This window comes from Pseudomonas sp. UYIF39, assembly GCF_029963765.1.
Lineage (GTDB): Bacteria > Pseudomonadota > Gammaproteobacteria > Pseudomonadales > Pseudomonadaceae > Aquipseudomonas.
In genome coordinates, this window is sequence record NZ_JALBYU010000017.1 from 1 (window position 1) to 57,671 (window position 57,671).

At 58.5% G+C, this 57,671-nt stretch carries 47 protein-coding genes and 2 pseudogenes (1 of these 49 running past the window's edge); 20 read left to right on the forward strand and 29 right to left on the reverse strand.

The genetic code is table 11. The features are described 5' to 3' along the window. From MO767_RS20950 to MO767_RS20960, 3 genes and pseudogenes are all read left to right on the forward strand, one after another. A pseudogene (locus MO767_RS20950) lies at window positions 1-923 on the forward strand (hypothetical protein); the annotation flags it as partial. Between the two features lie 343 nt (window positions 924-1,266). Continuing rightward, complete coding sequence (locus tag MO767_RS20955) at window positions 1,267-1,464, forward strand: hypothetical protein (RefSeq protein ID WP_282482059.1); 198 nt, start codon at window positions 1,267-1,269, stop codon at window positions 1,462-1,464. Window position 1,465: 1 nt separating this feature from the next. After that, window positions 1,466-1,699 carry a hypothetical protein gene (locus MO767_RS20960; protein WP_282482060.1) on the forward strand — a complete coding sequence of 78 codons (234 nt, stop codon included), beginning with the start codon at window positions 1,466-1,468 and terminating at the stop codon, window positions 1,697-1,699. 39 nt (window positions 1,700-1,738) lie between these two features. Here the strand turns inward: MO767_RS20960 and MO767_RS20965 are convergent, their stop codons facing one another. Continuing rightward, window positions 1,739-2,869, reverse strand: coding sequence for an integrase (locus tag MO767_RS20965; protein WP_282482061.1), 1,131 nt, complete (start codon window positions 2,867-2,869; stop codon window positions 1,739-1,741). A 157-nt stretch (window positions 2,870-3,026) separates the two neighbouring features. Here MO767_RS20965 and dusA point away from each other — a divergent pair, with 157 nt between their 5' ends. Beyond that, window positions 3,027-3,992: a tRNA dihydrouridine(20/20a) synthase DusA gene (gene dusA, locus MO767_RS20970; RefSeq protein WP_282482062.1), complete on the forward strand. Its 966-nt coding sequence runs from the start codon at window positions 3,027-3,029 to the stop codon at window positions 3,990-3,992. 178 nt (window positions 3,993-4,170) lie between these two features. Further along, window positions 4,171-5,097: a transaldolase gene (gene tal / locus MO767_RS20975; protein ID WP_282482063.1), complete on the forward strand. Its 927-nt coding sequence runs from the start codon at window positions 4,171-4,173 to the stop codon at window positions 5,095-5,097. Between the two features lie 73 nt (window positions 5,098-5,170). On the opposite strand, the gene rssC is transcribed toward tal, so the two are convergent. The 3 genes from rssC to MO767_RS20990 all read right to left on the reverse strand — a co-directional run bounded on the left by rssC (window position 5,171) and on the right by MO767_RS20990 (window position 7,876). Beyond that, window positions 5,171-5,653, reverse strand: coding sequence for an anti-sigma factor antagonist RssC (rssC, locus tag MO767_RS20980; RefSeq protein ID WP_007935262.1), 483 nt, complete (start codon window positions 5,651-5,653; stop codon window positions 5,171-5,173). Then, entirely contained in the window at window positions 5,653-6,834 is a 1,182-nt protein-coding gene (gene rssB, locus MO767_RS20985; RefSeq protein ID WP_010456296.1) for a two-component system response regulator RssB, read from the reverse strand. The genes rssC and rssB overlap by 1 nt, the downstream gene beginning before the upstream one ends. Window positions 6,835-7,186: 352 nt before the next feature. After that, on the reverse strand, window positions 7,187-7,876 hold the full coding sequence (locus MO767_RS20990) for a VacJ family lipoprotein (protein WP_282482064.1): 690 nt from the start codon (window positions 7,874-7,876) through the stop codon (window positions 7,187-7,189). A 200-nt stretch (window positions 7,877-8,076) separates the two neighbouring features. Between MO767_RS20990 and MO767_RS20995 the strand changes: the two genes are divergently transcribed. Further along, the gene (locus tag MO767_RS20995) at window positions 8,077-8,697 is read left to right on the forward strand and encodes an HAD family phosphatase (protein ID WP_282482065.1); all 621 of its coding nucleotides are present in this window, start codon (window positions 8,077-8,079) and stop codon (window positions 8,695-8,697) included. A 110-nt stretch (window positions 8,698-8,807) separates the two neighbouring features. Further along, window positions 8,808-9,071: a DUF4404 family protein gene (locus MO767_RS21000; RefSeq protein ID WP_008151367.1), complete on the forward strand. Its 264-nt coding sequence runs from the start codon at window positions 8,808-8,810 to the stop codon at window positions 9,069-9,071. Between the two features lie 48 nt (window positions 9,072-9,119). Here the strand turns inward: MO767_RS21000 and queF are convergent, their stop codons facing one another. Both queF and MO767_RS21010 read right to left on the reverse strand, forming a co-directional pair. Then, the gene (gene queF, locus MO767_RS21005) at window positions 9,120-9,950 is read right to left on the reverse strand and encodes an NADPH-dependent 7-cyano-7-deazaguanine reductase QueF (protein ID WP_282482066.1); all 831 of its coding nucleotides are present in this window, start codon (window positions 9,948-9,950) and stop codon (window positions 9,120-9,122) included. 61 nt (window positions 9,951-10,011) lie between these two features. Then, complete coding sequence (locus MO767_RS21010; protein WP_282482067.1) at window positions 10,012-10,533, reverse strand: cupredoxin family protein; 522 nt, start codon at window positions 10,531-10,533, stop codon at window positions 10,012-10,014. Between the two features lie 155 nt (window positions 10,534-10,688). Between MO767_RS21010 and MO767_RS21015 the strand changes: the two genes are divergently transcribed. Beyond that, the gene (locus MO767_RS21015; protein ID WP_008151374.1) at window positions 10,689-11,369 is read left to right on the forward strand and encodes a heavy metal response regulator transcription factor; all 681 of its coding nucleotides are present in this window, start codon (window positions 10,689-10,691) and stop codon (window positions 11,367-11,369) included. Next, window positions 11,369-12,715 carry a heavy metal sensor histidine kinase gene (locus tag MO767_RS21020; RefSeq protein ID WP_282482068.1) on the forward strand — a complete coding sequence of 449 codons (1,347 nt, stop codon included), beginning with the start codon at window positions 11,369-11,371 and terminating at the stop codon, window positions 12,713-12,715. The genes MO767_RS21015 and MO767_RS21020 overlap by 1 nt, the downstream gene beginning before the upstream one ends. A gap of 34 nt (window positions 12,716-12,749) precedes the next feature. Here the strand turns inward: MO767_RS21020 and MO767_RS21025 are convergent, their stop codons facing one another. The 3 genes from MO767_RS21025 to MO767_RS21035 all read right to left on the reverse strand — a co-directional run bounded on the left by MO767_RS21025 (window position 12,750) and on the right by MO767_RS21035 (window position 16,000). Beyond that, window positions 12,750-13,994: a lipoprotein-releasing ABC transporter permease subunit gene (locus MO767_RS21025; RefSeq protein WP_095128737.1), complete on the reverse strand. Its 1,245-nt coding sequence runs from the start codon at window positions 13,992-13,994 to the stop codon at window positions 12,750-12,752. A gap of 64 nt (window positions 13,995-14,058) precedes the next feature. Continuing rightward, window positions 14,059-14,742 carry a lipoprotein-releasing ABC transporter ATP-binding protein LolD gene (gene lolD, locus MO767_RS21030; protein WP_282482069.1) on the reverse strand — a complete coding sequence of 228 codons (684 nt, stop codon included), beginning with the start codon at window positions 14,740-14,742 and terminating at the stop codon, window positions 14,059-14,061. Between the two features lie 7 nt (window positions 14,743-14,749). After that, window positions 14,750-16,000, reverse strand: coding sequence for a lipoprotein-releasing ABC transporter permease subunit (locus tag MO767_RS21035; protein WP_282482070.1), 1,251 nt, complete (start codon window positions 15,998-16,000; stop codon window positions 14,750-14,752). A gap of 94 nt (window positions 16,001-16,094) precedes the next feature. On the opposite strand from MO767_RS21035, the gene MO767_RS21040 reads away from it, so the two are divergent. After that, window positions 16,095-16,676: a PilZ domain-containing protein gene (locus tag MO767_RS21040; RefSeq protein ID WP_282482071.1), complete on the forward strand. Its 582-nt coding sequence runs from the start codon at window positions 16,095-16,097 to the stop codon at window positions 16,674-16,676. 14 nt (window positions 16,677-16,690) lie between these two features. After that, the gene (locus MO767_RS21045) at window positions 16,691-17,413 is read left to right on the forward strand and encodes a glycerophosphodiester phosphodiesterase family protein (RefSeq protein ID WP_056744312.1); all 723 of its coding nucleotides are present in this window, start codon (window positions 16,691-16,693) and stop codon (window positions 17,411-17,413) included. A 42-nt stretch (window positions 17,414-17,455) separates the two neighbouring features. On the opposite strand, the gene sthA is transcribed toward MO767_RS21045, so the two are convergent. The 7 genes from sthA to MO767_RS21080 form a co-directional block, all read right to left on the reverse strand. Next, window positions 17,456-18,850 carry a Si-specific NAD(P)(+) transhydrogenase gene (gene sthA, locus MO767_RS21050; protein ID WP_282482072.1) on the reverse strand — a complete coding sequence of 465 codons (1,395 nt, stop codon included), beginning with the start codon at window positions 18,848-18,850 and terminating at the stop codon, window positions 17,456-17,458. 207 nt (window positions 18,851-19,057) lie between these two features. Then, window positions 19,058-20,002 carry an FAD:protein FMN transferase gene (locus MO767_RS21055; protein ID WP_282482133.1) on the reverse strand — a complete coding sequence of 315 codons (945 nt, stop codon included), beginning with the start codon at window positions 20,000-20,002 and terminating at the stop codon, window positions 19,058-19,060. Between the two features lie 181 nt (window positions 20,003-20,183). Next, window positions 20,184-21,623 carry an efflux transporter outer membrane subunit gene (locus MO767_RS21060; RefSeq protein WP_282482073.1) on the reverse strand — a complete coding sequence of 480 codons (1,440 nt, stop codon included), beginning with the start codon at window positions 21,621-21,623 and terminating at the stop codon, window positions 20,184-20,186. A 9-nt stretch (window positions 21,624-21,632) separates the two neighbouring features. Beyond that, window positions 21,633-23,783, reverse strand: a complete 2,151-nt coding sequence (locus MO767_RS21065; RefSeq protein ID WP_282482074.1) for a glycosyltransferase — start codon at window positions 23,781-23,783, stop codon at window positions 21,633-21,635. 1 nt (window position 23,784) lies between these two features. Further along, entirely contained in the window at window positions 23,785-24,969 is a 1,185-nt protein-coding gene (locus tag MO767_RS21070; RefSeq protein ID WP_282482075.1) for a hypothetical protein, read from the reverse strand. 56 nt (window positions 24,970-25,025) lie between these two features. Beyond that, window positions 25,026-26,231: an HlyD family efflux transporter periplasmic adaptor subunit gene (locus MO767_RS21075; protein ID WP_282482076.1), complete on the reverse strand. Its 1,206-nt coding sequence runs from the start codon at window positions 26,229-26,231 to the stop codon at window positions 25,026-25,028. 527 nt (window positions 26,232-26,758) lie between these two features. Further along, a complete protein-coding gene (locus MO767_RS21080) occupies window positions 26,759-28,222 on the reverse strand; it encodes a glyceraldehyde-3-phosphate dehydrogenase (protein WP_282482077.1) in 1,464 nt (487 codons plus the stop codon). Window positions 28,223-28,584: 362 nt separating this feature from the next. Between MO767_RS21080 and mfd the strand changes: the two genes are divergently transcribed. The 3 genes from mfd to MO767_RS21095 are packed head-to-tail and all read left to right on the forward strand — an operon-like array spanning window position 28,585 to window position 35,322. Further along, window positions 28,585-32,034 carry a transcription-repair coupling factor gene (gene mfd / locus MO767_RS21085; protein WP_282482078.1) on the forward strand — a complete coding sequence of 1,150 codons (3,450 nt, stop codon included), beginning with the start codon at window positions 28,585-28,587 and terminating at the stop codon, window positions 32,032-32,034. Window positions 32,035-32,044: 10 nt separating this feature from the next. After that, a complete protein-coding gene (locus tag MO767_RS21090) occupies window positions 32,045-32,623 on the forward strand; it encodes a CsiV family protein (protein WP_282482079.1) in 579 nt (192 codons plus the stop codon). An 11-nt stretch (window positions 32,624-32,634) separates the two neighbouring features. Further along, on the forward strand, window positions 32,635-35,322 hold the full coding sequence (locus MO767_RS21095) for a DEAD/DEAH box helicase (RefSeq protein ID WP_282482080.1): 2,688 nt from the start codon (window positions 32,635-32,637) through the stop codon (window positions 35,320-35,322). Window positions 35,323-35,360: 38 nt separating this feature from the next. Here MO767_RS21095 and MO767_RS21100 read toward each other — a convergent pair whose 3' ends face one another. The 3 genes from MO767_RS21100 to MO767_RS21110 all read right to left on the reverse strand — a co-directional run bounded on the left by MO767_RS21100 (window position 35,361) and on the right by MO767_RS21110 (window position 37,987). Continuing rightward, window positions 35,361-36,098 carry an S-methyl-5'-thioinosine phosphorylase gene (locus MO767_RS21100; protein ID WP_282482081.1) on the reverse strand — a complete coding sequence of 246 codons (738 nt, stop codon included), beginning with the start codon at window positions 36,096-36,098 and terminating at the stop codon, window positions 35,361-35,363. Between the two features lie 12 nt (window positions 36,099-36,110). After that, window positions 36,111-37,109, reverse strand: coding sequence for a beta-N-acetylhexosaminidase (nagZ, locus tag MO767_RS21105; protein ID WP_282482134.1), 999 nt, complete (start codon window positions 37,107-37,109; stop codon window positions 36,111-36,113). 170 nt (window positions 37,110-37,279) lie between these two features. Further along, window positions 37,280-37,987 carry a TetR/AcrR family transcriptional regulator gene (locus MO767_RS21110; protein WP_129442910.1) on the reverse strand — a complete coding sequence of 236 codons (708 nt, stop codon included), beginning with the start codon at window positions 37,985-37,987 and terminating at the stop codon, window positions 37,280-37,282. Between the two features lie 229 nt (window positions 37,988-38,216). Here MO767_RS21110 and lexA point away from each other — a divergent pair, with 229 nt between their 5' ends. Both lexA and sulA read left to right on the forward strand, forming a co-directional pair. Beyond that, a complete protein-coding gene (gene lexA / locus MO767_RS21115; protein ID WP_282482082.1) occupies window positions 38,217-38,825 on the forward strand; it encodes a transcriptional repressor LexA in 609 nt (202 codons plus the stop codon). A 10-nt stretch (window positions 38,826-38,835) separates the two neighbouring features. After that, complete coding sequence (sulA, locus tag MO767_RS21120; RefSeq protein WP_282482083.1) at window positions 38,836-39,309, forward strand: SOS-induced cell division inhibitor SulA; 474 nt, start codon at window positions 38,836-38,838, stop codon at window positions 39,307-39,309. Between the two features lie 94 nt (window positions 39,310-39,403). Here the strand turns inward: sulA and MO767_RS21125 are convergent, their stop codons facing one another. The 7 genes from MO767_RS21125 to MO767_RS21155 all read right to left on the reverse strand — a co-directional run bounded on the left by MO767_RS21125 (window position 39,404) and on the right by MO767_RS21155 (window position 47,866). Further along, window positions 39,404-39,637, reverse strand: coding sequence for a hypothetical protein (locus MO767_RS21125; protein WP_282482084.1), 234 nt, complete (start codon window positions 39,635-39,637; stop codon window positions 39,404-39,406). 154 nt (window positions 39,638-39,791) lie between these two features. After that, window positions 39,792-40,316, reverse strand: coding sequence for a DUF6586 family protein (locus tag MO767_RS21130; RefSeq protein WP_046047843.1), 525 nt, complete (start codon window positions 40,314-40,316; stop codon window positions 39,792-39,794). A gap of 141 nt (window positions 40,317-40,457) precedes the next feature. Beyond that, a complete protein-coding gene (gene topA / locus MO767_RS21135) occupies window positions 40,458-43,091 on the reverse strand; it encodes a type I DNA topoisomerase (protein WP_282482085.1) in 2,634 nt (877 codons plus the stop codon). 114 nt (window positions 43,092-43,205) lie between these two features. Continuing rightward, window positions 43,206-43,442, reverse strand: a complete 237-nt coding sequence (locus MO767_RS21140) for a DUF1653 domain-containing protein (RefSeq protein WP_046047845.1) — start codon at window positions 43,440-43,442, stop codon at window positions 43,206-43,208. 97 nt (window positions 43,443-43,539) lie between these two features. Beyond that, window positions 43,540-44,715: an acetyl-CoA C-acyltransferase FadA gene (gene fadA, locus MO767_RS21145; protein ID WP_076030378.1), complete on the reverse strand. Its 1,176-nt coding sequence runs from the start codon at window positions 44,713-44,715 to the stop codon at window positions 43,540-43,542. 29 nt (window positions 44,716-44,744) lie between these two features. Further along, window positions 44,745-46,892 (reverse strand): fatty acid oxidation complex subunit alpha FadB, encoded by a 2,148-nt coding sequence (gene fadB / locus MO767_RS21150; RefSeq protein WP_282482086.1) that lies wholly within the window; start codon window positions 46,890-46,892, stop codon window positions 44,745-44,747. A 536-nt stretch (window positions 46,893-47,428) separates the two neighbouring features. After that, complete coding sequence (locus tag MO767_RS21155; RefSeq protein WP_282482087.1) at window positions 47,429-47,866, reverse strand: hypothetical protein; 438 nt, start codon at window positions 47,864-47,866, stop codon at window positions 47,429-47,431. 104 nt (window positions 47,867-47,970) lie between these two features. Between MO767_RS21155 and MO767_RS21160 the strand changes: the two genes are divergently transcribed. Continuing rightward, window positions 47,971-48,408: a universal stress protein gene (locus MO767_RS21160; RefSeq protein WP_008151425.1), complete on the forward strand. Its 438-nt coding sequence runs from the start codon at window positions 47,971-47,973 to the stop codon at window positions 48,406-48,408. A gap of 69 nt (window positions 48,409-48,477) precedes the next feature. On the opposite strand, the gene MO767_RS21165 is transcribed toward MO767_RS21160, so the two are convergent. Further along, the gene (locus tag MO767_RS21165) at window positions 48,478-50,397 is read right to left on the reverse strand and encodes an ATP-binding cassette domain-containing protein (RefSeq protein ID WP_282482088.1); all 1,920 of its coding nucleotides are present in this window, start codon (window positions 50,395-50,397) and stop codon (window positions 48,478-48,480) included. Window positions 50,398-50,610: 213 nt separating this feature from the next. On the opposite strand from MO767_RS21165, the gene MO767_RS21170 reads away from it, so the two are divergent. Then, complete coding sequence (locus MO767_RS21170; RefSeq protein WP_282482089.1) at window positions 50,611-52,539, forward strand: transglycosylase SLT domain-containing protein; 1,929 nt, start codon at window positions 50,611-50,613, stop codon at window positions 52,537-52,539. A 147-nt stretch (window positions 52,540-52,686) separates the two neighbouring features. Here the strand turns inward: MO767_RS21170 and MO767_RS21175 are convergent, their stop codons facing one another. Next, complete coding sequence (locus MO767_RS21175) at window positions 52,687-54,474, reverse strand: ABC transporter transmembrane domain-containing protein (RefSeq protein ID WP_282482090.1); 1,788 nt, start codon at window positions 54,472-54,474, stop codon at window positions 52,687-52,689. Window positions 54,475-54,734: 260 nt separating this feature from the next. On the opposite strand from MO767_RS21175, the gene MO767_RS21180 reads away from it, so the two are divergent. Then, complete coding sequence (locus tag MO767_RS21180; protein ID WP_033061931.1) at window positions 54,735-54,914, forward strand: PA1571 family protein; 180 nt, start codon at window positions 54,735-54,737, stop codon at window positions 54,912-54,914. 69 nt (window positions 54,915-54,983) lie between these two features. Here MO767_RS21180 and pdxB read toward each other — a convergent pair whose 3' ends face one another. Then, window positions 54,984-56,129, reverse strand: a complete 1,146-nt coding sequence (gene pdxB, locus MO767_RS21185; RefSeq protein WP_282482091.1) for a 4-phosphoerythronate dehydrogenase PdxB — start codon at window positions 56,127-56,129, stop codon at window positions 54,984-54,986. 333 nt (window positions 56,130-56,462) lie between these two features. Here pdxB and MO767_RS21190 point away from each other — a divergent pair. Further along, a pseudogene (locus tag MO767_RS21190) lies at window positions 56,463-57,671 on the forward strand (MATE family efflux transporter) (it continues 200 nt past the right edge of the window).

Below are 57,671 nucleotides of genomic sequence, written 5' to 3' on the forward strand. Positions count from 1 at the left end.
GTCCTGGGTCATTTTTCAATCGGCAGGGTGGGTCAGTTTTCAATCAGCGCCAACACCGACGCATGCTGCGGGCTCTCGATCCATGCTGGAAGAGTCCTTCACACTGCTTTTACGTGTATGCGGCGCACCCAGACCGTAAGCAGTTCGCCGTCAGCTTTTATAACCCAGGTCGACCAGCCGACGTCGACGACTACAAGCTGCATCAATCGAGCTATGGGTTAGATATCGAATACAAGGCAGGCGCTCCTCGGCAAGCAACAGGTGGTACAGGCGCTCGTGGCCGTTCGTACCAGCTCAACCGCATCGTCGGGGGCATGATTACTTCGTCGACAGAAGATGAGATCGCCCAGCGATTGTTTGAGTACGACAACACCGAGCACGCCGGAGATGAATACTTTCGCGACCGCCAGTACAGTCGCAACCGCCCACACCCAGGAGAGAGCCAGGAAGCCGCTGCATGGCGTTCTTGCAAGGTATTTACGAAGTCACACATCAACTCTCTAAAGCGCAAATTTCGCAAACAATATGACATTAAGATCATCAATGCAAAGGCGCAATCTAAAGATCCGATGCCCATGCACGATGCGATGATCAAGTTTAGATCAGTGAAGAAGCACACTTCGCCGAAGGGTGCCATATCAGCTCTGGTTGAGATACAGGTGATGTCCGGCGAGCATGCAGGCCGTCACTTTTGGCATAGGTTCTACGGCGACGGCAATCACCCCACTGCGATAAAAATCAGTAAGTCGATCCAAGACAAAATTGCCAAGGCCACCAAAACCGACATGCAACAACTGATGGACTTAATCAAAGCAGAAGGTCATATAGTCCTTGCGAGAATTAAACAAAATCCCGAAACTAACGGATTCCCAGCACAGAACGAAATTGGTGATTTGCATTTGACAACAAACCACACACACTAAAAGAATGTGGTATTATAAATAGTGCCTTGAAGTTTACTTCCTTTTTCTTCTCGGTATGACATCTAGCCCCGCACGGCCTCTCTCCCGGCGGGGCTTTTTTTATTTCTTCGATAAATTAATTAAGCCCATCAAAGTATAGTTTCAGCATACTTTGAGTAAGGGTACGCTCTCAGGGTGATGTAAAAAAGTGCCCTTTGCGCCTTGACGCCATTCAACGAAACATATTCCATATACTGACAAGCCGCAGGTACGACACCGGGTTTTTTGAGAGAGAGGAAGCACTGACGGTCATGACGGCGGGTGCTTTCGAGATAGCAAAATGCAAAAAGGAATCGCGCAAGACATGGGCTTTCTGACCGAAGATGATATTGCCCATCTGTTCAACGTGAGTAAGTCAACACTCGACAACTGGAGAAGGAATGGTACGGGCCCGGCCTACGCCTATGCGGGAAATAGCTTTTTCTATCCAGTCGGTGGGGTGAGTACCTTTCTGATGTCAAGGGTGAAGGGTTTTGGGTTCACTCATGGTGGAGCGATCTGACATGAGCGACATCAGAAGCAAAATGGCCGATGAGATCAACTGCTACACAGCAGAGGACATCAGTGAGCTCGCTAAGGTCAACCTTGACACTCTGGCTTACTGGAGAAAACACGGGAAAGGCCCCAAGCCGATCCGCTTTGGCTCTGCTTACTTGTATCCAAAAAACGCTGTTATGGAGTTTATCGGTAGCTTGATGGAAACAGATCAAGACGACTTTATCAGGAAGTGCATTTAATATTTAATATAAGGGGCCAGCTGGCCCCTTTTTTGTTGATTAAGCTTGCGCCCCTCTCATCTCGCCCATCTGCTGGACAAGCCAGTCGACCTGCTCGCTCAAATGCTTGGCGTCCTGCTGCTTGATGTTCAAAGCATTATAGGCAGTATGGACATCAGAAGCTTTGACGTGCGTGTAGCGCTTCAGAGTTTGCCAGTCGCGATGTCCACTCATCAAAGCAACCTGGGGAACGTTAAGCCCAATACCGAAGAAGTCAGTGATCGCTTTATGCCGAAGGTCGTGAAAGCGAACGGGGCGAGTCACGCTTGATTGATCACGAGCGCGAGAGAACGCGACAGATACGGATTTAGGGTTATAAGGGAAGATAGGGCCAGCGGTGCGCGTCCCCACCCACTCCTCAACAATCGTCCATGCTGACGGCAGCAGTGGAACGGTTTCATTGTTTCCCATCTTTTCGTTCGGATGCTTTCTGTCCCTGATAACAACTGTTTTGTTTTCCCAGTCCAGATCTTCGATGCGGATGTTGCAAATCTCGGACTGCCGCATGGATGTGAACAACCCAAATCTGATCAGCTGCGGCATGTTAATGATCTGGCGCTTTTTGGTTGCGAACACGCCGATGATCGCGTCAATCTCTGATTGAGTTGGAACGCATTCAACCTCCCTACTTTTGATCCGCAGCTTGTGATTGCTTTTAAGACTCTTGCGAGCCTTGTCTGCCATATCCGCATCGACGTCCAGATGCTTAACGTCGTAGCAGTAGCGCAGAATCGTAGACAACAGTGACAGATCGCCCGCAATGGTCTGACCCTGGACACCCTCTTTCTTCCTAGCCTCAATGAAGGAATCCAGGTGGCTTTTCGACAGGCGCTCGATTCCGATTTTCCCGAACCTCTCCTTCAGAGCCTTGTAGATGAAAAGAGCACTCCGCTGAAGGGTACGCCCATGCTGTATGTAATTAAGGTAGTCGTCGATATAATGAGCGACAGTTGAGCCCTTTGGAGCAGCCGTCCTGCCTGTTGCCTTTATTTCTTCAAGCTGACGCTCTTTCTCCTTCGCGAACGCTTTTGCCAGTTTTTCGGAGGAGAAGGTGGCGCTGATCGACTTATGGCCTTTGGCTCGAATCAGGACACGCCAGTTGCCGCTGGGAAGCTTTTGAAAGGAAGCCATTCTCGTGTTCACTCAATGTTCATTTACCCGTACCCGATGCATACCTTTGATGCACACGGCGTGTACCCCAGGCGTACCAAAACCGTCATTTTGGCCCCTGAAATGTACACGAACGATAGCACAAAATCATGCTGAAGGCCTTTAAATACAAGGCTTTATGAATCGTAAATTCTCTGTAGCACCCATGATGGATTGGACAGATAGGCATTGCCGTTTTTTCCTACGCCTACTCTCCAAACACGCCCTCCTCTACACCGAAATGGTCACCACCGGCGCGCTGCTCAACGGCGATCACGACCGCTTCCTGCGTCACAACGAGGCCGAACACCCGCTCGCCCTGCAACTCGGCGGCAGTGTGCCGCTGGACCTGGCGATGTGTGCACGCATGGCGCAGGAGCACGGTTACGACGAGGTGAATCTGAATGTCGGCTGCCCGAGTGATCGGGTGCAGAACAATCTGATCGGTGCGTGCCTGATGGGGCATCCGCAGTTGGTGGCTGATTGTGTGAAGGCGATGCGCGATGCGGTGTCGATTCCGGTGACGGTGAAGCACCGCATCGGGATTAATGGGCGGGACAGTTACGAGGAGTTGTGTGATTTCGTCGGCACGGTTCGGGATGCCGGGTGCACGAGTTTTACGGTGCATGCGCGGATTGCGATTCTGGAGGGATTGTCGCCGAAGGAGAACCGTGACATTCCGCCGCTGCGCTATGACGTGGCGGCGCGGTTGAAAACGGATTTTCCGGAGCTGGAGATTATTCTCAACGGCGGGATCAAGACGCTGGAGGCCTGTCACGAGCATTTGCAGACGTTCGACGGCGTGATGTTGGGTCGTGAGGCCTATCACAACCCTTATGTGATGGCTGAGGTGGATCAGCAACTGTTCGGCAGCACGGCGCCGGTGATTAGCCGGGCGGAGGCGCTGGCGCAGCTGCGGCCTTATATAGCGGCGCATATTGATGCGGGCGGCTCGATGCACCACATCACTCGGCATGTGCTGGGGCTGGGCACCGGGTTTCCCGGGGCGCGGAAGTTTCGGCAGTTGTTGTCGGTGGATATTCATAAGGCTAAAGAGCCTTTGGCGTTGCTGGACCAGGCGGCGGAGTTGCTTGAGGGGCGTTAACGGTCGCTTGGGTTGAACCTGTGGTCTGATTTGGCATCGTATTTATCGATACCGCGCCCCGCCTTTCAAACATCCGTTTTCCGGTTGTTGTTCCTGGGGCCCTCGATACGTACACGTACCCTTGAGTGGCTGTCAGCGCTCGGGTAATGTCATTAGACCCATAGGACAGAGCACGCCCATGACTTCCAAGCTGGAACAACTCAAACAAATGACCACCGTGGTTGCCGACACCGGCGACTTCGAAGCTATCGCTCGCGTTAAACCCGTGGACGCTACCACCAACCCTTCCCTGCTGCTCAAAGCGGCGGCCATTCCCGGTTATGCCGAGTTGCTGAACGCTTGCGTCAGCGACTGCAAGGGCGATGTGGGCCTGGCCAGCGACCGTTTTGGCGTGGCGGTAGGGCAAGAAATTCTGAAAGTGATCCCAGGCCGTATTTCCACCGAAGTGGATGCGCGCCTGTCGTTCGACACTGACGCCGTATTGAAGCGTGCGCACCGTCTGATCGACCTGTACGACAAGGCCGGCATTGGCCGTGACCGCGTGCTGATCAAGATCGCTTCCACCTGGGAAGGTATCCGCGCTGCCGAGATTCTGGAAAAGGAAGGCATTCAGTGCAACCTGACGCTGCTGTTCTCCTTCGCTCAAGCGGCGGCTTGTGCTGACGCAGGCGTATTCCTGATTTCGCCGTTCGTGGGCCGCATCTACGACTGGTACAAGAAAGCCAACGGCAACGACTACACCGGCGCGGATGATCCGGGCGTGCAGTCGGTGACACGCATCTACAACTACTACAAGGCCAATGACTACAAGACTGTCGTCATGGGTGCGAGCTTCCGTAACCTGAACCAGATCGAGCAGCTGGCCGGTTGCGACCGCCTGACCATCAGCCCGGATCTGATTGATAAGCTGGCGGCGGACACTGGCAAGCTGGAGCGCAAATTGGCCCCGGGTCATGCTGGTGAAGCGCGTTTGAGCTTGAATGAAGAGCAGTTCCGCTGGTTGTCCAACGAGGACGCGATGGCGACCGAGAAGCTGGCTGAAGGTATTCGTCAGTTCGCTCGCGACCAGGAAAAACTCGAAGCATTGCTGCAAGCCAAGCTCTGATCCAATAAGAGCAAACGCAAAAAGGGCGAACCCTCACAGGTTCGCCCTTTTTTGTGCGCGGTCGCTTATGGAATCAGTGACGCTCGAGCGCGTTCACCAGATCATGAAACGCTTCACGATTGGAGTCGTTCAGCCCCATGAGAATTTTGTGCGCTTCGAGCACTTTGATCCGCACCACTTCTTCGGACTGATCCTGGTCTGGCAGGTCGGTCAGGCACTCAGGGCACGGGATCGGGCGGTCAACGATGTTGAACACTTGCTCAAAGCCCATGGACTGCAGCAGACGGGTGATGTCTTCGTGGGTGGTGACGACGGTAGGCAGCAAGCCGACCTTTTGCCGCGACAGGATCGACAGCTTGGCCAAAAGGCCAAGGGTGGTGCTGTCGATGCTGCGGGTTTCGGTCAGGTCGATCACGATTGCGTTGAAGTTCAACGCCGTGAAGATCCGCTCAATAGTCGCATCCAACGCCGAACACAGGGTCAGGCGAACTTCACCGACGAACTTCAGGACGAAGGTGCCATCCTGCTCGGCGAACTGGATTCTACCGGTACTCATTAAAGATTCCTGCTCAACACCAACAGGGCGATATCATCCGGCATCTCCCCTAGCGTGGCCAATCCAAAAACCTGCCGCAGACCATCCAGGCTGCCGCCCGCTGCCTTGACCCGTTGGGGCAAAGCCGCTTCTTTTTCTTTGAGTGTAGGTTCTGGCAAAAGGTCCAGAATGCCATCGGACATCAGCGTCAGGCTGAACGTCGGCGGCAGCTCCAGTACGTGATCTTCGTAAGTGGCTTCGTTGAAGAGGCCCACCGGCAGACCACGCCCTTCCAGATAACGAACACTGTCTGGCGTGTACAACACAGGCAACGGCAAATGACCACCGATGCTATAGGTCAACAAACCTGTCTCCTCGTCGATGACTCCACCGACCATTGTGACGTGTTTACCCAGCTTACAACTGATCAGGCCTCGGTTGATATGACCAAGGACCTCTGAAGGCTTGAATTCCGGCAATGTGCCGCTGCGCTTGGATTCGAACAGCAAGCGCGTGGTCATGAACTTCAGCAGCACGGTAACGAAGGCTGAAGAGGCGCCATGACCGGAAACGTCCGCCAGGTAGAAGGCTACCCGACGCTCGTCGACCCGAAAGTAGTCGACGAAATCACCCGACAGGTACAGCGACGGGATGATCTGGTGAGCAAACTGGAACTCGTCGATGGTCCAGGGGCTGACCGGCAGCATGTTCATCTGCACCTGGCGACCGGCGTTCTGGTCTTCCTGGAGCAGGTTCAGGCTGGCGGCGAGCTCGCGGTTGGCCTTTTCCAGCTTCTCGCGGTAGCGCTGGTTTTCCAGCAGCAGGCGCGCACGATCCAGGGCCCGGCGCACAGAATGCTCGAGCACAGCCAGATCTTCGAGAGGCTTGATCAGGTAGTCCGCCGCGCCCAGGCGCAGAGCCTCGACCGCGTCGTTCATCACGCCGGCGCCCGAAACCACAATCACCGGGGTTTGTGGTGACAGCTCGGTGACCTGGCGAATGAGTTCGAGTCCGCCCATCTGCGGCATGCGCAGATCGCAGATGACCAAGTCGGGCTTGTCTTGCTCGAATACCTGAAGACCCTGCTGGCCATTGCTGGCCTGCAAGACGCTGAAACCACTGTCTTCCAAATAGGCGGCGAGGCTCGCGCGCACTACTTCGTCATCATCGATTATCAGCAGCGTGGCACTGGTTTTTGGCATGTGGGCAAACGGCGCCAGAATTAGGTTGGCGTAGCAGGCAGGGGCTTTGTCCCGGCTCACACTACTGGATTCGCTTTCTAGCCTCTCTACTGCACTGTTTTCGAGCGTTTGCCCTACACACAGGCACACCAGAGGTGCCCTTCTAAGGCGCAGACGGTACTCCCATCCGCGAGGCGTTTCAAGCTCACGCCGATGGTCGCTTGACGTCTTTCGATTTCAAATCACCGGGAGTTATAAGAACAGGCAAAACCGTAACGTAATGGAAGGTTAAAACCCATCAGTCAAACCAGCCCGGAAAGCCAAACGAAAGAAGGCGGCCCACTGGCCGCCCTCTTCGTTTTACCGGTCGAGATCAAAAATCGTCTTCGACCTGGCCGTCTTTTACTTTGAATTCGCGGTTCTGCAAGTACGCATTGCGGATGAAGGTGTACTTGTCGCCGGTGATCAGCTTCTCACTCGACAGCAGATTGGCGCGGGTGTCGATGATGTTCAGGCCGAAGATCGAGTTACGCACGGGCACGTCGTTGATGTAAGGGTACGGGCCGGTGTAGCCGTCGACATACTTGGACGGTGCGTCACGCACCGTGCTTGGCCCCAACAACGGCAACATCACGTAGGGGCCGCTGCCTACGCCCCAGTAGCCGAGGGTCTGACCGAAGTCTTCGTCATTGCGTTGCAGGCCCATCTTGGTGCCCACATCAAAGAAGCCCAGCAGGCCGAAAGTGGTGTTGAAGATCAAGCGCGCGGTGTCGACGCCAGCGGCGGCCGGTTTGGCCTGCAAAATATCGTTGGCAAGGTTGGTGACATCACCGACGTTGCGGAACATGTTGTGGATGCCGTCTTCAAGGAACTGCGGCGTCACGAACTGATAGCCCTGGGCCAAAGGCTTCAGCGCATAGGTGTCGAGCACATCGTTGAACTTGTAGATCGGGCGGTTGATGCTTTCCCAAGGGTCGTCTTCCGAGGCTGCCTGTGCAACGAACGGAACCAGCAATACGCTGGTAAACACACAAAACTGAGCTAGATGATTGCTCCAGCGCATAGAAAAACTCCTTGGATTGTACTGGCGCGGGCACTTGGCCCAAGCGTTAAGCGGGCTAGTATAAGACGGAAAAGCCGCTTTAGGCAGCACCCTGCAAGGCAGCCTGCGGATCATTCGTGATGATTGTGAGCGATTCACGTCAGTGTCACTCAACTGTCACCGTCGCCCCCTAGCCTTGAGGCTATTTCAGGGACGTTGATATGCCGCACGCCGAAACCTTGCCCCACATTGCACCCAGTCTGACCGCTGTACTGTTTGGCCTCAGTGGTTGCCTGGTGGATTTCGGCGCACGCACACATACCCAGCGCAGCCACTCTGCTGTGCATACCGAGGCCACGCCCGGTGCATTGGACAGCTTGCGCAGCTTGCAGCATCAGCAGATTCCCTGCGCCTGGCTGGATGAGCTCCCCCCTGCCCTCAGCCATTCCCTGGCCGCTGCATTACCTTCATGGATCAAACCCTCGCAACACTTCGAAACAAACAATCCATGGCCGGCACCGCACGCCTGTTGGCAAGCCTTGATGACGTTGAATGTTCAACGACTGGAGGGTTGCGTGCTGGTCAGCGGCGAACCGCGATTGCTGCAAGCGGGGCTCAATGCCGGATTGTGGACGATTGGGCTGGCGTCCTGCGGCTCACTCTGTGGCCTGGCGCCCAACGAATGGCAGGAACTGACTCAGCAGGAACGGGAATTCAAACGCGGCAAGGCAACGGTGCAACTGTTCGGTCTGGGTGTGCATTCTGTGATCGATCACCTCGGTGAACTCGACACTTGCCTGGCCGACATCAGCCTGCGCCGGCTCAAGGGCGAAAAGCCCTGATCGAGATCATGCAGGTTGCGCGCGAGTGGATTAATCTAAAGGTCAAGCCATAGACCTTTGGCGTGCTGCTGCGGTCTATGCCAGTGCCTATCGATAAAAGGAAGAACGCCATGCCTGCCCGCGAACTGCAACAACAGCTCAATACTCTGCGCGAGCAATTGGAACAGAATCCACCGCTGACCGAAGCCGAGCGCGAAGACCTGCACGCGCTGATGCAACAGATCGAACTGGAACTGGAGCTCGAAACCAAAACCCAGGACTCCAGCCTCGCCGACAATGTGAACCTGGCCGTCGAACGCTTCGAAATCGAACACCCAACCCTTGCTGGCACCTTGCGCAACATCGTGCAAGCCCTGGCCAACATGGGGATCTGAACCCGCCGAATACAAAAAAGCCCCGCTAGTAATAGCGGGGCTTTTTTCTTACTGGCGGACCAGCCGATGGTTCGGCAACTGCACGGTTTCAGTACTGCGATACGGGTTGATGTCCAACCCACCGCGCCGTACATACCGCGCATACACCGTCAATTTCTCCGGTTTCAACAACCGTTGCAGGTCGAGGAAAATCCGCTCCACGCACTGTTCATGAAAGTCCGAATGCTGACGGAAGCTCACGATGTATTCCAGCAAACTCGCGTGATCCAGCGCCGCACCACGGTATTCCACCGCCACGCTACCCCAGTCCGGCTGACTCGTAACCGGGCAGTTGGATTTGAGCAAATGGCTGTGTACGCTCTCCTCCACGATGCGCGATTCATCGCAACGCAGCAGTTCCGGACGCGGATGCTCATAGTTGCTGACGCTGATGTCCAGATCATCAATGCACACACCCGGCAACGCCACGACCCCTTCGGCCCCAACGTCCTTGAGGCTGCGAATCCGCACGCCGACCGGTTTACCGGCAGCAGCCGACAGGTCTTTGGCCAACGTCGATTCAAGGCTTGCGGTGTCGGCAAACGGTGTCTGGTTCAGGGAGTTGAGGTACAGCTTGAACGACTTCGATTCGATGATATTCGGCGAATCTGCCGGGATAGTGAACTCGCCAATCGCCACCACTGGCTTGCCGGACGGCAACAGCCACGACAATTCGAAGCAGTTCCAGAAATCCACGCCCTTGTATGGCAGGGTTTCTGCCGTCAGGCCCAGCTCGGCCCATTTCGCGGTGCGCGGGATCGGGAACAGCAAGGACGGCGTGTAGGTGGCGATGTATTCGCTGGATTTGCCCAGCGGCGAGCGTTCGGCTGCGGGATGCATGGCGGAAACCTGACTGAAGAATCAGCGGATTCTACCAGCCTTTGCTCCCGCCTTTGAGTGCTTACTGACTGACAGTCAACTTACCGACCATGCCGGCCTGGTAATGACCTGGAATGTTGCAGGCAAATTCCAGGTTGGTGGCCTTGGTGAAAGTCCAGGTGAGCTCGGCGGTTTTTCCAGGTTCAACGAGCACACTGTTCGGGTCGTCGTGCTTCATTTCATGCCCCATACCGGCCATGGCGCCGTGATCCATTTCCTTCATGTCTGTAGGCGTGAGCATGCCGCTCTGCTGCATATTCATCATTTCCTGCTGATGCCTGGCATGCATCGCCGCGTCACCGAGGTTGAATTCGTGCAACAACTGGCCTTTATTCACTAACACAAAACGAACCGTCTCACCGGCCTTGATATCAATAGCCTTGGCCGTGAATGACATATCGCCCATGACGACTTCAACACTGCGAGTCGCCTTTGCCGCCTGGGCCGGCTGGCCAAAATCGTAGGTATGCGCCGGGGAAGCCCACGCCGGCGAGCTCAGCGCCAACAAACACGCAACCCGCACCAGTGATTTGCGCAAAAACATAGTCGTACTCCAACAAGATAAGGTTCAGCCTGTAGAAAACTCTAAACTGCGGCGACTGCCCTCAACCTGACAGCCAGATTACAACTTTGTCAGGTTGACCTGTATTACCGTCGCCCACGGTATAAAGCGTTCGTTCCAATTGCCTCGAGTCGCCCATGAAACTGCTGATCGTCGAAGACCAACCGAAAACCGGCCACTACCTGCGCCAGGGCCTGACCGAGGCCGGTTTCAACACTGAACTGGTGGCGGATGGCAGCACCGGCCAGCAACTGGCGTTGACCGGCGATTACGCCCTGTTGATTCTCGATGTGATGCTGCCCGGTCGCGATGGCTGGCAAATTCTGCAAGCGGTGCGCGGTGCCGGCCTCGACACGCCGGTACTGTTTCTGACAGCGCGCGACGCGGTGGAGGACAGGGTCCACGGCCTCGAACTGGGCGCCGACGACTACCTGGTCAAACCGTTCGCCTTCTCCGAGCTGCTGGCCCGGGTCCGGAGCCTGTTACGCCGTGGTAACGCCACACCTCAGGAAACCAGCCTGCAACTGGCGGACTTGCGCCTTGACCTGATACGCCGCCGGGTCGAACGCAGCGGTCAGCGCATCGACCTGACGGCCAAGGAATTCGCCCTGCTGGAAATGCTCCTGCGCAGGCAAGGCGAAGTCCTGCCCAAGTCGTTGATCGCTTCCCAGGTCTGGGACATGAACTTCGACAGTGACACCAACGTCATCGAAGTGGCGATCCGTCGCTTGCGCCTGAAGATCGACGATGAATTCCCCAACAAGTTGATTCACACCGTGCGTGGCATGGGTTACGTCCTTGAAGAGCGCCCCGCCTGATGCGTCGACTTTCATTAAGCAGTCGCCTGGCGCTTCTGTTTGCGGCGTGCACCGCCGTGGTGTCGCTGTTCGCCGGGGTGTTGTTCAGCCGGGCCAGTGAAGCGCATTTCGTTGAACTCGATCAGCAGTTGCTGGACGGCAAGTTGATTGGTTTGCGTCGCGCACTTCATGACATTCAGCCGAGTGAAAGCGAAGTCAAACTGGCCGATGAATTGAGCCGACAGGCTGATCTGTCGCTGCGGATCACCGGCAGCGACGGCAAGCGCTGGTATGACAGTTCGAAGCGCCTGCCCCAGGCATTACCGACCCAACCGGGTTTGTCCACAGTGAGCAGCGAAGGTACCGACTACCGCGTCCTCAATGCTCCGTTGTACCTCGACAAACCTGACTCACCGCAGTTGACCTTGTTGCTGGACATCACCCATCACCAGCACTTTCTGCAACGCATGCAGCACCTGATCTGGCTGACAGTCGGCCTGTCGGCACTGGCCACCGCCCTGCTCGGCGCCTGGGCAGCGCGCAGTGGGTTGCGACCGTTACGGCGTATGAGTGCGGTTGCCAGCGGCGTTTCAGCGCAATCGCTCAATTCACGCCTGCCCGAAGAAAACATGCCACCAGAACTCGCGGAAATGGCCCACAACTTCAACGCCATGCTCGGACGCCTCGACGACTCTTTTCAGCGGCTCTCAGCCTTCTCCGCCGACATCGCCCATGAATTGCGCACGCCGTTGTCGAACCTGTTGACCCACACCCAGGTCACCCTCACACGACCACGCCCCATCGAGGATTACCGCGAAGCACTGCACAGCAATCTCGAAGAACTGCAATGGATGGCGCAACTGGTCAACGACATGTTGTACCTGGCCAAGGCTGACCACGGGTTGTTGATGCCCAAGCGCGAACCGCTGGAGCTGGCGGAAGAAGCGGATCTGCTGCTGGAGTTTTTTGCGCCACTGGCTGAGGACGCCGGGGTAACGCTGAGCCGCGAAGGCAGCGCGTGCATGGAGGGTGATCGCAGCATGTTGCGCCGGGCGCTTTCCAATTTGCTGGACAACGCGTTGCGGTTTACGCCGGTCGAAGGCGAGGTTCGAGTGCGGATTGTTGATCAGCCCAAGGGGTTGAGCCTGACGGTCGAGAACAGCGGCGACGGAATTGACGGGGCGTTGCTGCCACGTTTATTTGATCGCTTCTACCGGGCTGACCCGGCACGCCAGGAAGGCAGTAGTGAACATGCGGGATTGGGGTTGGCGATCACTCAGTCAATCATCCGCGCCCATGGCGGGCAAATTCGTTGCGAATCGGATAACGGGTGGACGCGGTTTGTGATTGAGTTGCCGCAAACCTGATCGTTCCCACTGCGTGGGAACGATCAGGGGTGACTTACGAATACCGCAACGCGGTAGCCGGCTCGACTTTCGCCGCACGCCATGCCGGGTAAACGGTGGCGAGGAAGCTCAGAATGAACCCGGCGGAGCAGATCAACACCACATCCGCACCCTGCAGTTCGGACGGCAAGTTACTGACGAAGTACACGTCGGAACTGAAGATGTGCTGTCCACTGACCCGCTCCATCCAACCCACCAGTTCACTGACGTTCAGCGCCGCAATCACGCCGAGCACACCACCAATCAACGTACCGACAACCCCGATCACGGTGCCCTGCACCATGAAGATCGCCATGATCTGCCGCGGCGTGGCGCCGATGGTGCGCAGGATCGCGATGTCCGCACCTTTGTCGTTCACCACCATGATCAGGGTTGCGATGATGTTGAACGCCGCCACGGCGACGATCATCAGCAACAGCAAACCGATCATGGTTTTTTCCATCTTCATCGCACTGAACAGGCTGCCCTGTGTGTGAGTCCAGTCATCAGCTTTGTAAGCGGTGCCTAGCCCGCCAGCAATATCGCTGGAAACCTTCGGCGCCGCGTACAAATCCTTCACCGCCAGGCGCACGCTTTGCACTTGATTCGGCGCCCAGTGCTGCATCTGCGCGGCATCGGCCACGTGGATCAACGCCATGGAACCATCCAGCTCGGCGCCAACCTTGAACACGCCGACCACGTTCAACCGCTGCATGCGCGGGGTGATGCCGCCCGGTGCAGTGCTGACTTCCGGCACGATCAGGGTGATCTTGTCGCCGACGTTCAAGCGGAAGCGGCGTGCGGTGATCTCGCCGATCACCACGCCGAACTCACCCGGCTTCAAGGCATCGAGCCGCCCCTGAACAATGTGCTGGGCGACGATCGACACCTTGCCTTCCAGCGCCGGATCAACGCCGCTGACCTGGATCGGCTGCATTGTCCCCTTGTAGGACAGCATGCCTTCCATCTCGGTGAACGGCACGGCGGCCGTCACTTCGGGATTCTTCATGGCCGCCGCAGCGACGGGCTGCCAATCGTCGATCGGATTGACGCCGACGATAGTCGCGTGAGGCACCATGCCGAGGATCCGCGAGCTCATTTCGCGCTGGAAGCCGTTCATGACCGACAGCACCACGATCATCGCCAGCACGCCCAGGGCGAGGCCGATCATCGAGGTCATCGAGATGAAGGAGACAAAGCGATTGCGGCGCTTGGCGCGGGTATAGCGCGCGCCGATAAAGATCGATAACGGTCTGAACATTCGCTGGGCACCGTATAAAAATAAAAGACCCGACGTACTGTTCAGTACGCCGGGTTTCGGCCAATCAAATGGGCGTCAGGCAACCTTCCTGCAAATGCAGGACGCGATCCATCTGGCGAGCCAGGTTCATGTCGTGAGTCACCACCAGGAACGCCGTGCGCATCGAGGTGCTGAGTTCCAGCATCAAATCCTGAATGCCCTGGGCGGTGTGGGAATCGAGGTTGCCGGTCGGCTCGTCGAGCATTACCAGGCCTGGCTTGTTCACCAGGGCGCGGGCGATAGCCACACGCTGACGCTCACCACCGGACAATTCGGCTGGTTTGTGCTCCAGGCGATGGCCCAGCCCTACCCGCTCCAGCAATGCCGTCGCACGCTGACGCGCTTCCGGGATCGCAGTCTTGCCGATCAGCAGCGGCATGCAGACGTTTTCCAGCGCGGTGAACTCAGGCAACAAGTGGTGGAACTGGTAAACGAAACCCAGCGACCGATTGCGCAGCAAACCGCGAGCCTTTTCGTTCAGCGCCGACAGCTCTTCACCGGCCAGCCAAACACTGCCCTTGGTCGGTGTATCGAGGCCGCCCAGCAGGTTGAGCAAGGTACTTTTGCCCGAGCCCGAGGTACCGACAATCGCCACGCGCTCACCCGGATGCAGCTCCAGTTGCAGACCGGCCAGAACCTCTACCGACTCCGGGCCTTCCTCGTAGGATTTGCCCAGGTTGCGGCAGCTCAAGATTGCTTTATCACTCATGCCCAACTCACTCATAACGTAGCGCCTCCGCAGGCTGGGTGCGCGCGGCACGCCAGGCTGGATACAGGGTGGCGAGGAAACTCAGGACCAACGCGGCGGCGCAGACCATCAACACATCCTGGCTCTGCACTTGCGACGGCAGGTAATCGATGAAGTACACGTCGGAGTTCAGGAACTTGTGCCCGATCAGACCTTCGAGGGCCGAGATCGCGGCGCTGACATTCAGCGCGGCGAAGATCCCGACCACGGCGCCGATCAGCGTCCCGACCACACCAATGACTGTGCCTTGCACCATGAAGATCGCCATGATCGACCCCGGCGTGGCGCCAAGGGTGCGCAGAATCGCGATGTCGCCCTTCTTGTCATTCACCACCATCACCAGCGTGGAAATGATATTGAACGCGGCAACCGCGACGATCAGCAGCAACAGCAAACCGATCATGGCTTTTTCCATGCGGATCGCCTGATACAGATTGCCATGGGTGCGCGTCCAGTCGCGGGCATAGAAATGGTCTTCGCCGAGTTGCTGGGCGATGCTCCACGCCACGCGTGGCGCCTGGAACAGGTCGTCGAACTTCAGGCGGATGCCCTGGACCTGATCCGGTTTCCAGCGGTGCAGCTTGGCCAGATCCTGCAGATTGGTGATGCCCAGATAGCCGTCCAGCTCACCGGCGCCGACATGGAAGATGCCGACCACGGTAAAGCGTTTCATGCGTGGGAACATCCCGGCCGGGGTCACGGTGACTTCCGGCGCCACAAACGTCAGTTTGTCGCCGATCGCCGCACCCAACTTGGCCGCGGCCTTGTCACCGATGACGATGCCGAAACTGCCCGGAGCCAGGTCATCGAGTTTTCCCTGCTGCATGAAGTTATCAATGATCGAGACCTGCCGTTCCAGCGCAGGATCGATCGCATTGAGCAGGACTTTGGAAACCTTGCCGTTGTTGGTCAGCAATCCCTGCATCTGGGTAAACGGCGCCACGGCCGTCACCTGCGGGTTCTGTTTGACCTTGGCGGCCAGGCTTTGCCAGTCGCTGATCGGCTCACCGGACTCGATGGTCGCGTGGGGCACCATGCCCAGCACGCGGGTGCGCATCTCATGATCGAAGCCGTTCATGACCGACAGCACCACAATCATCACGACCACGCCGAGGGCGAGTCCGATCATCGAGGTCAGGGAAATGAATGACACAAAATGATTGCGACGCTTTGCACGGGTATAACGCGTGCCAATAAATACGAAGAGAGGTCTGAACATGTCGGGGCTTGTTCGGAGGGAAAAGGAACGTCCTTGTGGCGGGGGTCGATAACCAGCTTTACACTCAGACCACCGCCGCTACCATGGGTTCGCCATGTCGACATTAGATGAAGAAGATCGCCGCGAATACTACCGTATCGAGGACACGATCGCACTGGAAATTCGGCCCCTGTCCGCTCCTGAAGCCGCAGGCCAGGATGTGTTGCAGGATGCTTCCCCACTGTTCAACTTGCTCAGCGAGCTGCACCTGAGCGAATTCGAGTCACAGCACCTGTTGCGCCAGATCAGTGAGCGCGACCGGAACCTCGCCGCATTCCTGAAATCCCAGAATAAACGCATCGATTTGCTGAGCCAGGTGATCGCAATCACCGTACTCGGGCAGATCGGCGAACCGCAGCCGGTAATCATTTCCGAAGGCGGGATCGAATTTCAGTATCCGACGCCCATTGCCGAGGGCACGCACCTGTCGGTCAAGCTGGTGCTGATGCCGCAAGCCCTCGGACTCTTGCTGCGCGCTCGCGTCACCCATTGCGATCGCAAAGGCGACGGCTACGACGTCGGCACCGAGTTCGAATACCCGACCGATGCCCAGCGCCAATTGCTGGCCCGCTACATTTTGCAGAAGCAGGCCCAGGAACGACGCCTGGCCCGCGAACATAACGAATCAGGCATTTAATTTAAGGAAGAACCGTGACTCTCATCTACGGCCATCGCGGCGCCAAGGGCGAAGCACCTGAAAATACGCTGACCAGTTTTCAACAATGCCTCAAGCACGGCGTGCGCCGCTGCGAACTGGACCTGCACCTGTCCATGGACGGCGAGTTGATGGTCATCCACGACCCGACACTCAAGCGCACCACCGACCGTCGCGGCAAAGTCGTCGAGCATACGGCGGCCGAGCTTGTGACCTACGACGCGCGCACTGGCGGACCGGGCTGGATCAAACCGTGCCCGATTCCAACGCTGGAAGAACTGTTCGAGAAATGCGATTTCGAGCACTGGCAACTGGAAGTCAAAAGCGCTTCACGCACCCGCGCCGCGACTACGGTGTTGGCGATTCGCGAAATGGCTCAGCGTTTCGGCCTGCTCGACAAGGTCACGATCACCTCGAGTTCGCGGGAAGTATTGAAAGCTGCGCTGGACTTCGTGCCGGATGTGTCCCGCGGATTGGTGGCCGAGTACGCCTGGCTCGACCCGTTGAAGGTCGCGCAAAGCTATGGCTGTGAGATTCTGGCGCTGAACTGGACCCTGTGTACGCCGGAACGCCTGCAGAAGGCGCAGCGTCAGGGGCTGCATGTGTCGGTATGGACAGTCAACGAGCCCGCGCTAATGCGCAGACTCGCCGACTTCGGCGTTGACAGCCTGATTACAGACTTTCCCGGTTTGGCCAGCGCCACGCTCGAGAATTGCTGAAATCGGTCTCCCCGGCCGGCTCAGGCCACCGGCCGGAGCCGCTCAAAAAAGCCGGTTGAGGCCATCGTACGCTGCAACCCGATAGGCTTCAGCCATGGTCGGGTAGTTGAACGTCGTGTTGACGAAGTACTTCAGCGTGTTCTGTTCGCCCGGCTGGTTCATGATCGCCTGGCCAATGTGAACGATCTCCGACGCCTGATAACCGAAGCAGTGAACGCCCAGCACTTCCAGGGTTTCGCGGTGGAACAGAATCTTCAGCATGCCCTGAGGCTCGCCGGCGATCTGTGCACGCGCCATGCCCTTGAAGAACGCCTTGCCCACTTCGTACGGCACCTTGGCCTGAGTCAGCTCCTGCTCGTTCTTGCCGATCGAGCTGATCTCCGGAATGGTGTAGATGCCGGTTGGCACGTCGTTGACGAAGCGCCAGCTATGGTTGTCAACGATGCTGCCAGCGGCCGAACGACCCTGGTCGTGAGCGGCACTGGCCAGGCTCGGCCAACCAATCACGTCACCGGCACCGTAGATGTTCGGCCTGCAGGTACGGTAGGCCTCGTCGACTTCGATCTGGCCACGGCTGTTGACCTTCACGCCGACGTTTTCCAGACCCAACTGGTCGGTGTTGCCGGTACGACCGTTGCACCAGAGCAAGGCGTCGGCCTTGATCTTCTTGCCGGATTTGAGGTGCAGGATCACACCGTTGTCCACGCCTTCGACGCGGTCGTAGTCTTCGTTGTGACGAACCGTGATGTTGTTGTTGCTGAAGTGATAGCTCAGGGCCTGGGAAATTTCCGAGTCGAGGAAGCTCAGCAACTGACCGCGGTTGTCTACCAGTTCAACCAGCACACCCAGACCGCTGAAGATCGAGGCGTATTCGCAACCGATCACACCGGCACCGTAAACGATGAGTTTGCGCGGGGTGTGGCCGAGGCTGAGGATGGTGTCGCTATCGTAGATACGCGGGTGATGGAAATCGATGTCCGCCGGGCGATACGGACGCGAGCCGGTGGCGATGATGATGTGCTTGGCCACCAGTTTTTCGACTACGCCGTTAGCGCAGACCACTTCAATGGTTTGCTCGTCAGCGAAGCTGCCGGTGCCGAAGAACACGTCCACGCGGTTACGGGCGTAGTAGCCGGTGCGCGAGGCGACTTGTTTGGAGATGACTTTTTCGGCGCTTTTCAACACGTCCGGGAACGAGAACCAGCGTGGCTCACCAATGGCCCGGAACATCGGGTTGGTGTTGAACTGCATGATCTGCCGGACCGAGTGACGCAGTGCCTTGGACGGGATGGTGCCCAGGTGGGTGCAGTTGCCGCCGACCTGGCGACGGCTATCGACCATCGCCACCTTGCGCCCTGCTTTGGCGGCGTTCATTGCCGCGCCTTCTCCCGCCGGGCCGGAACCCAGCACCACCACGTCGTAGTTGTAGACAGCCATGCATACTCCTCAGAACAGGCCGCGGCGCCCTCGGCACCTGCGGCTAAATCACGCCGATCTGCGGCGTGAAGGAACAATTTGGGGCCAGTGCAGAACCCGGACACAGTCTATATAAGCGTCAACGCCGCGCACATTAACCCTTGGTCGCGTCGTAGGCTACTTTTGCCTGCACTACAACGCCAGTCTTCAATGCTTGAATCGCTGTCATCATTCGGTTTTTCCGCCACTCAAGCGTTCAAAAGCCTGATTGGTTCGTATGACGAAACCTGTATCGGCACGAATCACAAAGAATGCACCGATGTCGTGTTTTTCTGCGTAGTCCCAACCCCGTTCAGGGCCCAGAATCAGCAACAGCGTTGATAAGCCATCGGCCATCAATGCTGAAGGATGAATCACCGTGACTGACGCTAGGGTGTGTGAGACCGGTGCCCCGGCGCGGGCATCGAAGGTGTGGGAATAACGCCGACCGTCCTGCACGAAATAGTTGCGGTAGTCGCCGGAAGTGGAAACGCCGTAGCCGTCGACGGCGATGATGCGCTCGGCCACTCGCTGGTCGTCGCGGGGTTCTTCCAGGGCGATGTGCCACGGTGAGCCGTCGAGTTTTTTGCCGGCTGCCTTGAGTTCGCCGGTGGCTTCGGCGAGGTAGCTGTGGATGCCCATTGCTTCGAGTTTTGCGGCAATCGTGTCGACTGCGTAGCCGGCGGCGATGCTGTTGAAGTCGACCTCGACCGCGGCATCCTTGCAAAGCTGATCGCCGTCGATACGCAGGTGTTGGTAACCGACTCGCTGCCTGACTTCGGCCAGCGCCTGGGCCGAGGGGACTTTCTCATTACGAGCCTGCGGGCCGAAACCCCAGAGGTTGAGCAACGGCTCCACCGTCAGGTCGAAGGAACCTTCGCTTTGTTCCGACAGACGCTGACCGACGCGCACCAGTTTGAGGATCGGCGCGGGCATTTTCTGACAGCGGTTGGCGGGTAGATCGTTGAAGCGTTCGATGTCGGAGTCGCTGCGGTAAGTCGACATTTGTTGATCGACTTCAGCAAGGATCTTTTCGACCTGAACACGGACCTCGGTCGGGGTGGGAAGCCCGGTATGGCGCAGGTACTTGATCGAATACGTGCTGCCCATGGTCGGGCCGCCGAAGCTTTCCATGGAATCGCCGTTGCCGCAGCCGGACAGGGCAACGAAGAGCACCAGGAAATAACCTTTTTGTCTGTTCAACACTTGCCACACTCTCCAAAGCACTTCCTGACACAACGCCAAGGCTGGCCATTATGCGATAGAAATGTGGGAGCGAGCTTGCTCGCGATGAGGCCCGCCAGAACACTACAACTTAACGATCCGCCACCTTCAACGACCGACTCCACCCCCCACCCAACGCCTTGTACAACGTCACCTGATTAATCTCGCGCGCCAGTTCCAGCTGTGCCCATTTCTGCTGCGCATCGAACAGCGAACGCTGAGCATCCATGGTGGAAAAATAGCTGTCCAGCCCGGACTCGAAACGTAACCGGGATTGCCGATACGCCTCCTGATAATCCCCTACCAGCTTTTTCTGAAACTCAACCTGCGTGAGCATTTCCTGGCGAGCATTCAAGGCATCGGCCGCCTCGCGAAAAGCGTTCTGCACCGTGGCTTCATAGGCCGCTACTTGACCGTCGAACCGAGCATGACTGGCATCCACCTGAGCCCGCCGAGCTCCCCCATCGATCAACGGCAATGATCCCGCCAGCGCCACCGACCAGAACTCCGCCGGCCCACTGAGCAACCGGGAAAAATCCCCCGTCAGGCTGCCCAGAGCCGAGGTCAGGGAAAAGGTCGGGAAGTACGCACTACGAGCGGCGCCGATGTCCGCATTGGCGGCACGCAATTGGGCTTCGGCGGACATGATATCGGGTCGGCGCTCAACCAATGACGAGGGTAGACCGGCCGGCACGTCCAGCGTCGCCAACTGTTCCCCCAGCGCACCGGTTGGCAGCAATCCCTCCGGCACCGGTTGCCCCACCAGCACCCGCAGAGCATTGAGGTTCTGCGCCACTTGCATGCGATAGGTGTTGACCTGCACTGCCGCGGTATTGGTTTGCGCATCCGCCTGGTGGACGTCGATCCGCGCACTGGAACCAAGGTTAAAACTCTTGCGCAACAACTGCCCGTAGCGGTCCTGGGATTGATAGGTGGTCTGGGCGAGGTTGAGTAGATGCTGGTTGGCCTTGAGGCTCAACCAGGTGTTGGCAACTTCGCCGATCAACGCCAGCCGCGCCGTCTGATAATCCGCCTCTGACGCCTCGTAACGCGCACCGGCGGCGTTTCGCTGACTGCGAATGCGCCCGAAAAAGTCCAGTTCGTAGGAGGTGAAACCGCCCGCTGCCTGAAAGGTGTTCGCGATGCTGCCGGACGTATCACCACCGCCCGGTGTGCGCACCAGGGGTGGCAGCTTGCTGCGCCCGGCGTACGTGTCGATGCCGATCGTAGGAAAAAGTCCCGACCGTGCGGTGTCATAACCGGCCCTCGCCTCTTCGACACTGGCCGCGAACTGCCGCAGGCTGCGATTATTGCTCAGGGCCAGTTCAATCAACTGGCGCAGTCGGTCATCGACCACGAAGCCACGCCAATCCTTGTCGAACGCCTGCTTGCCGCTGCAACACTCGCCAGCAGCGTTGGCCGGCCATTGCTGGTCGATCGGTGCGTCGGGTTTCTCATACGTAGGCTCCAGCGAACAACCGCCGAGCAACACCAAAGACATGAACCATGAAGTGGGTAAGTAACTGTTCATCACGCGCACCTACAAGCGTTGGCCGAGCAAAGCTCGTAAGGGAGAAAGCAGCACAGTCCACAGGCCGGACCTGCCGACACTGATGTGCGGCAGTGGTTGTTTGTGCGAACGAACACTGACCGGCCGCCACCGAGGCAACGGTACGTAAGACGACGCCTTGGCTCGCGCAGGCAAACGCGGTCCCGTGCGTTTTTCGCCCAGTAATGAACGGCGCAGCAAGGTGCCGAACGCCAACGCTGGTTCAGCCTTGCTGACCACGTTGATAGTCGCGTCGCTGAACAGCCGCGCAATCAACCGCCGACGCAGTGCTTCATCAAGGTCGGCAAACCTCAAGCCCAGCTGGTCGTCGCCGTGATTGCGCATGACTTCGACGTCGAGCCACCCGAGTTTGTCGATCCATATCTGACCGCAAAGCCCCGGTTTGATCGAAGAGGCTAAGGCGCAGCTCAAGGACGCGCCGCTGAGGGAAATATCCACCAGGCGACCGGGAAGGACTTTGCCGCCAAAGCGGAAACCGGTGGGTTTGTTGAAGGGAAAACGTTCTTCGCCGTGTAGCCGCGGTCGGTCGACACAGGCCACCAGGGTAGCCAGGTTGTAGACCAGCGCGACAACCGTCCAACACAGATTGAACAGCATGTTGCCGTCGAACGAGGCGGCGGTGCTGATGGCGACGTAAGCACCGATCTGCGAGAACAGCGTCAGCGCGAAAAAGAATCCGAACAGCTTCCAGTGCACCATCGTGCGCGAACGATCAAGGCCTTTGGCAGTCACTTTGAACGGCCGCCCGAACGGCCGGATCATCGCGCTGAAGAGAGTTGCAGTGACCGCCAGAGAGGCAACAATCTGCGTGACCTCGGTAAAAACAGGCAAGGTGCGCCGATCCGTGACCCAGGTCCCGTAACCCCAGAACGCAATCAACGCCGGCATGCCAAAGGCGAGGAAGTCGACCGGATTGGCGTAAAAACCGGCGATGCCGAAATACCAATACAGCACCGGCGAGACCAGCATCATCAAAATGAACGGCTTGGAAAACCAGTGCATCAGGCCATGCACGTAGTGCAAGCGGTCATTGAGCGTGTAGCCACTGCCTCGCAGCGGACCGTCCTTGAGCAACGCCACCTGAATGGTGCCCAGGCACCAGCGTCCGCGCTGGTTGATGTATTCGGTCAGGCCCTCGGCAGACAGACCGATCGACAGACGCTCATTCAGCCAGCGCGTGACGTAGCCTTTTTGCAGCAGTCGATAGGTCGTGTAGATGTCTTCGCAGACCGAGCCTGTAGGAAAACCGCCAATCTCGTTGATCAAATCACGCCGTACGACGAAGGACGTACCGACGCAAAACGCCGCGCCCCAACCGTCCTTGGCTGGCTGGAACACATCAAAGAACACCCGCTGCTCATCCACCCAGCAGGCAGACGTGCCGAGGTTGTGCTGAATCGGATCAGGGTTGTAATAGAACTGCGGCGTTTGCACCAGACCGACTTTCGCGTCGTCGAACAACCCCAGCGTGCGCATCAGAATCGGTTGCTGCGGGGCGAAGTCGGCGTCGAGCACCAGAATGTAAGGTGCATTGCTGCCGGCCGCCGATTGGCGCAAGCCGTTGTTCAGATTGCCGGCCTTGGCGTGTGAGTTGTCGGGGCGCCGCGCGTATTGCACGCCGACCTCGGCGCAGTAATCGCGCAACCAGTCGCGGCGCGTATCGTCGAGCACCCAGAGGGTGAAGTTGGGGTAGTCGATGGCCTGGGCGGCAATGATGGTTTTTTCCAGGATGTCCAAACCTTCGTTATACGTGGCGATAAACACGTCCACCGCTGGCACGTTCGCGCCCTGTGCGCGAAGCCGCCGCTCGCTGGCATCAGCATCCTTGGAGTGATCCGAGCGACACAGCATCACGATGATAGAAAACAGCGTGTAACCAATCGCCAGCATCTCGAAGAACAAAAAGGCGTACGCCCAGACCGTGGCAAAGCCTGAATGACTGTCGGGCAACGTGTCGCGAATCCGCCAGGCGGCGTAGTTGACCAGCAACAACACGGTGATTGCGCCGAAACCGGCACGCGCCGCCCATTGATCCCGATGGGTCAGACAGGTGAACAGAATCACCACTGCCAGCGTCCAGAAATTGATTTGCAGCAGTTGCAGCGAGTCCAGTGCCTGCATGTCAGTCAGCCTCTAGCGAACCGGTGAAGGGATTGACGCCGGTGGCCGCAATCGCCGCCCACGCTGTAGCGCCCAAGTGAGGCAGGTGGTAATAGAAAAAGTCATTGGTGACGGAGTCCGGGCCTATGGCCAGCCCGGTACTGATGCGCGGCGCCGGTGTTGCAAACAGCCAGCCATTGCCGGCCTCTTGGGCCAGCAACACGCTCCACAGCGGTTGTGCCTTGTCACTCAGGCCGCTCAAACGCGCGACGGCAGCGGCCTGGGCGGTGCCTTCGGTCCATAAACCGTCGGGATCACGGTTGAAACCGTAACCTTCGCCGGCGCGGTGAGCGTGGTCGATGAATGCGAAGACCCGACGCCAGTCCTTGGGTGGATCGTGCAAAGCGATCAATGGCCAGATCTGCGCATCCAGACCAGAGCGCACGCGGTCCGAGGTTTGGCCATCCGCTCCGGTACCGATCAGAAAGCGCCCTTCTTCAGCGTCCCACTGGCTGTTCACAAACTGCCGGGCAATCCGCGCCTGCCGCGCCGCCTCCTGATCCGGCGCCACATTGTTGAGCGCCGACCACGCCGCCGCCAGATCGACGTTGTGCTCGGTGGATTTCCAGTTTTGCTGGATCTGTTTGGAGAAATAGCCGTAATAACCGCCGCTGAAGCCTGCCGGTGATTGCCCGTCGTAGGTATTTTGCTGCGACCAGTGCAAGGCTTGTCGCGCAGCTTCAAGGTAAGACGCCTCGCCGCTTTGGCGAAAAGCCTCCAACAAGGCCAACGCTGCCCACGCCTGATTGCCGGTGGCGCTGCTGACTTGATAGGCGTCCTGATTCCAGGCGTTGCGCTCGGTACTCCAGTAGCCCGGCAGTTTCATAGACGGTGCACCGACCGGGCCGGCAGCGTAGGCATTGCGCAGTCGTCCATCCTGATATTCCGGATCGTGGCGCGTGGCGAACGCCAATGCATCGGCGATCCGCCGCGCCGACTCGGTCTTGCCACATGCAAACAGCGCAATGCTCGCCAGCGCGTTATCGTAAGTGAACGCTACGCCGCGCAATGCCAGGATCGGCGCAGGCTGGCCATCCAGCGGTGGATAACTGGCCACCAGTACCGGACCTGCCGGCAAGGACGTCACGGCCCGGTCCAGCGCCGCACAGGTCATCACCGCCAATTGCGGCCTCGCTTGCGTGGCCATTGCAGACACTCCGCTGGCAAGCAGCATCAAACCCAACATTCCTCGAAAAACGATATTCATGGCCGCGAGACCTCGGCACTCGCCCACAACCCGGGATTGCAGGTCATGGCGCGCTGAGCGTCAGTCAAATCGGCGGCAAACGAACCGACGACGTACACCGAGTTCTGTTCGGCGTAAGGGAACGGCACGCTGTAGGTGTTGGCGCGAATGTCCGAAGCGCTGGACAACAACTGCACCACGCTGGCTTTGAGCGGTTGATCCAGGCCGCGGATTTTCACTGTTAGGACGCTGTCACGGTCGATCTTGCTGGCCATGCGCTCGGGGAACACCGCAATGACGTAGCTCTGCGCGCAATCAGTGGCGCGCAGCAAAGTCGATCCGGCCTGCACCAGCGTGCCCTGCGGCGCCAACAGCTCCTGGACGGTGCCTGGCGAATACGCCACGACGTCGTAACCGGCCATCAACTTGACCCGATTCTGTTCGGTTTCGATCAGTTGGTTGAGGTTGTCGAGCTCCTGCTGATAGGTCGCGCGATTGCGCGCCTGATTCTCCAGGCTGAGTTTCAGCGTGGTCATTTGCGCACTGAGGTCGAACATGCGCAACTGATCGGGATCGAGGTAAACCTGTTTGTTGGCGGCACTCACATCGCCGTCGTTGATCCGCAATTGCGAACGCACCGACTCGGCCGCACCCTGCAAGGAAGCCAGCTGAGCTTTCGACGAGGCAACCACCGCGCCACTCACCGCCCCTTGAACGAACAACTCGAGATTGCGTTCGACGGTTTCCTGAGCATCCATCAACCGCGCACTGGCGGCACTGCTCTCGGCTTTCAAGGCCCTTTGGGTAAAGAGTTGGCGGGTATGGAATGCCGTTTGGTATTGCTGGCTGGTTTTCTCCAACGCCTCGTAATACTGCTGATCGTGCTCAGCCTGACTGGCTGAAGAGGACAGCTGTTGCTCAAGGGTCAGGCGCCGGGTTTGCAGGGTCAGCAAGGTTTCCTGATTCGCTCGCGGGTTTTCAACAACGGCGATTTTCTGGCCCTGGACAAACGTCGCACCGGGTTTGACCTCCAGTGCGCTCACCACTCCGTCAATTGGCGTTGTCAGCAGTATCACCGGTGCATTCAAAATCGCCCGTGTGGCCGAGGCCGACACCAACGGCATCAGCAACGTCGATAACAACAGCCAAACAACAAACCCAAGAACTCCCAAACCAACCAAACGGGGTAACAGTGACAATAGTCTTGAGCGTTCTTCAGCCATGTTCAACTCTCCCGATAGACCAACCGCGTAAAAGTCAGGCAATAGCAGGCCGTGACCGCAAGACACTTTTGGCAGGGTGAGCAATGCAAAATAGATTTCTGGACGGCAACTAAGCCGACGCTGTTTATCTGGATTTATTGTGATGTGAGCAGGAATGAGATTCCTGTCTTTTTGGAGGATTGCTGTACAGCGGAGTCATCGCAAGCGTTACGAGCCCGAGGCAGAGCGGGCGTTGTCATTGGCGACACTAGATTCAGCGCTTTGGAGTGTCAAGCTTCCGAAGGAAACAATTAAATGACGTCAAATATGTATCGCCTGATGAATTGGATCCGCTTTAATTATCCAAAGCCCGATAGCCGACAACTGCTTATTTTTATTAGGAGTTTTTATTTTTTATATTCAAAATGAACTTTGTATCGAATTTTAGATAATTCTTAATTCTCAGCCGGAAAGATTAAAACGATATAAGTAGAGCACAAACAAAAACGCCCCGACCAAAGTCGGGGCGTTTCATGTGCAGCTTACGCTTAGCGCGGGAATGCAGGCGGGTTTACACCGGCCATGTCTTCCATCACGCGTACCACCTGGCAGCTGTAACCGAATTCGTTGTCGTACCAAACGTACAGAACAACGCGGTTGTCTTGGCTGATGGTTGCTTCAGCGTCCACCACACCTGCGTGGCGCGAGCCAACGAAGTCGGTGGAAACCACTTCCTGCGAATTGACGTAGTCGATTTGCTTATGCAGATCGGAGTGCAGCGCCATGTAGCGCAGGTACTCGTTCATCTCTTCACGGGTGGCGGCTTTCTCAAGGTTCAGGTTGAGAATGGCCATCGACACGTTTGGCGTCGGAACGCGGATCGCGTTACCGGTCAGCTTGCCGGCCAGTTCAGGCAGCGCCTTGGCAGCAGCGGTGGCAGCACCGGTCTCGGTGATCACCATGTTCAACGCGGCGCTACGGCCACGGCGATCGCCTTTGTGGAAGTTGTCGATCAGGTTCTGGTCGTTGGTGTACGAGTGAACCGTTTCAACGTGACCGTTGATGATGCCGAACTTGTCGTTGACGGCTTTGAGCACCGGCACGATGGCGTTGGTGGTGCAGGAAGCCGCGGAAACGATCTTGTCGTCAGCGGTGATTTCACCGTGGTTGATACCGTGAACGATGTTCTTCAGCTTGCCTTTGCCAGGCGCGGTCAGAACAACGCGGTCGATACCCGGGCAAGCCAAGTGCTGGCCCAGACCCTCGGCGTCACGCCATACACCGGTGTTGTCCACCAGCAGCGCGTCTTTGATGCCGTACTGGGTGTAGTCCACTTCAGTCGGGTTTTTCGCGTAAATAACCTGGATCAGGTTGCCGTTGGCGGTGATGGTGTTGTTGGCTTCATCAATGGTGATGGTGCCATCGAACGGACCATGAACCGAGTCACGACGCAGCAGGCTGGCACGTTTGACCAGATCGTTCTCGGCGCCCTTGCGGACAACGATGGCGCGCAGACGCAGGCCGTCGCCACCACCGGTTTTCTCGATCAGGATGCGCGCCAGCAGACGGCCGATACGACCGAAGCCGTACAGAACAACGTCGGTGCCTTTGCGGGCGGAAACGTTTTGCTGACCAACGACGTCAGCCAGTTCTTCACGGACGAACTGCTCGGCAGTGCGGCCATTGCCTTCAGCCTTGAACCTGACTGCAAGCTTGCCCAGGTCTACCGAAGCAGCGCCGAGCTTGAGCTCGCTCATTGCCTTGAGCAGCGGGAATGTTTCGTGGACGGACAATTCGCTGTCATCAGACTGACGATGACGAGCAAAGCGGTGAGCTTTGAGAATCGCAATGACTGAACGATTGATCAGGCTGCGGCCATAGATCGAGCTCACCACGTTGTTATTGCGGTAGAGCTGACCGATAAGCGGAATCATCGCTTCTGCGAGTGCTTCACGGTCGATCCATTCACCAAGACACTGGTCGGGCTTCTGAGTCACGGGAACCTTCCACATGTAGGGGCAGAAAAAAGGGGCTACATTATGCCGCCGAGTGCCTCCCGTAGCAATGCGCGCCTGTCGCGCGGCCAGTAACAAAATCCTCTTCAAAAAAATCACGCACGGCTAAAGCCCAATGAAACCGCGGCCTGCAGCGCGTTCATTTTTTGGGCGACAACACTGTCTTGTCTGTAACCCTCCGTAACACTCGGTCGTTTTGCCACTACATATTCAGTCATTTTCACTAAAAAACGGGCCGATTTTGTCTTTACCACTACATTTCGCCCAACCTGCGTAATAGACACATCTGCAACTGACAGGCGGCACCCGGGACCGCTACAATTACCGACTTTGTCGCAACGCTTGGAGCTCAACCTTCCGTGCCCGTTCTGCGTCTACCGCTTCTCCCTGCCGCGGCAGGTAAACAGCACTGGGGCAACCTGCCCGGTGCCGCCCTGAGCCTGGCCATTGCCGAGGCCGCCAGCGCTGCCAAGCGCTTCACCCTGCTGCTGACCGCCGACAGCCAAAGTGCCGAACGGCTGGAACAGGAGCTGAGTTTCTTCGCCCCGGATTTGCCGGTGCTGCATTTCCCGGACTGGGAAACCCTGCCCTACGATCTGTTTTCGCCGCACCAGGACATTATTTCCCAGCGAATCTCCGCGCTGTATCGATTGCCGGAGCTGAGTCATGGCGTTTTGGTCGTGCCGATCACCACAGCCCTGCATCGCCTGGCGCCGACCAAATTCCTGCTCGGCAGCAGCCTGGTGCTGGACGTCGGCCAGAAGCTCGATGTCGAGCAAATGCGCACCCGGCTTGAGGCCAGCGGCTATCGCTACGTCGATACCGTCTACGAGCACGGCGAATTTACCGTCCGCGGCTCGCTGATCGATCTGTTCCCGATGGGCAGCAAATTACCTTTCCGCATCGACCTGTTCGACGACGAAATCGAGACCCTTCGTACATTCGATCCGGACAACCAGCGCTCCATCGACAAAGTGGAAACGGTACGCCTCCTGCCAGCGAGAGAGTTTCCGCTGCAAAAAGATGCGGTCACCCGCTTCAAGGCGCGCTTCCGTGAGCGTTTCGATGTCGACTTCCGTCGCTGCCCGATCTTCCAGGACTTGAGCAGCGGGATTACACCAGCCGGTATCGAGTACTACCTGCCGCTGTTCTTCGACGAAACCTCCACGCTGTTTGATTACCTGCCGCAGGACACGCAAGTGTTTTCCCTGCCCGGCATCGAGCAGGCGGCGGAAAACTTCTGGAACGACGTGCGCAATCGCTATGAAGAACGTCGCGTCGATCCGGCCCGTCCTTTATTGCCGCCGGCTGAACTGTTCCTGCCGGTGGAAGATTGCTTCGCTCGGCTGAAGAACTGGCCGCGCGTGGTTGCCAGTCAACAGGACGTGGAAACCGGCGTCGGTCGCGAACGCTTCCCCGCTCGGGAGCTGCCGAACCTGGCCATCGAAGCCAAGGCCACCCAGCCGTTGGCGGCGCTGGCGGGTTTCCTCGACGAGTTCCCCGGTCGCGTGCTGTTTACCGCCGAGTCCGCGGGCCGTCGTGAAGTGTTGCTGGAGTTGCTGGAACGCTTGAAGCTGCGGCCGAAAACCGTCGACAGCTGGCCGGACTTTGTCGCGAGCAAAGAGCGCCTGGCAATCACCATCGCGCCGCTCGACGAAGGATTGGTACTCGACGATCCGGCCTTGGCCCTGGTCGCCGAGAGCCCGTTGTTCGGTCAGCGCGTGATGCAGCGCCGTCGCCGCGAGAAACGCGCCGACGCCAACAACGATGCCGTGATCAAAAACCTCACCGAGTTGCGCGAAGGCGCGCCGGTGGTGCACATCGATCACGGCGTCGGTCGCTATCTCGGGCTGACGATCCTGGAAATTGATAGTCAGGCCGCCGAGTTCCTGACCCTCGAATACGCCGAAAACGCCAAGCTTTACGTGCCGGTGGCCAACCTGCATCTGATCGCCCGATACACCGGCAGCGACGATGCCCTGGCCCCGTTGCACCGCCTCGGCTCCGAGACTTGGCAGAAAGCCAAACGCAAAGCTGCCGAACAAGTACGCGATGTGGCCGCCGAGTTGCTCGACATCTATGCCCGCCGCGCCGCTCGCGAAGGTTATGCGTTTGCCGACCCGAAAGCCGATTACGCGACCTTCAGCGCCGGCTTCCCTTTCGAAGAAACTCCGGACCAGCAAACCACCATCGAAGCGGTGCGCGCCGACATGCTCGCGCCGAAACCGATGGACCGCCTGGTCTGCGGCGACGTCGGTTTCGGCAAGACCGAAGTGGCGATGCGCGCAGCGTTCATCGCGGTACACGGCGGTCGTCAAGTGGCGATTCTGGTGCCGACCACCCTGCTCGCCCAGCAGCATTACAACAGCTTCCGCGACCGCTTCGCCGATTGGCCGGTGAGCGTGGAAGTGATGAGCCGATTCAAGTCGACCAAGGAAGTGAATGCAGCCATCGCTGACTTGGCCGAAGGCAAGATCGACATCGTCATCGGCACCCACAAACTGCTATCCGACGATGTGAAAATCAAAAACCTGGGGCTGGTGATCATCGACGAAGAACACCGTTTCGGTGTCCGTCAGAAGGAACAGCTCAAAGCCCTGCGCAGTGAAGTCGACATCCTCACCCTGACCGCCACGCCGATTCCGCGCACGCTGAACATGGCGGTGTCGGGCATGCGCGACCTGTCGATCATCGCCACGCCGCCGGCCCGTCGCCTGTCGGTACGGACTTTCGTCATGGAGCAGAACAAGAGCACGGTCAAAGAGGCCTTGCTCCGTGAGCTGTTGCGTGGCGGCCAGGTCTACTACCTGCACAACGACGTGAAGACCATCGAGAAATGCGCCGCCGACCTCGCCGAACTGGTGCCGGAAGCACGGATCGGTATCGGCCACGGGCAGATGCGCGAACGCGATCTCGAACAAGTGATGAGCGACTTCTACCATAAGCGCTTCAACGTGCTGATCGCCTCGACCATCATCGAGACCGGTATTGACGTGCCGAGCGCCAACACCATCATCATCGAGCGTGCCGACAAGTTCGGCCTGGCGCAGCTGCACCAGTTGCGAGGCCGGGTCGGTCGCAGTCACCACCAGGCTTACGCTTATTTGCTGACGCCACCGCGCCAGCAAATCACGCCTGACGCCGAAAAACGTCTGGAAGCGATCGCCAATACCCAGGACCTCGGTGCGGGCTTCGTGCTCGCCACCAACGACCTGGAAATCCGTGGCGCCGGCGAATTGCTCGGCGACGGGCAGAGCGGGCAGATCCAGGCCGTCGGTTTTACGCTGTACATGGAGATGCTCGAGCGCGCGGTGAAGTCGATCCGCAAGGGCGAACAACCGAACCTCGATCAGCCGCTCGGCGGTGGTCCGGAAGTCAATCTGCGAGTACCGGCGTTGATTCCCGAGGACTATCTGCCGGACGTACATGCCCGACTGATTCTCTACAAGCGCATCGCCTCGGCCACCGACGAGGAAGGCCTCAAGGACTTGCAGGTGGAGATGATCGATCGTTTCGGCCTGCTGCCGGAGCCGACCAAGAACCTGATGCGCATTACCGCGCTGAAATTGCAGGCCGAGCTACTGGGCATCAAGAAAGTCGACGGCGGCCCGCAAGGCGGCCGAATCGAGTTCGCGACGCAAACACCGGTTGACCCGCTGACGCTGATCAAGCTGATCCAGAGCCAGCCCAAACGCTACAAATTCGAAGGCGCCACGATGTTTAAATTCCAGGTGCCGATGGAGCGCTCGGAAGAGCGCTTTAATACTGTAGAGGCGCTGTTTGAGCACCTCATTCCAAAAACTGCTTGAAGGACGCCGCATGCGCCTGTTTCGCTTACTGACCGTGTTGACAATGTTAATAACAGCGCTGGTCGCCCCTACGGCATTTGCCGATGACTTGTATCAGATTGAAATGATTCTGGTCCGCCAAAACGCCGTGCCCGCTATCGTCAGCCGCGCCGCGCCGGAAGACTGGGCTGCCGGCGCCCAGCCGATCAGCCCCGACAGCCTGCGCACGCCAAGCCTGAATGGCGAAGTGGAAAAACTCACCGCCAGCAATGAATACACGGTGTTGCTGCACAAGGCCTGGCAACAGACTCTCGGCGAAGAAGCCAGCAAAGTCGCGATCAGTGAGGGCAAAGAACAGTTCGGTCAGTTCCCGATCGAGGGCACGCTGAGTATGAAACTGGGACGTTTCACTGATGTGGACGCGGATTTCTGGGTTAACCAGATCGACGCCAACGGCATGGTCACCGCCAGCGAGCGTATGAAGCAGGAAAGCCACACCAAGAACGGCCAGCTGAACTTCCTCGACAATGGCCACTTGGGCATGTTGATCAAGATCACCTCGCTGACCGCCCCTGCGCCTCGGCCAGTCCCCGATGAAATTCCGGACTGATTGAAGCCCTTATGCCTGCGACCCTGAGCAAACCCCTGGCACCTTCCTGGGTCAGCCGATTCAAGGAACAGAGCCTGGAGCGTGGCCGTCGCTACGCTTTGGAGAACCGCGTCAGGATCGTCGAGGCTGGCGACGCCACGATCATTGCCGCCTGCGAGGGCTCTGGCGGTAACGTTTACCGTCAGACCATTCGCCTGCGCGAGTCAGCCAAAGCCACCTTGCTGATGATCGATGCCACCTGCACTTGCCCGGTCCACAGCAACTGCAAGCACTGCGCGGCAGTGCTACTGAAAGTGCAGGAAACCCTGGCTTACCCCGCCGCCGCGCAAGACGCCGAGCTACTCGAGAAACTTCAAGCCGTACTGGAAAACCGTAGCCCGAAGGCGCCGCAAGTGCTGGTGGACAACGTGCAACCGGTGCCGCGCTTGTGGCTGGCGAGCATCGAGTTCAGCGCCTTCGAACCGCGCAACGGCAAGATGCAGCGTTATATTCAGCATCGCGCGGCGTTGTCTTTCAGCTATCTGGATGAATACGTTTCCGGGCAGAAGAACGCTGACATCCTGATACGTCAGGAGACGCAAACGTTACGGATAAAACGCCACCCGGAAGTCGAACAGACCTACAGGGAGCAACTACGAATCCTCGGTTTCAAGGTCGCCACCCGGCAAAGCAAAGCCTTGCCGGAAAGTGCCGGCGAACTTTTCGAGATGGTCAACGACAGCGCCTGGCTGACCTTCACCCTCAATGAACTGCCGAAGCTGCGCACCCAGGGTTGGGAGTTGCAGATCGACGAAGACTTCGGTTTCGACCTGACTGCCGTGGACGATTGGTACGCCACCGTAGAACAGGCACCGGAGCGCGACTGGTTCGATCTGGAACTGGGAATCATCGTCAACGGAGAACGGCTGAGCCTGCTGCCGATCCTGCTGAACCTGATGCGCTCCCACACCGAGATCCTCAACCCGGAACGCCTTGCACGACGTCGCGACGACGAGTTGATCCTGGTGAACATTCCCAATCGCCCGAACTCCGAGTACGGCCCGTTGCAAGTCGCCCTGCCCTTCGGCCGATTGAAACCGGTGCTGGCGACCCTCGGCGAGTTCTATCTGCAAGGGCCCGGCGAAACGACACTGCGCCTGAGCAAGGCCGATGCCACGCGACTGAATCCGCTGGAAGACCTGCCGTTACTCTGGGAGGGTGGCGAGCAAATTCGCACTTTTGCCCAGCGGCTGCGGGACATCAAGGACTTCACCGCGACCGCACCGGAAGGCTTGAACGCGACCTTGCGCCCCTATCAGCTGGAAGGCTTGAGCTGGATGCAGTCGTTGCGGCAACTGGAAGTCGGCGGGATTCTCGCGGACGACATGGGTCTGGGCAAAACCCTACAAACCCTGGCGCACATTCTCAGTGAGAAGAACGCCGGACGCCTCGATCGGCCGTGCATGGTGGTGATGCCCACCAGCCTGATCCCTAACTGGCTGGATGAAGCGGCACACTTCACGCCGCAACTCAAAGTGCTGGCGCTGTACGGTGCCAGCCGCAAAAAGCATTTCGACACGCTGGCCGATTACGACCTGATCCTGACCACCTATGCGCTGCTGCCCAAGGACGTCGAACGTCTCGCCGCGCAGCCTTTGCACGTGTTGGTTCTGGACGAGGCGCAATACATCAAAAACCCCAACAGCAAGGCCGCCCACGCTGCCCGCGAATTGAATGCCCGTCAGCGTCTGTGCCTGAGCGGCACGCCGCTGGAAAACCACCTGGGTGAACTGTGGTCGCTGTTTCACTTCCTGCTGCCCGGCTGGCTGGGTGACGTGAAAAGCTTCAACCGCGATTACCGCGTGCCGATCGAAAAGCGCTCCAGCGAAGTACGACTTCAGCACCTCAACGGTCGGATCAAACCGTTTCTGCTGCGTCGAACCAAGGAACAAGTGGCGACCGAGTTGCCGCCAAAAACCGAAATCATCCATTGGGTCGAGCTCAACGAAGCCCAGCGCGATGTGTACGAAACCATGCGCCTGGCGATGGACAAAAAAGTCCGCGACGAGATTACCCGCAAGGGCGTGGCGCGCAGCCAGATCATCATTCTTGAGGCGCTGCTGAAGCTGCGTCAGGTCTGCTGCGATTTGCGTCTGGTCAACGATGCCACCCTGCCCACTCGCGGCAGCACCTCAGGCAAGCTCGACAGCCTGATGGAAATGCTTGAGGAATTGTTCGATGAAGGTCGGCGGATTCTGCTGTTCTCGCAATTCACTTCAATGCTGTCGCTGATTGAAGAGGAGCTGAAGAAACGCGGAGTCGATTATGCGCTGCTGACAGGGCAGACCCGCGACCGACGCGCACCGGTAAAAGACTTCCAGAGCGGCAAGCGTCAGATCTTTCTGATCAGCCTGAAGGCTGGCGGTGTTGGCCTGAACCTGACCGAAGCTGACACGGTGATTCACTACGATCCGTGGTGGAATCCGGCGACGGAAAATCAGGCCACTGACCGGGCGTATCGCATTGGTCAGGAGAAACCGGTGTTCGTCTACAAGATGATTGCCAGGGGCACGGTGGAAGAGAAGATTCAGCATCTGCAGAAGGAAAAATCCGACTTGGCGGCTGGCGTGCTGGATGGGCGCAAGACCGGGGACTGGAAGTTGCAGAGTGATGATATTGAAGCGTTGTTTGCGCCCCTGCCGGACAAGTTGGAAAAGTAGCGGCGATTATTAAATCGTCATCGCGGTATGACGACTGCTCAGCCTCTAAGCACCCGAGCCAACGTCGACTTCACCGCCCCCATCCCGTCATGCAACGCTTGCTCAATCTCGGCCATGGTGATCACTGCTGTCGACTTGCCCGCTGCCGGGTTTACTACCAGCGCCAGACAGGCGTAATCCAGTTCCAGCTCGCGAGCCAATGCCGCTTCCGGCATTCCGGTCATGCCGACGATGTCGCATCCGTCGCGCTCCAGTCTGGCGATTTCAGCGACAGTTTCCAGCCGCGGCCCTTGAGTGCAGGCGTACACGCCATGACTGCTGTAGCCAACACCTTCGGCCGCCAACGCCGCGATCAACTGCTGACGCAGTGGCTCGCTGTATGGATAGCTGAAATCGATGTGTGTGACCTGCTGCAGATCATCGGCGAAATAGGTGTGTTCGCGACCGCTGGTGTAGTCGATCAGTTGATGCGGCACGCAGAAATGCCCGGCCCCCATCGCGGAATGAATCCCACCCACGGCGTTGACCGCTAGAATCGCTTCGGCGCCGGCCTGTTTCAGCGCCCAGAGGTTGGCGCGGTAGTTCACCTGATGCGGCGGAAAACGGTGAGGATGACCGTGACGCGCAAGAAACAGCACTTCCTTGCCGGCGTACTCGCCGATCTGCACTTCAGCCGAAGGCGCACCGTAAGGGGTGTCCACCGCCAATGATTGACGAATACTCAAGCCTTCGAGTTGAGTCAGGCCGGTGCCGCCGATAATCGCGTAAACCGTCATAACGAAAAGTCCTCAATCAATCAGTTGAGCATCTTTGAGCGCGCCCACGGCTGTCAGCCAGCGTGGGTCTTGACGATATTCGGTGTTGGCGTACGACTGGCCGCGCATCCGCGCAATGCGTTCGGATGGTTTGACCTTCAGACGCTGGACGGCGCTCAGGGCCAATTCGGCGGCCGCGCGATCGTTGCACACCAGGCCCATGTCGCAACCGGCCGTCAGCGCCGCTTCGATACGGCTGGCAGCATCACCGACCACGTGGGCGCCGGCCATCGACAGGTCATCGCTGAAGATCACACCGTCGAATTGCAGCTCGCCACGCAGGATGTCCTGCAACCAGCGGCGGGAGAAGCCGGCGGGTTGGGAATCGACTTGCGGATAGATAACGTGGGCCGGCATGACCGCAGCCAATTGCTTGCTCAGTCGGGCGAACGGCACCAGGTCATTGGCGCGGATTTCGTCGAGACTGCGCTCATCAACAGGGATCGCAACGTGGGAATCGGCCTCGGCCCAGCCGTGACCGGGAAAGTGCTTGCCGGTGGCGGCCATGCCGGCGCTGTTCATGCCGCGAATGAAGGCACCCGCCAACAACGCTGCACGCTCAGGATCACCTTCAAATGAACGGGTGCCGACTACGGCGCTGCGCTGGAAGTCGAGGTCCAGCACCGGAGCGAAACTCAGATCGAGGCCGACTGCCAGCACTTCAGTCGCCATGATCCAGCCGCACTGCCCGGCGAGGTACTCGGCATTCGGATTGTCAGCGATGGCGCGCATGGCTGGCAGACGCACGAAGCCCTGACGCAAACGCTGAACCCGGCCGCCCTCCTGGTCGACTGCCAGCAGCAGATCGGGGCGAATGGCGCGGATTGCGGCGCTCAACTCGCGCACCTGGCGCGGGTGTTCGATGTTGCGGGCGAAAATGATCAGGCCGCCCACTTCGGGTTGGCGCAACAATTGGCGATCTTCAGCCGTCAGCCAGGTACCGGCGACGTCCACCATCAACGAGCCTTGCAGGCCAGCAGTCATAGAGATTCCTTGATAACGATAAACCCGGCTCGCACGCAATCGCCGCCATGGGCAATGCCCGGCAGGTCGGCGATACAAATGGGGAGCGGGTTCAGAACGAGAGTCGGCATGGGCGGCTAGCTTAGCGGATGTCAGCTGCCGCGCCCACCCGTGTGCGGTTAAACCTTGGCGGCAACCGGGGTTGATTTGCTGCGTGGACGCAACTGTGCGGTGGCCATGGCCGAATCGGTCACGCCGGTTTCGGCGCGCATACCCGCTGCCAGGAACGGCACCATCAGACGCATGACTTGCTCAATGGAGGTGTTCACACCGAAGTCGGTCTCGGCAATTGCGCGCAGGGCTTTGATACCGGACATGCTGAACGCGGCGGCGCCGAGCATGAAGTGCACGCGCCAGAACAGCTCAATCGGCGGAATACGCGGTGCAGCTTCGTTGACCAACATCATGTAGCGGCGGAACACCTTGCCGTACATGTCTTCCAGATAACGTCGCAAGTGCCCTTGGCTCTGACTGAAAGCCAGACCCAGCAAACGCATGAAAATCGACAGATCGTTGCCGCTGCGTGGTTGCACCACCAGGGCTTGCTCGACGAGGATTTCCAGCAGCTCTTCAAGCGTCGGCCTGTTCTCCGGCTTGGCCTGACGCCGCTCCAGCTCTTTATCAAGGCTTAAGCAGAACGGCCCGAGAAAGCGCGAGAAAACTGCCTGGATCAGCGCCTTCTTCGAACCGAAGTGATAGTTAACCGCCGCCAGATTGACTCCAGCCTTGCTGGTGATCAGACGCAATGAGGTTTCAGCAAAACCTTTTTCCGCGAACAATTGCTCGGCAGCATCAAGAATGCGTTCAACGGTTTCCGACTGGGCCATGGCTACTCCGCATGACAAACACTTGTTTGAAACATACGTTTCAGCCTGTGCATTGTCAAGCCTGTCGGTTCGTTTTGAGAATGGTCAGTCAGCTATTTAACCATACAACTCCCAAGCGTGAATCAGCAGGCTTATCGACCGCTTGGCGGCCGGCCAAAAAAGGGGCATTGCCAAGACCGTTTCACTGTATATAATCCCAGTCACTGTATAAAAAGACAGAGCGATCAATATGCTAAAGCTGACGCCACGCCAAGCAGAGATTCTGGCCTTCATCAAACGCTGCCTCGAAGACAACGGCTACCCGCCCACCCGCGCGGAAATCGCTCAGGAACTGGGTTTCAAGTCACCCAATGCGGCGGAAGAACACCTCAAGGCGCTGGCCCGCAAAGGCGCGATCGAGATGACGCCCGGTGCTTCCCGCGGCATTCGCATCCCCGGTTTCGAAGCCAAGGCCGACGAGTCCACCCTGCCGATCATTGGCCGAGTGGCTGCCGGCGCACCGATCCTCGCCCAGCAGCACATCGAAGAGTCCTGCAACATCAACCCGTCGTTCTTCCATCCTCGCGCCGACTATCTACTACGGGTTCATGGCATGAGCATGAAGGACGTGGGGATTTTCGACGGTGACCTGCTGGCAGTGCACACCACCCGCGAAGCCCGCAACGGCCAGATCGTAGTAGCGCGGATCGGCGACGAAGTGACCGTCAAGCGTTTCAAGCGCGATGGTAGCAAGGTCTGGTTGATTGCCGAAAACCCTGAATTCGCCCCTATCGAAGTGAACCTGAAAGATCAGGACCTGGTGATCGAAGGCTTAAGTGTCGGCGTCATTCGCCGCTAAAGGAGGCTTTATGCAGTTCCCACACACACCACAGCAAGCCCAACTGCCGTTGTTCGAGGCTTTCATGGTGCAGCCTTTGGCGCCGATTCTGAAAGACGTGGTCGAGTCACCCTGGAGCGCCGAGCCCGAAGTCTTCAGTGAACTGTCGCTGCGTGGTGCAGCCGGGAACTGCATGAACCTTCTTGCGCCGATTCTCAGGGAACTGAGTCAGGACCAGGACGCGCGCTGGCTGACGCTGATCGCTCCACCCGCCAGTCTGACCCAGACCTGGTTGCGGGACGCCGGACTTAACCGCGAACGCATCCTGCTGCTGCAACCGCGCGGCACTCAGAGCGCTCAGCAGTTGACCTGCGAGGCCTTGCGCCTAGGTCGCAGCCACACGGTGGTCAGCTGGCTTAACCCATTGAGCACAACTTCACGGCAACAGTTGATCAGCGCCGCCCGGATCGGGGACGCACAAAGCCTGAATATTCGATTGGGTTAACTGACAAACAATGCGCGCATTGAACAGCGCGGGGCTTCTCCAAGGATAGAGAAGCCGACCTGTAGCGATATCAGCAAAAAACCGACGGGCGAGATCAATGAAGAACCCGATCCCCCTCATCCGTATTGAATTCGCCTTCAACCAAGCGTCCGGCCATCTGAACGCCGACGCTCAACATCGCCTTGGCGACTTCCACGTGCTGGCCCTGCAGGAACGCTTTGGCATCCTCGGAGAAATCCAAAGTAACCAGAGAACCCTCGTCCTCAGCCCTGCGCAGCTCGATACGGCCGTCTGGTAACTCGACAATTTCTAGAAAGGACGTTGGCATAAAGGTCTGTTCTCCACGAAAGGCGGGGATTATATAGGCATCGGCCAGGCTTCGCTCGGGATCTTGACCAGATGCCATTACAAAGAGAAATGTCCGACAGTTCTCATCCCTGAATGGACAACCCACCGGGCCATCCACTATTCCGCTTAATCCTTCAGCACTCGTTCAGGCCTTCGCGAAACCGAATCGCCAGTCCCTTGAGGTTCTGACGCCAGCTCTCCAGCTCTTCCCGGCTCAGCTCTTGTGGAGCCTCTTCTTCATCCAGGTTAACGGCCAGGATCAGCGGCTGCGTCACGTCCCCCTTAGGTTTGTGCGGCGCCCGTGGCGGCTGAAACAGTGCAGCATGGGCTGCCAGCAGTTTGGCCAGCCAGGTTTCCGAATTATTGGCCAACTCGACCATCTCGGCCATTTCCGGAATTGCGATGGCTTCAAGCACTTCGCGAGTCAGCAGCAATTCGGCCCGAGGCGCATTGGCTTGAGGCAAGCGATAGAAACCGGCGATTTCATGGCACAGCCCCAGCAACGCACCGTACAGGTGAAACAGGGCCGACTCGCGTCCGGCCTGGATCAGCGCCAAGGAGTTCATCGCCCGCCCCTCTTCGGCTCTGGCGAGCGCTTCCAGCGACAGGCCGGCGAAGTAAATCTTCTGGTTGGTACGGGTATAGAGTTCGTGGGCCATGACGGCAGCCTCCACAACGAAATAATTGCTTCACGCAGGTCAGACAGTGTCGGGGATCACCCGAGCTCACCGCAAGCACAAAACAAAAAGGCCGCATGAAAACCCGAAGGTTGTCATGCGGCCTTTTCAGTACAGCACCTGTTAAGCCTTAGCGGTCTTCGCCGGGCGCTTGTCTTCAACCGTCCACTTGCCGCCGTCGTAGTACGCTTTCCAGCCAGTCGGCTTACCGTCGACTTCAGTCTGTACGTACTGCTCTTTGGTTTTACGGCTGTAACGGATCACAGCAGGCAGGCCGTCTGGATCTTTTTTCGGCGCTTCGCAGAGGAAGTGGTACTTCGGATCGATCTCATCCTTGTGCGGCACAATTTCCATGACCAGCGGAGCACGCGTCTCGCGGTTTTTCGGGAATTGACTGGCCGCCAGGAACAGGCCGGAAGCACCGTCGCGCAGGATGTAGGTGTCGTTGACCTTTTCGCATTTCAGCTCAGGCATCTTCACCGGGTCCATCTTCGGTGGTGCTGCATCACCGCTTTTCAGCAGTTTGCGGGTGTTCTTGCACGTCGCATTGGTGCAGCCGAAGAACTTGCCGAAACGGCCGGTCTTGAGCTGCATCTCGCTGCCGCACTTGTCGCATTCCAGGCTCGGACCTTCGTAGCCTTTGATGCGATAAGTGCCCTCTTCGATTTCGTAGCCGTCGCAATCCGGGTTGTTACCGCAGATGTGCAGCTTGCGCTTCTCATCCAGCAAGTAAGCGTCCATCGCCGTGCTGCAGATCGGGCAACGGTGCTTCCCACGCAGCACCAGCGATTCCGATTCACCCTCGTCGTCCGCCGCAATTTCGTCGCCCGGCACCAGGTTAACCGTGGCCTTGCAGCGCTCTTTCGGCGGCAGGCTGTAGCCCGAGCAACCAAGGAACACGCCAGTCGATGCAGTACGAATCTGCATCGGACGCCCGCACAATACGCACGGAATATCAGTCATCACCGGTTGGTTGGCGCGCATGCCGCCTTCGGCGCTTTCGGCTACTTCGAGTTTCTTCTTGAAGTCGCCGTAGAACTCGTCGAGCACGTTCTTCCAGTCGCGCTCACCCTGAGCCACGTCATCGAGGTTCTCTTCCATACCGGCGGTGAAGCCGTAGTCCATGAGATTGGAGAAGCTCTCGGCCAGACGTTCGGTAACGATGTCGCCCATCTTTTCCGAGTAGAAACGACGATTGTGCAGCGCTACGTAGCCACGATCCTGGATGGTCGAAATGATCGCTGCGTAGGTCGAAGGACGACCGATGCCACGTTTTTCCATTTCTTTAACCAGGCTCGCTTCCGAGTAACGCGCCGGCGGCTTGGTGAAGTGCTGGGTCGGATCAAGCTTGATCAGCTTCATCGCGTCGCCCTGAGCCATGTCCGGCAGCACGTCGTCATCGCCAGGCTTGGCAATTTGCGGCATGACGCGGGTGTAACCGTCAAACTTCAGGATGCGCCCTTTGGCGCGCAACTCGAAGTCACCGGCACCGACGGTGACCGTGGTCGACAGGTATTGGGCCGGCAGCATCTGGCAAGCGAGGAACTGGCGCCAGATCAGCTCGTAGAGGCGCTCAGCATCACGCTCCATGCCCGACAGCTTGCTTGGCTCGGTATTGGCATCGGAGGGACGAATCGCTTCGTGAGCCTCTTGTGCGCCTTCCTTGCTGCTGTAGACATTCGGGTTTTCCGGCAGGTATTTCTTGCCGAACTCGCCTTCAATATAAGTACGCGCCATCGTCACGGCATCGACCGAGAGGTTGGTGGAGTCGGTACGCATGTAAGTGATGTAGCCGGCTTCGTACAGACGCTGGGCCATCATCATGGTTTTCTTCACGCCGAAGCCCAGGCGGTTACTCGCAGCCTGTTGCAGGGTGGACGTGATGAACGGTGCCGACGGCTTGCTGCTGGTCGGCTTGTCTTCGCGCTTGACGATGCTGTAGCTGGAAGCCTTGAGCTTCTCCAGCGCGGCCATGGCCTGAGCTTCGTTAAGCGGCTTGAAGGCTTCGCCTTTCTCGCGAGCGACGTCAAAGCGCACGGTTGCGCCCTTGGCGGTACCGAGGTCGGCGTGAACTTCCCAGTACTCTTCCGGGTTGAACGCGCGGATTTCACGCTCACGCTCGACGACCAGCTTCACGGCAACCGATTGCACGCGACCGGCGGACAGGCCACGAGCGACCTTGGCCCACAGCAGTGGCGAAACCATGTAACCCACCACGCGGTCGAGGAAACGACGCGCTTGTTGGGCGTTTACACGATCAATGTCCAGCTCGCCCGGCTTGGAGAAGGCTTCCTGAATCGCCTTCTTGGTGATTTCGTTGAACACCACGCGCTTGTAGCGGCTGTCGTCACCACCGATGGCTTCGCGCAGGTGCCAGGCAATGGCTTCCCCCTCGCGATCCAAGTCGGTTGCGAGATAGATGGTGTCAGCATCTTTGGCGAGCCGGCGCAGCTCTTCGATGACCTTTTCCTTGCCCGGGAGGATCTCGTACTTGGCTTTCCAGCCATGATCGGGATCGACACCCATGCGCGAGACCAGCTGCTTGCGCGCTTTCTCTTTCGGCGTGAGCACCGGACCTTCACCCGCGGCGGCCTTGCCGCGCTTGGCGGCTGGCTCTTTGCTGGCGCTAGCCGAACCGCTGGTGGGCAGGTCTCGGATATGGCCGATACTCGACTTCACCACGTATTGGTTACCCAGATACTTGTTGATGGTCTTGGCCTTAGCCGGGGATTCCACAATGACCAGCGATTTGCCCATGGATCAGAAAATTCCTGAATTCTAGAAGTGAAAGGCGGTTGGCGCCTGACGCGGCACCGCTATATATAGTGGCTACAAGGTGAGGTCAAGCGCAGGGTATTGCGCGCACTCAGCTTATGGCTTGGAAAAAAGGCTTGGTTCGGCTTGCACCAAAGCAAAGCGTGGCACCTGTTCGCCGTCCACCTCGACCGACTCAAGGAACATGCTCAAGGGACGCACCCAAAAGCCGTAATCGCCATACAGGGCTTGGTAGAAGACCACTTCTTCTTCGGTTTCCGAATGCCGCGCAATGCTGAATACGCGGTACTGCGGACCTTTGTAATGTTGGTAGAGCCCAGGTTGTATCGGCATGGTTTGGCCCTCGCTCAAATCTTTTCAAAATAAAAACAAAAAAATTCAGAAAAACAAAAACCGGGGCACTTGGCCCCGGCTTCCGTCAACGGAACGCTTAAACGCGTTCGAAGACGGTGGAGATGCCTTGGCCGAGACCAATGCACATGGTGGCTACCCCGAAGGTGCCGCCATTTTGCTTCATCACGTTCAGCAGAGTGCCGGAGATACGCGCACCGGAGCAACCAAATGGGTGACCCAGGGCGATGGCGCCGCCGTGCAGGTTAACCTTCTCGTTCATCTTGTCGAGTACTTTCAAATCTTTCAGCACTGGCAGGGCCTGTGCGGCGAAAGCTTCGTTGAGCTCGAAGAAGTCAATATCGTTAATGCCAAGACCCGCGCGCTTCAGTGCTTTTTGTGTGGCCGGTACTGGACCATAGCCCATGATTGCCGGGTCCACACCTGCTACTGCCATCGAACGAATCACCGCCATAGGCTGGATGCCCAGGTCCTGTGCACGCTGCGCCGACATCACGATCATGCACGAAGCACCATCGGTGATTTGCGACGAAGTACCGGCTGTCACGGTGCCGCCCTTTGGGTTGAACGCTGGCTTCAGAGCCGCCAGGCTTTCCAGGGTTGTTTCCGGACGAATGGTTTCGTCGTAGTCGAACAATTTCAGGAAACCGTTCTCGTCGTAGCCCTGCATCGGGATGATTTCGTCTTTGAACTTGCCTTCCAGCGTCGCTTTATGAGCGAGCTGGTGGGAGCGCACGCCGAAAGCGTCCTGTTGTTCGCGACTAATGCCGTGCATTTTACCCAGCATTTCAGCGGTCAAACCCATCATGCCCGAGGCTTTCGCCGCGTACAGGGACATGTGCGGGTTCGGATCGACACCGTGCATCATGCTCACGTGACCCATATGCTCGACGCCGCCCACCACGAACACGTCACCGTTGCCGGTCATGATCGCTTGCGCAGCAGTGTGCAGAGCGCTCATCGACGAACCACACAGACGGCTGACGGTCTGGCCGGCAGCGGTGTGCGGGATCTGAGTCATCAGGGACGCCATGCGGGCGATGTTCCAGCCCTGCTCCAGGGTCTGGTTCACACAGCCCCAGATCACGTCTTCGACTTCGCTCGGATCAACCTTGACGTTGCGTTCCAGCAATTTGCTGATCAGGTGCGCCGACATGTCTTCAGCGCGGGTGTTGCGGTGCATACCGCCCTTGGAGCGGCCCATCGGAGTACGACCGAAGTCGACAATCACGACGTCTCTAGGATTCAAGCTCATATATTCACTCTCACTCTAGTTGGGGGCGCTTAACCGAAGAACCGCTGGCCGGTTTTGGCCATTTCACGCAGTTTTGCGGTCGGGTGGTACAGCGCGCCCAAATCAGCGTATTGGTCAGCCAGGGCAACGAACTCTGCAACACCGATCGAATCGATGTAGCGCAGCGCACCGCCACGGAATGGAGGGAAACCAATACCGTAGACCAGACCCATGTCGGCTTCGGCAGCGGTTTCGACGATGCCGCCTTCCAGGCAACGCACGGTTTCTAGGCACAGCGGGATCATCATCCAGTTGATGATGTCTTCGTCGGTGACTTCACGCTGTTCGAAGACGATCGGCTTGAGCACTTCCAGTACCGACGGATCGGCGACTTTCTTCTGCTTGCCGCGCTTGTCGGTCTCGTAGGCGTAGAAGCCCTTGCCGTTCTTCTGGCCCAGGCGCTTGGCTTCGTACAGCACGTCGATGGCCGAACGACGGTCGTCTTTCATGCGGTCCGGGAAGCCTTCAGCCATCACGTCACGACCGTGGTGACCGGTGTCGATGCCGACCACGTCCATCAGGTATGCCGGGCCCATTGGCCAGCCGAATTTTTCCATGACCTTGTCGATACGGACGAAGTCCACACCGGCGCTGACCAGTTTGGCGAAACCGCCGAAGTACGGGAACAGCACGCGGTTGACCAGGAAGCCCGGGCAGTCGTTGACGACGATCGGGTTCTTGCCCATTTTCTTGGCGTAGGCAACGGTGGTGGCAACGGCCAGCTCGCTGGACTTCTCGCCACGGATCACTTCTACCAGCGGCATCATGTGCACTGGGTTGAAGAAGTGCATGCCGACGAAGTTTTCCGGACGCTTGAGGGCTTTGGCCAGCAAGGTGATGGAAATGGTCGAGGTGTTGGACGCGAGGATGGTGTCCTCTTTGACCTTGCCTTCCACTTCAGCCAGAACGGCTTGCTTGACCTTAGGGTTCTCGACGACCGCTTCAACCACCAGATCAACGTGACCGAAATCACCGTAGGACAAGGTAGGGCGAATGCCGTTAAGTACTTCGGCCATTTTCGCGGGGGTCATGCGACCTTTATCAACGCGGCCTACCAGCAATTTGGCAGCTTCGGCCAGACCTTGCTCGATGCCGTGCTCGTTGATGTCTTTCATCAGGATCGGCGTCCCTTTGGAAGCCGACTGATAAGCGATACCGCCACCCATGATGCCAGCGCCCAATACGGCAGCCTGCTTCACGTCTTTGGCGATTTCGTCGTAGGCCTTGGCCTTTTTCTTCAGCTCCTGATCGTTCAGGAACAGACCGATCAAGCTCTGCGCGGCAGAGGTCTTGGCCAGTTTGACGAAACCGTTGGCCTCGACTTCCAGCGCCTTGTCGCGACCGAAGTTCGCGGCTTTCTGGATGGTCTTGATCGCTTCGACCGGTGCCGGGTAGTTCGGGCCCGCTTGACCGGCCACGAAACCCTTGGCGGTTTCGAACGACATCATTTGTTCGATGGCGTTGAGCTTGAGCTTTTCGAGCTTCGGCTGACGCTTGGCCTTGTAGTCGAACTCGCCGGAGATGGCGCGTTTGATCAGCTCCAGGGCCGCTTCCTGCAGCTTCTCGGGAGCAACCACTGCGTCGACTGCGCCAACTTTCAGCGCGTCATCAGGACGGTTTTCCTTGCCGGCGGCAATCCATTCGATGGCGTTGTCGGCACCGATGATGCGCGGCAGGCGCACGGTACCGCCGAAGCCCGGGTAGATGCCCAGTTTGACTTCCGGCAGACCGATCTTCGCTTTGGTGGACATGACGCGGTAGTCCGCCGCCAGACACATTTCCAGACCGCCACCCAAGGCGATGCCGTTGATCGCGGCGACAGTCGGGACGTTGAGGTCTTCGAAATCGCTGAAAATCTTGTTGGCTTCCAGGTTGCCAGCAACAAGCTCTGCATCAGGCAGCTTGAAGCTCTCGACAAATTCGGTGATGTCGGCGCCGACGATGAACACGTCCTTGCCACTGCTGACGATCACACCCTTGATCGAAGCATCTGCCTTGATGGTGTCTACGGCCTGACGCAGTTCGTTCAGGGTTAGACGGTTGAACTTGTTGACGGACTCACCCTTGAGGTCGAATTTCAATTCGACGATGCCACTTTCAAGAGCCTTAACCGTGATGGCTTTACCTTCGTAAATCATCAACTGATCTCCACGATATGGAAGCTGAACAGTACACGCCGGACGCAGGCGAATGGCTCGGCAGGGACGTTTAACGTCAATGCTACGCCCATCCACCCGGCACACCCGCCAACGCGATAGTCGGGATTCTGTAGGAGCGGTCTGTAATACAAACGCTCAATTCATACGCCCGTTTGATTTGGGTACGTCACCTTCACGGAATTTCCGACAATTGTCAATCGCCCAAAATACGGGTTGAAACGCGACTTTCCGGTCATTTCCGTACCGGGAAGCCCTGCAACACGCGGCTGCATGTGAGGCCATTCATAGGATCAATAGTTAGAAAAGTCGCCCTAATTCGCTGCAGCCTTTGTTTAACAAGCTACGCTGGCGGGACCTTGAGAAAAAACATGAACGCTTTTGGCGAATGCCCAGCGTAAGATCAGCACACCGAATTACCGGCCTGCCTGGCCAACTCCAGCCCGATGATGATGTCGGGCTTTTTATTGCCTGTCTGCCGGACGTTTCGCGCTATTGCGGCGCGAAATTTCCGCGCTTTATGCCAGAGCCTTCAGCACCGCATCAATATCCTGCAAAACCGTCGCTTCGCCCTTCTCGCCCCAGTACAACGTGATCATCTGCTTGTCTGCTTCGACCTTGTAAACGTTGTCTGGCAACTTTTCGAAATGAATCAGCAACGCCGGCTCCTCGCAGACCTCCTGCCACTGATTGACCCACACACCCGGCGCTTTTTGCCAGTAACTCCAGCACGCCGGCCGATTGCCACGCCGCGGTCGATGGTACTGCGCGCAAGGGCTCGGCGGCTCCTGGCTCAGCCAGTGCGGCCAGTCCTGAGGCGCCAGTTGCATCGCCAATCCGATACGTCGCGCCTCCATGCGCAGGGCCATACGGCCGCTCTGGTGGCGCGACGGTCGCAACCATGCCAGCGGACTCAGTACCACCAACAGGATTGACACCACTATCCAGACCGTCATATCTGTACTCCCGATTCTTGATGAGCGCATTGAGTCACTTTGAAAACAATGCGCTTGAAACCAGCCATACTTACCAATATTGCAATCCTCAGGAGGAGCACCTCATGCCCTACAACCACATTCTGGTCGCTGTAGATCTAACCGAAGAGTGCGATCCTGTAATCCACCGCGCTCGCGAACTGTCGGTGAGCAACGGGGCGAAGCTGTCTCTGGTGCACATTGTCGAGCCGATGGCCATGGCCTTTGGCGGCGACGTGCCCATGGACCTGTCACAACTGCAACAACAGCAGTTCGATCAGGCCAAGGAACGCCTGGACCGACTGATCGTGAAGTATCCGGAACTCTCCAAGGAATACAGCCACCTGACCTACGGCCAGCCACGCCAGGAGATCCACCACCTGGCCAAGGAACAAACCTGCGACCTGATCGTGGTGGGCAGCCATGGCCGACACGGCCTGGCATTGCTGCTGGGCTCGACTGCCAATGACGTGCTGCACGGTGCGCCCTGTGATGTGCTCGCGGTGCGCCTGATCAAAAGCTAAACCACAGCAGCTCCTACGAAAAGCCCGGCGCTCATCACTGAACGCCGGGCTTTTTTATAGCAGGATCAATCAGGCATCCAGCTCGGCCCAGCGCTCGACCATCACTTCGAGTTCAGCCTGCAACTGCTCCAGCTGAGCGATCACTGCGGCAGTCTCGGCAGCAGGACGCTGATAGAAACCGGCATCGGCCATTTGCGCCTCAACGGTAACGATCTGCTGTTCCATGGCTTCGATCTGACCCGGCAACATTTCCAGTTCACGCTGCAATTTGTAGCTGAGCTTCTTCTTCGCCACCGGAGCTTCGACTACAGCAGCGACTGGCGCAGCTTCGGCCGTCACGACAGCGGAGGTCAGGTCGGCTTTGCCGGACTTGCTTTCGGTCACGCCCAACAGACGCGGCGAGCCGCCCTGACGCAGCCAGTCCTGATAACCACCGACGTATTCGCGAACCTTGCCTTCACCTTCGAAGACCAGGGTGCTGGTGACCACGTTGTCGAGGAATGCCCGGTCGTGGCTGACCATCAGCACGGTGCCGTTGAAGGTCAGCAAGACCTCTTCCAGCAACTCGAGGGTTTCAACGTCGAGGTCGTTGGTCGGTTCGTCGAGGACCAGCAGGTTCGCCGGCTTGCTGAACAGTTTCGCCAGCAACAGACGGGCACGCTCACCACCGGACAGCGCCTTCACCGGCGTGCGGGCACGCTGCGGGCTGAACAGGAAGTCGCCGAGGTAGCTCAGCACGTGGCGGCTCTGACCATCGATATCGATGAAGTCGCGACCTTCTGCGACGTTGTCGATTACGGTCTTTTCCAGGTCCAACTGATGGCGCAACTGGTCGAAGTAGGCCACGTCGATGCGCGTCCCCTCTTCCACTGTGCCGCTGGTTGGCTGCAGACCGCTGAGCATCAGCTTCAGCAGTGTGGTCTTGCCGGTACCGTTGGCGCCAAGCAGACCGATACGGTCGCCGCGCGTCAGGACCATCGAGAAATCCTTGATCAGGAACGGGCCACCCGGGTGAGCGAAGCTCACGTTGTCGAGGACCATCACCTGCTTGCCGGATTTGTCAGCGGTGTCCAGCTGAATGTTGGCCTTGCCGGTGCGCTCGCGACGTTCGCTGCGTTCAACGCGCAAGGCTTTCAATGCGCGGACGCGGCCTTCGTTACGGGTGCGACGGGCCTTGATGCCCTGGCGGATCCAGACTTCTTCCTGGGCCAGCTTTTTGTCGAACAGCGCGTTGGCGGTTTCTTCAGCGGCCAGCGACGCTTCTTTGTGCACGAGGAAACTGGCGTAGTCGCCGTTCCAGTCGATCAAGCCACCGCGATCCAGTTCGAGAATGCGGGTCGCGAGGTTCTGCAGGAATGAACGGTCGTGCGTGATGAACAGCACGGCGCCCTGGAAATCCTTCAGCGCTTCTTCAAGCCAGGCAATGGCACCGATGTCCAGGTGGTTGGTTGGTTCGTCGAGCAACAGCAGGTCCGGTTCGGAAACCAGGGCCTGAGCCAGCAGGACGCGACGACGCCAGCCGCCGGACAACTCGGCGAGGGTCTTGTCGGCCGGCAATTGCAGGCGGCTCAACGTGCTGTCGACCAATTGCTGCAAACGCCAGCCGTCACGGGCTTCGAGGTCGTGCTGGACGTGCATCAGTTTGTCCAGGTCGGCGTCGGTGACGATGTTCTGGCTGAGGTGGTGATACTGCGCGAGCAGCTCGCCGACACCGTCCAGGCCTTCAGCCACTACGTCGAACACAGTCCGCTCGTCGGCTACCGGCAATTCTTGCGGCAATTCGCCAATCTTGAGGCCTGGTGCGCGCCAAACGGAGCCGTCATCAGGCTTCTGGTCGCCCTTGACGAGCTTCATCATGCTGGACTTGCCAGTGCCATTGCGGCCGATGATGCACACCCGCTCACCACGGGCGATCTGCCAGGACACCTTGTCCAACAACGGCATAGCGCCGAAAGCAAGGGACACATCGCTGAATTTGAGCAGGGTCATGAGCTTCTCCAAAAACCGGGGGCGCATTCTACCTGACTTGAGGCTTCAGAAGGCCGGCAATTTCAATGTCGAAGTACTCTGCATAACAAATGTTGCGATCTTGTGCCGACAGGCCGGCAAAGCTTTCGCCCCTTGCTGGCAAAAGGCTAAGCTACAGGCAACTCAGTGTTGGCATCGTCAACGCTTGTCGTGATTTCTCTGTTCGGACGTCTCATGCGCAGTCGCCTTTTTGGTCTTTTATCCTGTTTTCTTCTTTCTGCCACTGCCATCCAAACAGCACAGGCGGTGGACCTGTCTACCCAGCGTCAATATTACGATGAAGCCAAGCGTGCCCTGGCCAAGGGTGATACAGGTCCTTACTTCCGTTACAGCCAGGCTCTTAGTGATTACCCGTTGGAGCCTTATCTTGCGTATGACGAACTGACCGCACGCCTGAAAACCGCGAGCAACGCCGAAATCGAGAAATTCCTCGCCGAACACGGCGACCTGCCGCAAGCCAACTGGATGAAACTTCGCTGGTTGCGCTGGCTGGCCGATCGCGGCGACTGGCAGACCTTCGTCAAGTACTACGACCCCAAGCTCAATTTCACCGAACTGGACTGCCTGAACGCGCAGTATCAGATCGGGCATAACCAGAAAACTGAAGGTTATGCCAACGCCAATAAACTTTGGCTGACCGGAAAATCCCAACCCGCCGCGTGCGATGCGCTGTTCGGGCAATGGGCCGCCGAAGGCCAGTTGACCGAGCAAAAACGCTGGGAACGCACCAAACTTGCCGCCCAAGCGCGCAACTATCCGCTGGCCAACAGCCTGGTCAACGGCCTGACCACCCTCGCCCCTCGTGGTCGTTTGCTGATGGATGTGGCGCAGAAACCCGAACTGCTCAACCAGCCGTCGCGCTTCACCCCGGCCGACGAACCGATGTCTGACATCGTCAGCCTCGGCCTGCGGCGCTTGGCCAAGCAAGACCCGGACAAGGCCATGGAGCTGCTCGACGGTTATGCCAGCAGCATGCACTTCTCTCGTGATGAGAAAGTGGCCATCGCCAGGGAAATCGGGCTGACCCTCGCACGACGTTTTGACAGCCGCGCGCTGGACGTGATGACCAAGTACGACCCGGAACTGCGTGATAACACGGTTTCCGAATGGCGTTTACGTCTGCTGCTGCGCCTGGCCCGCTGGGACGATGCCTATCAGTTGACCCGCCGCCTGCCGCCGGATCTGGCGACCACCAATCGCTGGCGTTATTGGCAGGCCCGCAGCCTGGAACTGGCGCAGCCGCAGAACCCGGAAGCGCAGACGCTTTATAAGGGCCTCGCCCGCGAACGTGATTTTTATGGGTTCCTCGCGGCGGATCGCTCGCAGTTGCCCTACTCGCTGATCAACAAACCGCTGGTGCTCAGCCAGGCGCTGATCAACAAGGTCCGCAATACCCCAGGCGTGCGTCGGGCGCTCGAGTTTCACGCTCGCGGACAGATCGTCGATGGTCGCCGCGAGTGGTACCACGTCAGCCGCCACTTCAGCCGCGACGAAATGGTCGCCCAGGCGAAACTGGCCTACGACCTGAAATGGTATTTCCCGGCGATCCGCACCATCAGTCAGGCGCAGTACTGGGACGACCTGGACATCCGCTTCCCGATGGCCCACCGCGAAACCCTCGTGCGCGAAGCCAAGGTTCGCGGCTTGCATTCGAGCTGGGTGTTCGCCATCACCCGCCAGGAAAGTGCGTTCATGGACGACGCCCGTTCCGGCGTCGGCGCCAGCGGCCTGATGCAACTGATGCCCGGCACTGCCAAAGAAACTGCGCGCAAGTTCAGCATTCCACTGGCCTCGCCGCAGCAAGTGCTCGATCCGGACAAAAACATCCAGCTCGGTGCCGCTTACCTGAGCCAGGTCCACAGCCAGTTCAACGGCAACCGCGTCCTCGCCTCTGCCGCCTACAACGCCGGCCCAGGGCGCGTGCGTCAGTGGCTGCGCGGGGCGGACCACCTGAGCTTCGACGTCTGGGTGGAAAGTATCCCGTTCGACGAAACCCGCCAGTACGTGCAGAACGTGCTGTCGTACTCGGTGATCTACGGCCAGAAGCTCAACTCACCGCAGCCGCTGGTGGATTGGCATGAACGCTACTTTGACGATCAATAACCGGTAATGCCGGTTATGTAGGCGCTAACGGAGCCTGCGATCTTTTGATCTTGTCCTAAAAAATGCCCGCATCGAGTGATGCGGGCATTTTTGTTTGTGGTTCAAAGCAAGATCAAAAGATCGCAGCCTCGTTTCACTCGACAGCTCCTACTGATGAAGATCGAGTTCGGCCTTACCGTCACTGAACTGCAACGCCGCCAACCGCGCATACAGCGCGTTGCTCGCAATCAATTCCTGATGCGTCCCCACCGCAACCAGTTGCCCTTGGTCCATCACCGCGATCCGGTCAGCGTTTTTCACCGTGGCCAGCCGGTGGGCGATGACCAGCGTGGTGCGGTTTTTCATCAGGCTCGGCAGGGCTTGCTGGATCAGGTGTTCGCTCTGGGCATCAAGGGCGCTGGTGGCTTCGTCCAGTAGCAGAATCGGCGCGTCCACCAGCAATGCCCGGGCGATGGCCAGGCGTTGGCGCTGACCGCCGGACAAACCGAGGCCACCGTCGCCGAGGTGGGTCTGGTAGCCGTTGGGCATTTGTTCTATGAAGTCGTGGGCGTAAGCGATTTTCGCCGCTTCCTGAACCTGGGCCAGGGTTGCTGTCGGATTGCCGTAGCGGATGTTCTCTTCGATGCTGCCAAAGAACAGCGCCGGGGATTGCGAGACCAGGGCGAAGCAGCGGCGCAGGTCCAACGGATCGAGCTGAGTCAGCGGCACGCCATCGAGCAGGATGCGTCCTTCGGCCGGGTCGTAAAACCGCAGCAGCAAGTCATACACCGTCGACTTGCCGGCACCGGACGGCCCGACCAATGCGAGGGTTTCACCGGCATTGATCGTCAGACTCAAACCATCGACCGCGTAGCTTTCGGGACGCGAGGGGTAGGAAAAGCGCACGTCTTGCAGCACCAGGTCACCCTTCACCCGTTCAGGCAAGGTCACCAGGCCAGTGGTCGGTGGCCGGATGATGTTCTCCGAGCGCAGCAACTCGGCTATCCGTTCGGCGGCGCCGGCGGCACGCTGCAGTTCGCCGATCACTTCGCTCAACGTGCCGAATGCGCTGCCAACAATCAGGCTGTAAAACACAAACGCCGCCAGCTCACCCGCGGAAATCCGCCCGGCGATGACATCCATTCCACCGACCCAGAGCATCACTCCGACCGCGCCAAGCACCAGTACGATCACCAGAGTTATCAACCAGGCTCGCTGGAAGATCCGCTTGCGAGCGGTGTTGAAGGCCTCCTCTACCGTTGCGGCAAAGCGCTGCTCATCCTGGACCTGATGGTTGTAGGCCTGCACGGTTTTGATCTGGCCCAGGGTTTCGGAAACATAGCTGCCGATATCGGCAATCCGGTCCTGGCTCAGGCGTGACAGGCTACGCACCCGACGGCCGAAGATCAGGATCGGCGCGATCACCAACGGCAACGCGACCACCACGATGCTGGTGAGCTTGGGGTTGGTGATAAACAACAGGACGATCCCGCCGATCACCATCAACAGATTGCGCAAAAACAGCGACAGGGAAGAGCCGATCACCGATTGCAGCAGCGTGGTGTCAGCGGTCAACCGCGACTGGATCTCGGAGCTGCGGTTGTCTTCGTAGAATCCTGGGTGCAGATAAATCAGATGATTGAACACCTGACGACGGATGTCCGCGACAACGCGTTCGCCGATCCATGAGACCAGGTAAAAACGCGCGAAGGTGCCAATCGCCAACCCGACCACCAGCAACATGAACAAGCCGATGGACTGGTTGAGCAAATGCGGCGACTGGGTCATGAAACCCTGATCCACCAGCAGGCGAATCCCCTGCCCCATGGACAAGGTGATGCCCGCCGTGACGATCAATGCGAGCAAGGCACCGACGGCCGGCCAGCGATAAGGCGCGATGAAACGCAGGGCCAGGCGCATGGCACGCCGTTGACGGGAAGAGAGGATGGAGATCATTCGATGGCGCAACCAGTAGGGTTTGACGCGATCAAGCCTACACCGGTCGATGGGCTTGAACGCTGTAAATCATAATGAGTCAGTTTAAATATGACCGCAAAGACTAGGTCCTAGACGGTATTGGTCTAAAGTCCGGGTGGCAACGCCGCGTTATTTCTGGTGGACTCATGTTGCCGCCCGGGAAAGATCGCAGGGAGTTGTCACAGCCCGGTCACCTGGCGGTTCTATAGTAAGCACACAACCTGAGGAGGAGACAGGCCATGTCCTTGCAAAACAGCAGCGAAGACAAGATTGAAGTGATCCGCACACAGCCAGACCAGTCTCTGGGTTGCTCGATTATCGATAAGGATGGGCGCGAAGTACCGATCACTGAAGGCATGATCCAGGACGCTTGCCGCGAACTGGAAAAGCGATTGGTCAAGCCTGCCGAACAAAAGTGATATAGCCACCGTCTTCTTGACCCGGCCTCTGATGGCCGGGTTTTTTATGCATGTTTTTTGACGGAGCAATTATCGGATCGTTTGCGCACCGAGTGCCGCCACTATCTTCAGCAACTCAGGCGAATCCCCATCGATCCGCACCGACAAACCATCAATCTCACGCCGCAGCGGATAATGCTTACGCAGTGAATCGAACGCTGCACGCTGCTCGTTCACATTGCCGACAAGGCTGCGACGGAAATCCGCATCATCGCGGCGCGGGTCGTACACGCCACGGCACAACATGGCCAGCGACCAGGCCGGATCGCTGTTAGCGTTCAAGGTCACTTGCGACAACCAGGATGCGGGCAGCAAATCGCTCAAGTTGATCTGGGCCGGTTGCCCGAGAAATTCGCAATAGGCCTGATAAATCTGCGCTGTCCCACGCTGTCTGCCGTCGAGGCTGTAACCGGCAATGTGCGGCGTCGCCAGCACACAGAGTTCGGCCAGTGCCACATCGACCTCAGGCTCACCTTCCCAGACATCCAGCACTGCTTGCAGGTCTTCGCGTTGCAGCAGCACCTGGCGCAGCGCGGCGTTGTCCACCACCGGGCCACGACTGGCGTTGATCAGCCAGGTGCCGGGTTTGAGCTGGTTCAAACGGCTTTTATCGAACAGATGCCAGGTCAACTGGGCGCCGTGCTTCTTCAACGGTGTGTGCAGACTGATGACATCGCACTGCTCGATGATCTGTTCGAGGCTGACGTAATCGCCACCTTCTGCCGCTTGCCTTGGCGGATCGCAGACCAGCACGTTCCAGCCCAGACCTTGCAGAACCTTGACCAACCGGCCGCCCACTTCACCGGCACCGACAATGCCGTAGGTGCGTTGAGTCAGGTCGGCGCCTTCGATTTCGGCCAGGGTCAGCAGACTGCCGAGCACATAGTCGACCACGCCCCGGGCGTTGCAGCCGGGCGCGCTGGACCAGGTGATGCCGGCCCGCTCAAAGTAATCCAGATCCAGGTGATCCGTGCCGATGGTGCAAGTGCCGACAAAGCGTACCTTGCTGCCTTCGAGCAACCCGCGGTTAACGTTGGTCACCGAGCGCACCAGCAGCACATCGGCCTGTTCGACGGTGGCGCGGTCAATGGAACGTCCCGGCACCCGGCGGATTTCACCGAAACCTTCGAAGAAGGCATCGAGCAGCGGGATATTTTCGTCGGCAACAATCAGCATGGCAGGCTCCTTTGGCGGATCGGCAGTGTAGGCGGAGATGACCATGCTGGGCCAGCGGGCATTAGGGGTCATCACACACCCTGTGGCGAGGGGATTTATCCCCGTTGGGCTGCGAAGCGGCCCCTTATTCCTGCAACCGTGTCATTTCAGATGTACTGCGCACACCGGTTTGACGACTGCTGCGCAGCCGGACGGGGATAAATCCCCTCGCCACAGGGATCTCGAACACCACGAGTAGCAATTACAAATCCGCAACACAGGACTTTTCCTGACCATTGCGTCAGGGCGTAGAATGCGCCGCCTTGCGTATCAACATCTTTGGACGTTTCTCCCTTGAATTCCGTGACTGACCGCCCCGCCGCTACTTCCCTCACCCGTCCGGCCCGGGTTCGCCTGGAGCTGAAAAACCTGCTCGGCCTGGCCTTGCCGATCATGATCGCGCAACTGGCGACCACCGCCATGGGCTTCGTCGATGCGGTGATGGCGGGTCGGGTCGGGCCAAGGGATCTGGCGGCGGTGGCGCTGGGCAACTCGATCTGGGTACCGGTGTTTCTGTTGATGACCGGCACGCTGCTGGCCACTACTCCAAAAGTCGCCCAGCGTTTTGGCGCCGGCAGCTACAGCGAGATCGGCCCGATCGTGCGTCAGGCGCTGTGGCTGGCCTTGGTGGTGGGCTTGATGGCGACCACGATGCTGTTCAGCGCCGAACCGATTTTGCACATCATGAAGGTCGATCCCGAACTGATCGGCCCGTGCATGCAATACCTGCACGGCATCGCCAGCGGTTTGCCCGCCGTTGCGTTCTACCATGTGCTGCGCTGCTTCAGTGACGGCCTGGGGCGTACGCGCCCGGCCATGGTGCTGGGTCTGTGCGGGCTGGCGCTGAACATTCCGCTGAACTACATCTTCATCTATGGTCACTTCGGTGTGCCGGCCATGGGCGGTGTCGGTTGCGGCTGGGCCACGGCGATCGTGATGTGGGTGATGGCCCTGGGCATGGCCGGGTGGGAGCGCTGGGCGCCGGCATATCAGTCGAGTGAGTTGTTCAGCCGTTTCGACTGGCCGCAGTGGTCGGTGATCAAACGCCTGCTGGGCATCGGCCTGCCGATCGGCATCGCGGTGTTCGCCGAGTCGAGCATCTTCGCCGTAATTGCGCTGCTGATCGGCAGCCTCGGCGCGACGGTGGTGGCCGGGCACCAGATCGCGCTGAACTTCAGCTCGCTGGTGTTCATGATCCCCTACTCCCTCGGCATGGCCGTGACCGTGCGGGTCGGCCAGGCGCTCGGCCGGCAGGAACCGCGTGAAGCCGTTTCGCCGCCGGTGTCGGCATGGGCACGGCGCTGGCCTATGCGTGCATTTCCGCGAGCATGATGCTGTTGCTGCGTGAACACATCGCAACGATCTACACGGCCGACCCGACGGTGATTCAGGTCGCGGCGATGCTGATTGTGTATTCGGCGCTGTTCCAGTTTTCCGATGCGATCCAGGTCACCGCAGCCGGCGCGTTGCGCGGCTATCAGGACACGCGGGTGACGATGATCC

What these genes read in the sequence shown, in the direction of transcription:
- MO767_RS20960 (WP_282482060.1), top strand. Translation starts at nt 1,466, where the DNA reads ATGAGCGACATCAGAAGCAAAATGGCCGATGAGATCAACTGCTACACA.
- MO767_RS21170 (WP_282482089.1), top strand. Translation starts at nt 50,611, where the DNA reads ATGCGCAGTCGCCTTTTTGGTCTTTTATCCTGTTTTCTTCTTTCTGCC.
- MO767_RS21130 (WP_046047843.1), bottom strand. Translation starts at nt 40,316, where the DNA reads ATGGCCCACGAACTCTATACCCGTACCAACCAGAAGATTTACTTCGCC.
- MO767_RS21090 (WP_282482079.1), top strand. Translation starts at nt 32,045, where the DNA reads ATGCGCCTGTTTCGCTTACTGACCGTGTTGACAATGTTAATAACAGCG.
- MO767_RS20955 (WP_282482059.1), top strand. Translation starts at nt 1,267, where the DNA reads ATGGGCTTTCTGACCGAAGATGATATTGCCCATCTGTTCAACGTGAGT.
- MO767_RS21025 (WP_095128737.1), bottom strand. Translation starts at nt 13,994, where the DNA reads ATGTTCAGACCGTTATCGATCTTTATCGGCGCGCGCTATACCCGCGCC.
- topA (WP_282482085.1), bottom strand. Translation starts at nt 43,091, where the DNA reads ATGGGCAAATCGCTGGTCATTGTGGAATCCCCGGCTAAGGCCAAGACC.
- MO767_RS20995 (WP_282482065.1), top strand. Translation starts at nt 8,077, where the DNA reads ATGCCGCACGCCGAAACCTTGCCCCACATTGCACCCAGTCTGACCGCT.
- MO767_RS21100 (WP_282482081.1), bottom strand. Translation starts at nt 36,098, where the DNA reads ATGACGGTTTACGCGATTATCGGCGGCACCGGCCTGACTCAACTCGAA.
- MO767_RS21010 (WP_282482067.1), bottom strand. Translation starts at nt 10,533, where the DNA reads ATGTTTTTGCGCAAATCACTGGTGCGGGTTGCGTGTTTGTTGGCGCTG.
- MO767_RS21165 (WP_282482088.1), bottom strand. Translation starts at nt 50,397, where the DNA reads ATGACCCTGCTCAAATTCAGCGATGTGTCCCTTGCTTTCGGCGCTATG.
- MO767_RS21040 (WP_282482071.1), top strand. Translation starts at nt 16,095, where the DNA reads ATGTCGACATTAGATGAAGAAGATCGCCGCGAATACTACCGTATCGAG.
- dusA (WP_282482062.1), top strand. Translation starts at nt 3,027, where the DNA reads ATGAATCGTAAATTCTCTGTAGCACCCATGATGGATTGGACAGATAGG.
- queF (WP_282482066.1), bottom strand. Translation starts at nt 9,950, where the DNA reads ATGCATCCCGCAGCCGAACGCTCGCCGCTGGGCAAATCCAGCGAATAC.
- lolD (WP_282482069.1), bottom strand. Translation starts at nt 14,742, where the DNA reads ATGAGTGATAAAGCAATCTTGAGCTGCCGCAACCTGGGCAAATCCTAC.
- MO767_RS20965 (WP_282482061.1), bottom strand. Translation starts at nt 2,869, where the DNA reads ATGGCTTCCTTTCAAAAGCTTCCCAGCGGCAACTGGCGTGTCCTGATT.
- tal (WP_282482063.1), top strand. Translation starts at nt 4,171, where the DNA reads ATGACTTCCAAGCTGGAACAACTCAAACAAATGACCACCGTGGTTGCC.
- fadB (WP_282482086.1), bottom strand. Translation starts at nt 46,892, where the DNA reads ATGATTTACGAAGGTAAAGCCATCACGGTTAAGGCTCTTGAAAGTGGC.
- MO767_RS21015 (WP_008151374.1), top strand. Translation starts at nt 10,689, where the DNA reads ATGAAACTGCTGATCGTCGAAGACCAACCGAAAACCGGCCACTACCTG.
- lexA (WP_282482082.1), top strand. Translation starts at nt 38,217, where the DNA reads ATGCTAAAGCTGACGCCACGCCAAGCAGAGATTCTGGCCTTCATCAAA.
- MO767_RS21070 (WP_282482075.1), bottom strand. Translation starts at nt 24,969, where the DNA reads ATGGCCACGCAAGCGAGGCCGCAATTGGCGGTGATGACCTGTGCGGCG.
- MO767_RS21020 (WP_282482068.1), top strand. Translation starts at nt 11,369, where the DNA reads ATGCGTCGACTTTCATTAAGCAGTCGCCTGGCGCTTCTGTTTGCGGCG.
- sulA (WP_282482083.1), top strand. Translation starts at nt 38,836, where the DNA reads ATGCAGTTCCCACACACACCACAGCAAGCCCAACTGCCGTTGTTCGAG.
- rssC (WP_007935262.1), bottom strand. Translation starts at nt 5,653, where the DNA reads ATGAGTACCGGTAGAATCCAGTTCGCCGAGCAGGATGGCACCTTCGTC.
- MO767_RS21155 (WP_282482087.1), bottom strand. Translation starts at nt 47,866, where the DNA reads ATGACGGTCTGGATAGTGGTGTCAATCCTGTTGGTGGTACTGAGTCCG.
- MO767_RS21175 (WP_282482090.1), bottom strand. Translation starts at nt 54,474, where the DNA reads ATGATCTCCATCCTCTCTTCCCGTCAACGGCGTGCCATGCGCCTGGCC.
- MO767_RS21060 (WP_282482073.1), bottom strand. Translation starts at nt 21,623, where the DNA reads ATGAACAGTTACTTACCCACTTCATGGTTCATGTCTTTGGTGTTGCTC.
- MO767_RS20990 (WP_282482064.1), bottom strand. Translation starts at nt 7,876, where the DNA reads ATGCGCTGGAGCAATCATCTAGCTCAGTTTTGTGTGTTTACCAGCGTA.
- MO767_RS21095 (WP_282482080.1), top strand. Translation starts at nt 32,635, where the DNA reads ATGCCTGCGACCCTGAGCAAACCCCTGGCACCTTCCTGGGTCAGCCGA.
- MO767_RS21065 (WP_282482074.1), bottom strand. Translation starts at nt 23,783, where the DNA reads ATGCAGGCACTGGACTCGCTGCAACTGCTGCAAATCAATTTCTGGACG.
- MO767_RS21075 (WP_282482076.1), bottom strand. Translation starts at nt 26,231, where the DNA reads ATGGCTGAAGAACGCTCAAGACTATTGTCACTGTTACCCCGTTTGGTT.
- MO767_RS21125 (WP_282482084.1), bottom strand. Translation starts at nt 39,637, where the DNA reads ATGCCAACGTCCTTTCTAGAAATTGTCGAGTTACCAGACGGCCGTATC.
- fadA (WP_076030378.1), bottom strand. Translation starts at nt 44,715, where the DNA reads ATGAGCTTGAATCCTAGAGACGTCGTGATTGTCGACTTCGGTCGTACT.
- sthA (WP_282482072.1), bottom strand. Translation starts at nt 18,850, where the DNA reads ATGGCTGTCTACAACTACGACGTGGTGGTGCTGGGTTCCGGCCCGGCG.
- MO767_RS21055 (WP_282482133.1), bottom strand. Translation starts at nt 20,002, where the DNA reads ATGGAAAGCTTCGGCGGCCCGACCATGGGCAGCACGTATTCGATCAAG.
- MO767_RS21160 (WP_008151425.1), top strand. Translation starts at nt 47,971, where the DNA reads ATGCCCTACAACCACATTCTGGTCGCTGTAGATCTAACCGAAGAGTGC.
- pdxB (WP_282482091.1), bottom strand. Translation starts at nt 56,129, where the DNA reads ATGCTGATTGTTGCCGACGAAAATATCCCGCTGCTCGATGCCTTCTTC.
- MO767_RS21140 (WP_046047845.1), bottom strand. Translation starts at nt 43,442, where the DNA reads ATGCCGATACAACCTGGGCTCTACCAACATTACAAAGGTCCGCAGTAC.
- MO767_RS21035 (WP_282482070.1), bottom strand. Translation starts at nt 16,000, where the DNA reads ATGTTCAGACCTCTCTTCGTATTTATTGGCACGCGTTATACCCGTGCA.
- MO767_RS21000 (WP_008151367.1), top strand. Translation starts at nt 8,808, where the DNA reads ATGCCTGCCCGCGAACTGCAACAACAGCTCAATACTCTGCGCGAGCAA.
- MO767_RS21110 (WP_129442910.1), bottom strand. Translation starts at nt 37,987, where the DNA reads ATGGCCCAGTCGGAAACCGTTGAACGCATTCTTGATGCTGCCGAGCAA.
- MO767_RS21180 (WP_033061931.1), top strand. Translation starts at nt 54,735, where the DNA reads ATGTCCTTGCAAAACAGCAGCGAAGACAAGATTGAAGTGATCCGCACA.
- rssB (WP_010456296.1), bottom strand. Translation starts at nt 6,834, where the DNA reads ATGCCAAAAACCAGTGCCACGCTGCTGATAATCGATGATGACGAAGTA.
- MO767_RS21080 (WP_282482077.1), bottom strand. Translation starts at nt 28,222, where the DNA reads ATGTGGAAGGTTCCCGTGACTCAGAAGCCCGACCAGTGTCTTGGTGAA.